This window comes from Agrobacterium sp. CCNWLW32, assembly GCF_037083425.1.
GTDB lineage: Bacteria > Pseudomonadota > Alphaproteobacteria > Rhizobiales > Rhizobiaceae > Agrobacterium > Agrobacterium radiobacter.
This window is the reverse complement of the sequence record NZ_JBAOJM010000017.1, coordinates 1-57,671: the sequence shown is the minus strand read 5'-3', so window position 1 is coordinate 57,671 and position 57,671 is coordinate 1. Positions and strand designations below refer to the sequence as shown.

The 57,671-nt window shown below is 57.1% G+C and carries 49 protein-coding genes and 2 pseudogenes; 28 read left to right on the top strand and 23 right to left on the bottom strand.

Annotation, left to right across the window (positions count from 1 at the left end):
- Nucleotides 1-20: 20 nt before the first annotated feature.
- Nucleotides 21-2,753 carry an ATP-binding protein gene (locus V6R85_RS23790; protein WP_129565178.1) on the top strand — a complete coding sequence of 911 codons (2,733 nt, stop codon included), beginning with the start codon at nt 21-23 and terminating at the stop codon, nt 2,751-2,753.
- A 24-nt stretch (nt 2,754-2,777) separates the two neighbouring features.
- Here the strand turns inward: V6R85_RS23790 and V6R85_RS23785 are convergent, their stop codons facing one another.
- On the bottom strand, nt 2,778-3,695 hold the full coding sequence (locus V6R85_RS23785) for an MBL fold metallo-hydrolase (RefSeq protein WP_052686829.1): 918 nt from the start codon (nt 3,693-3,695) through the stop codon (nt 2,778-2,780).
- A 263-nt stretch (nt 3,696-3,958) separates the two neighbouring features.
- Here V6R85_RS23785 and V6R85_RS23780 point away from each other — a divergent pair, with 263 nt between their 5' ends.
- The 6 genes from V6R85_RS23780 to V6R85_RS23755 all read left to right on the top strand — a co-directional run bounded on the left by V6R85_RS23780 (nt 3,959) and on the right by V6R85_RS23755 (nt 10,075).
- A complete protein-coding gene (locus V6R85_RS23780; protein ID WP_234904960.1) occupies nt 3,959-4,621 on the top strand; it encodes a TetR/AcrR family transcriptional regulator in 663 nt (220 codons plus the stop codon).
- 323 nt (nt 4,622-4,944) lie between these two features.
- Complete coding sequence (locus tag V6R85_RS23775) at nt 4,945-5,787, top strand: alpha/beta fold hydrolase (protein WP_082074497.1); 843 nt, start codon at nt 4,945-4,947, stop codon at nt 5,785-5,787.
- Nucleotides 5,788-5,940: 153 nt separating this feature from the next.
- Complete coding sequence (locus V6R85_RS23770; RefSeq protein ID WP_111791598.1) at nt 5,941-6,123, top strand: hypothetical protein; 183 nt, start codon at nt 5,941-5,943, stop codon at nt 6,121-6,123.
- Between the two features lie 231 nt (nt 6,124-6,354).
- Complete coding sequence (locus V6R85_RS23765; RefSeq protein ID WP_045534800.1) at nt 6,355-7,215, top strand: aldo/keto reductase; 861 nt, start codon at nt 6,355-6,357, stop codon at nt 7,213-7,215.
- 161 nt (nt 7,216-7,376) lie between these two features.
- Nucleotides 7,377-8,489 (top strand): HlyD family secretion protein, encoded by a 1,113-nt coding sequence (locus tag V6R85_RS23760; RefSeq protein ID WP_111791597.1) that lies wholly within the window; start codon nt 7,377-7,379, stop codon nt 8,487-8,489.
- Nucleotides 8,490-8,506: 17 nt separating this feature from the next.
- Nucleotides 8,507-10,075 carry an MFS transporter gene (locus tag V6R85_RS23755; protein WP_045534799.1) on the top strand — a complete coding sequence of 523 codons (1,569 nt, stop codon included), beginning with the start codon at nt 8,507-8,509 and terminating at the stop codon, nt 10,073-10,075.
- 428 nt (nt 10,076-10,503) lie between these two features.
- On the opposite strand, the gene V6R85_RS23750 is transcribed toward V6R85_RS23755, so the two are convergent.
- The 3 genes from V6R85_RS23750 to V6R85_RS23740 are packed head-to-tail and all read right to left on the bottom strand — an operon-like array spanning nt 10,504 to nt 14,311.
- The gene (locus V6R85_RS23750; RefSeq protein WP_045534760.1) at nt 10,504-11,781 is read right to left on the bottom strand and encodes a c-type cytochrome; all 1,278 of its coding nucleotides are present in this window, start codon (nt 11,779-11,781) and stop codon (nt 10,504-10,506) included.
- On the bottom strand, nt 11,778-13,694 hold the full coding sequence (locus V6R85_RS23745; protein ID WP_112978548.1) for a cation:proton antiporter domain-containing protein: 1,917 nt from the start codon (nt 13,692-13,694) through the stop codon (nt 11,778-11,780). Before V6R85_RS23745 ends, V6R85_RS23750 begins: the two co-directional genes overlap by 4 nt.
- On the bottom strand, nt 13,694-14,311 hold the full coding sequence (locus tag V6R85_RS23740; RefSeq protein ID WP_045534756.1) for an NAD(P)H-dependent oxidoreductase: 618 nt from the start codon (nt 14,309-14,311) through the stop codon (nt 13,694-13,696). Before V6R85_RS23740 ends, V6R85_RS23745 begins: the two co-directional genes overlap by 1 nt.
- A gap of 263 nt (nt 14,312-14,574) precedes the next feature.
- On the opposite strand from V6R85_RS23740, the pseudogene V6R85_RS23735 reads away from it, so the two are divergent.
- Together V6R85_RS23735 and V6R85_RS23730 are read left to right on the top strand one after the other, a co-directional pair.
- Nucleotides 14,575-14,967 (top strand): annotated as a pseudogene (locus V6R85_RS23735) (DUF983 domain-containing protein).
- Between the two features lie 71 nt (nt 14,968-15,038).
- Nucleotides 15,039-17,762: a winged helix-turn-helix domain-containing protein gene (locus V6R85_RS23730; protein WP_111791595.1), complete on the top strand. Its 2,724-nt coding sequence runs from the start codon at nt 15,039-15,041 to the stop codon at nt 17,760-17,762.
- 294 nt (nt 17,763-18,056) lie between these two features.
- Here the strand turns inward: V6R85_RS23730 and V6R85_RS23725 are convergent, their stop codons facing one another.
- From V6R85_RS23725 to V6R85_RS23715, 3 genes are read right to left on the bottom strand one after another with little or no spacing between them, the layout of a single operon-like run.
- A complete protein-coding gene (locus V6R85_RS23725) occupies nt 18,057-19,022 on the bottom strand; it encodes an MBL fold metallo-hydrolase (RefSeq protein ID WP_111791594.1) in 966 nt (321 codons plus the stop codon).
- A 47-nt stretch (nt 19,023-19,069) separates the two neighbouring features.
- Nucleotides 19,070-19,942: an alpha/beta fold hydrolase gene (locus V6R85_RS23720; RefSeq protein WP_045534750.1), complete on the bottom strand. Its 873-nt coding sequence runs from the start codon at nt 19,940-19,942 to the stop codon at nt 19,070-19,072.
- 20 nt (nt 19,943-19,962) lie between these two features.
- Nucleotides 19,963-21,354, bottom strand: a complete 1,392-nt coding sequence (locus V6R85_RS23715; protein WP_045534749.1) for a dihydrolipoyl dehydrogenase family protein — start codon at nt 21,352-21,354, stop codon at nt 19,963-19,965.
- A 178-nt stretch (nt 21,355-21,532) separates the two neighbouring features.
- On the opposite strand from V6R85_RS23715, the gene V6R85_RS23710 reads away from it, so the two are divergent.
- Nucleotides 21,533-22,369 (top strand): alpha/beta fold hydrolase, encoded by an 837-nt coding sequence (locus V6R85_RS23710; RefSeq protein ID WP_111791607.1) that lies wholly within the window; start codon nt 21,533-21,535, stop codon nt 22,367-22,369.
- Nucleotides 22,370-22,424: 55 nt separating this feature from the next.
- Here the strand turns inward: V6R85_RS23710 and V6R85_RS23705 are convergent, their stop codons facing one another.
- The 6 genes from V6R85_RS23705 to V6R85_RS23680 all read right to left on the bottom strand — a co-directional run bounded on the left by V6R85_RS23705 (nt 22,425) and on the right by V6R85_RS23680 (nt 26,143).
- Nucleotides 22,425-23,486 (bottom strand): molybdopterin-binding protein, encoded by a 1,062-nt coding sequence (locus tag V6R85_RS23705; protein WP_045534747.1) that lies wholly within the window; start codon nt 23,484-23,486, stop codon nt 22,425-22,427.
- Nucleotides 23,459-24,181 carry an XdhC family protein gene (locus tag V6R85_RS23700; RefSeq protein WP_045534795.1) on the bottom strand — a complete coding sequence of 241 codons (723 nt, stop codon included), beginning with the start codon at nt 24,179-24,181 and terminating at the stop codon, nt 23,459-23,461. The genes V6R85_RS23705 and V6R85_RS23700 overlap by 28 nt, the downstream gene beginning before the upstream one ends.
- Nucleotides 24,181-24,489 (bottom strand): XdhC family protein, encoded by a 309-nt coding sequence (locus tag V6R85_RS23695; protein WP_111791593.1) that lies wholly within the window; start codon nt 24,487-24,489, stop codon nt 24,181-24,183. Before V6R85_RS23695 ends, V6R85_RS23700 begins: the two co-directional genes overlap by 1 nt.
- A gap of 41 nt (nt 24,490-24,530) precedes the next feature.
- Nucleotides 24,531-24,980 carry a (2Fe-2S)-binding protein gene (locus V6R85_RS23690; protein ID WP_045534743.1) on the bottom strand — a complete coding sequence of 150 codons (450 nt, stop codon included), beginning with the start codon at nt 24,978-24,980 and terminating at the stop codon, nt 24,531-24,533.
- A gap of 23 nt (nt 24,981-25,003) precedes the next feature.
- Nucleotides 25,004-25,381: a c-type cytochrome gene (locus tag V6R85_RS23685; protein ID WP_045534741.1), complete on the bottom strand. Its 378-nt coding sequence runs from the start codon at nt 25,379-25,381 to the stop codon at nt 25,004-25,006.
- 207 nt (nt 25,382-25,588) lie between these two features.
- Nucleotides 25,589-26,143: a helix-turn-helix domain-containing protein gene (locus tag V6R85_RS23680; RefSeq protein ID WP_234904957.1), complete on the bottom strand. Its 555-nt coding sequence runs from the start codon at nt 26,141-26,143 to the stop codon at nt 25,589-25,591.
- Between the two features lie 210 nt (nt 26,144-26,353).
- Here V6R85_RS23680 and V6R85_RS23675 point away from each other — a divergent pair, with 210 nt between their 5' ends.
- From V6R85_RS23675 to V6R85_RS23650, 6 genes are all read left to right on the top strand, one after another.
- Nucleotides 26,354-27,130 carry an SDR family NAD(P)-dependent oxidoreductase gene (locus tag V6R85_RS23675; RefSeq protein ID WP_234904956.1) on the top strand — a complete coding sequence of 259 codons (777 nt, stop codon included), beginning with the start codon at nt 26,354-26,356 and terminating at the stop codon, nt 27,128-27,130.
- Between the two features lie 236 nt (nt 27,131-27,366).
- Nucleotides 27,367-30,147, top strand: a complete 2,781-nt coding sequence (locus V6R85_RS23670; protein WP_336377229.1) for an ATP-binding protein — start codon at nt 27,367-27,369, stop codon at nt 30,145-30,147.
- Nucleotides 30,148-30,275: 128 nt separating this feature from the next.
- Entirely contained in the window at nt 30,276-31,106 is an 831-nt protein-coding gene (locus tag V6R85_RS23665; RefSeq protein WP_111791590.1) for an alpha/beta fold hydrolase, read from the top strand.
- A gap of 23 nt (nt 31,107-31,129) precedes the next feature.
- Nucleotides 31,130-31,849 (top strand): hypothetical protein, encoded by a 720-nt coding sequence (locus tag V6R85_RS23660; protein ID WP_045534734.1) that lies wholly within the window; start codon nt 31,130-31,132, stop codon nt 31,847-31,849.
- Between the two features lie 124 nt (nt 31,850-31,973).
- Complete coding sequence (locus V6R85_RS23655) at nt 31,974-32,450, top strand: hypothetical protein (RefSeq protein ID WP_045534731.1); 477 nt, start codon at nt 31,974-31,976, stop codon at nt 32,448-32,450.
- A 1-nt stretch (nt 32,451) separates the two neighbouring features.
- Nucleotides 32,452-32,799 (top strand): anti-sigma factor family protein, encoded by a 348-nt coding sequence (locus tag V6R85_RS23650; RefSeq protein ID WP_045534729.1) that lies wholly within the window; start codon nt 32,452-32,454, stop codon nt 32,797-32,799.
- A 131-nt stretch (nt 32,800-32,930) separates the two neighbouring features.
- Here V6R85_RS23650 and V6R85_RS23645 read toward each other — a convergent pair whose 3' ends face one another.
- Together V6R85_RS23645 and V6R85_RS23640 are read right to left on the bottom strand one after the other, a co-directional pair.
- Nucleotides 32,931-34,616 (bottom strand): FAD-dependent oxidoreductase, encoded by a 1,686-nt coding sequence (locus V6R85_RS23645; protein WP_045534727.1) that lies wholly within the window; start codon nt 34,614-34,616, stop codon nt 32,931-32,933.
- Between the two features lie 104 nt (nt 34,617-34,720).
- Nucleotides 34,721-34,906 (bottom strand): hypothetical protein, encoded by a 186-nt coding sequence (locus V6R85_RS23640; protein ID WP_111791589.1) that lies wholly within the window; start codon nt 34,904-34,906, stop codon nt 34,721-34,723.
- A 188-nt stretch (nt 34,907-35,094) separates the two neighbouring features.
- On the opposite strand from V6R85_RS23640, the gene V6R85_RS23635 reads away from it, so the two are divergent.
- From V6R85_RS23635 to V6R85_RS23615, 5 genes are all read left to right on the top strand, one after another.
- Nucleotides 35,095-36,285, top strand: a complete 1,191-nt coding sequence (locus tag V6R85_RS23635) for an efflux RND transporter periplasmic adaptor subunit (protein WP_045534723.1) — start codon at nt 35,095-35,097, stop codon at nt 36,283-36,285.
- Nucleotides 36,282-39,467 carry an efflux RND transporter permease subunit gene (locus tag V6R85_RS23630; RefSeq protein ID WP_111791587.1) on the top strand — a complete coding sequence of 1,062 codons (3,186 nt, stop codon included), beginning with the start codon at nt 36,282-36,284 and terminating at the stop codon, nt 39,465-39,467. The genes V6R85_RS23635 and V6R85_RS23630 overlap by 4 nt, the downstream gene beginning before the upstream one ends.
- Before the next feature lie 144 nt (nt 39,468-39,611).
- Nucleotides 39,612-40,574 (top strand): GlxA family transcriptional regulator, encoded by a 963-nt coding sequence (locus V6R85_RS23625; protein WP_045534719.1) that lies wholly within the window; start codon nt 39,612-39,614, stop codon nt 40,572-40,574.
- 195 nt (nt 40,575-40,769) lie between these two features.
- Nucleotides 40,770-41,528, top strand: coding sequence for an SDR family oxidoreductase (locus V6R85_RS23620; protein ID WP_045534717.1), 759 nt, complete (start codon nt 40,770-40,772; stop codon nt 41,526-41,528).
- 66 nt (nt 41,529-41,594) lie between these two features.
- A complete protein-coding gene (locus V6R85_RS23615) occupies nt 41,595-42,836 on the top strand; it encodes an MFS transporter (protein ID WP_236760344.1) in 1,242 nt (413 codons plus the stop codon).
- A gap of 67 nt (nt 42,837-42,903) precedes the next feature.
- Here the strand turns inward: V6R85_RS23615 and V6R85_RS23610 are convergent, their stop codons facing one another.
- The 3 genes from V6R85_RS23610 to attM all read right to left on the bottom strand — a co-directional run bounded on the left by V6R85_RS23610 (nt 42,904) and on the right by attM (nt 47,132).
- The gene (locus V6R85_RS23610) at nt 42,904-43,536 is read right to left on the bottom strand and encodes a glutathione S-transferase N-terminal domain-containing protein (RefSeq protein ID WP_045534713.1); all 633 of its coding nucleotides are present in this window, start codon (nt 43,534-43,536) and stop codon (nt 42,904-42,906) included.
- Nucleotides 43,537-43,859: 323 nt separating this feature from the next.
- Complete coding sequence (locus V6R85_RS23605; RefSeq protein ID WP_045534711.1) at nt 43,860-46,010, bottom strand: xanthine dehydrogenase family protein molybdopterin-binding subunit; 2,151 nt, start codon at nt 46,008-46,010, stop codon at nt 43,860-43,862.
- A 330-nt stretch (nt 46,011-46,340) separates the two neighbouring features.
- Nucleotides 46,341-47,132 carry an AttM family quorum-quenching N-acyl homoserine lactonase gene (gene attM, locus V6R85_RS23600; RefSeq protein ID WP_111791586.1) on the bottom strand — a complete coding sequence of 264 codons (792 nt, stop codon included), beginning with the start codon at nt 47,130-47,132 and terminating at the stop codon, nt 46,341-46,343.
- Between the two features lie 136 nt (nt 47,133-47,268).
- Here attM and V6R85_RS23595 point away from each other — a divergent pair, with 136 nt between their 5' ends.
- Entirely contained in the window at nt 47,269-48,180 is a 912-nt protein-coding gene (locus V6R85_RS23595) for a LysR family transcriptional regulator (RefSeq protein WP_111791585.1), read from the top strand.
- Nucleotides 48,181-48,673: 493 nt separating this feature from the next.
- On the opposite strand, the gene V6R85_RS23590 is transcribed toward V6R85_RS23595, so the two are convergent.
- Nucleotides 48,674-49,291 carry a TetR/AcrR family transcriptional regulator gene (locus V6R85_RS23590; protein WP_111791584.1) on the bottom strand — a complete coding sequence of 206 codons (618 nt, stop codon included), beginning with the start codon at nt 49,289-49,291 and terminating at the stop codon, nt 48,674-48,676.
- A gap of 54 nt (nt 49,292-49,345) precedes the next feature.
- Between V6R85_RS23590 and V6R85_RS23585 the strand changes: the two genes are divergently transcribed.
- Genes V6R85_RS23585 through V6R85_RS23575 form a run of 3 tightly spaced genes read left to right on the top strand, consistent with a single transcriptional unit; the run spans nt 49,346 to nt 52,472 of the window.
- On the top strand, nt 49,346-50,398 hold the full coding sequence (locus V6R85_RS23585) for an NAD(P)-dependent oxidoreductase (protein WP_111791583.1): 1,053 nt from the start codon (nt 49,346-49,348) through the stop codon (nt 50,396-50,398).
- Between the two features lie 13 nt (nt 50,399-50,411).
- Complete coding sequence (locus V6R85_RS23580; RefSeq protein ID WP_080865236.1) at nt 50,412-51,419, top strand: alpha/beta fold hydrolase; 1,008 nt, start codon at nt 50,412-50,414, stop codon at nt 51,417-51,419.
- 21 nt (nt 51,420-51,440) lie between these two features.
- Nucleotides 51,441-52,472, top strand: a complete 1,032-nt coding sequence (locus V6R85_RS23575) for an ankyrin repeat domain-containing protein (protein ID WP_087744446.1) — start codon at nt 51,441-51,443, stop codon at nt 52,470-52,472.
- A gap of 273 nt (nt 52,473-52,745) precedes the next feature.
- On the opposite strand, the gene V6R85_RS23570 is transcribed toward V6R85_RS23575, so the two are convergent.
- Entirely contained in the window at nt 52,746-53,927 is a 1,182-nt protein-coding gene (locus tag V6R85_RS23570; RefSeq protein WP_087744448.1) for a Fic family protein, read from the bottom strand.
- Nucleotides 53,928-54,439: 512 nt separating this feature from the next.
- Between V6R85_RS23570 and V6R85_RS23565 the strand changes: the two genes are divergently transcribed.
- Nucleotides 54,440-54,901 (top strand): mobile mystery protein A, encoded by a 462-nt coding sequence (locus V6R85_RS23565; RefSeq protein WP_336377228.1) that lies wholly within the window; start codon nt 54,440-54,442, stop codon nt 54,899-54,901.
- On the top strand, nt 54,898-55,494 hold the full coding sequence (locus V6R85_RS23560) for a mobile mystery protein B (RefSeq protein WP_087744454.1): 597 nt from the start codon (nt 54,898-54,900) through the stop codon (nt 55,492-55,494). The genes V6R85_RS23565 and V6R85_RS23560 overlap by 4 nt, the downstream gene beginning before the upstream one ends.
- Before the next feature lie 72 nt (nt 55,495-55,566).
- On the opposite strand, the pseudogene V6R85_RS23555 reads toward V6R85_RS23560, so the two are convergent.
- Nucleotides 55,567-55,644: pseudogene (locus V6R85_RS23555) on the bottom strand (IS5/IS1182 family transposase); the annotation flags it as partial.
- 215 nt (nt 55,645-55,859) lie between these two features.
- Between V6R85_RS23555 and V6R85_RS23550 the strand changes: the two are divergent.
- On the top strand, nt 55,860-56,138 hold the full coding sequence (locus V6R85_RS23550) for a hypothetical protein (RefSeq protein WP_020811808.1): 279 nt from the start codon (nt 55,860-55,862) through the stop codon (nt 56,136-56,138).
- Nucleotides 56,139-56,365: 227 nt separating this feature from the next.
- Here V6R85_RS23550 and V6R85_RS23545 read toward each other — a convergent pair whose 3' ends face one another.
- Both V6R85_RS23545 and V6R85_RS23540 read right to left on the bottom strand, forming a co-directional pair.
- On the bottom strand, nt 56,366-56,836 hold the full coding sequence (locus tag V6R85_RS23545) for a hypothetical protein (RefSeq protein ID WP_236760371.1): 471 nt from the start codon (nt 56,834-56,836) through the stop codon (nt 56,366-56,368).
- Between the two features lie 76 nt (nt 56,837-56,912).
- Nucleotides 56,913-57,272 (bottom strand): hypothetical protein, encoded by a 360-nt coding sequence (locus V6R85_RS23540; protein WP_198958582.1) that lies wholly within the window; start codon nt 57,270-57,272, stop codon nt 56,913-56,915.
- Between the last annotated feature and the right edge of the window lie 399 nt (nt 57,273-57,671).

Sequence of the window (57,671 nt, the reverse complement as noted above, 5' to 3'; positions counted from 1 at the left end):
CGTTCCATCCCGAGGTGAATGTGACTATCTATCGGTTTGGCGAATTCGAACTGGATCCAGGCCAGCGCCGGTTGAGCAAGGGCGAGGCAGCCATACGCATCGGCGCGAGAGCTTTCGATGTACTGACGTGCCTGCTCGAGAAGGCCGGAACAGTCGTCACGAAAGAAGAGATCATCAGGACCGTATGGCCGAGCACGTATGTCGACGAGGCTTCGTTGCGCGTCCATATGGTGGCACTTCGCAAGGCCATCTACGATGGTGAGCAAACGCTTTGTATCGAAAGCATACCGGGACTTGGATACAAGTTTGCCAAGCCAGTTTCCACGATCACCGATGATTCCTCTGCCAGCACAGCGCCTACGACACGCTACGGCCTGCCGGCAACGGTCGTGCGTTTGATCGGACGGGATGAGTTCCTCGCACACAGTGTGGAATTGATGCGCTCGATGCGGCTGATGACGATCACGGGGCCGGGAGGCATCGGAAAGACTTCGGCAGCAATCGAAATTGCCCGCTCCCTCGCCACTGAGAACAACAGTGTCGTCTTTCTCGACCTCGCAGCCCTCTCCAACGGGGAATTGATAGTCTCGCACCTGGCGTCGTCGCTTGGCCTAAGCGTCTTTTCGTCGGACCCCATGCCTGGCATCGTTCAAGCGTTGGGGAATTCGCGTACCGTCCTGGTGTTTGACAATTGCGAACACCTGATCGACAGCTGCGCCGGCGTCATCGACAGGCTTCTTCAACTAACACCCTCCACCTCTGTAATCGCTACAAGCCGCGAACCCTTGAGGATCGCTTCGGAGAAGGTCCGGCTCCTGCCTAGCCTGGAGGTTCCGAAGAAAGACGATCTGCCCTCCGCCTGTCACGACTTTTCCGCACTGGAACTCTTCAACGAACGTTTGATTTTCGCCACGGGCCAGAATGGGCTTACCGAAATGAAAGACATTTCGATTGCCGCCGATATTGTCCGCAGACTAGACGGAATCCCGCTGGCGATTGAACTAGCGGCATCACGTGTGGCAGGGCTTGGCCTTCAAAACACAGCCTCTTCCCTCAGTGATCCGATCAACACCCTCTGGCGCGGTCGCAGGACGGCCCCTCCCCGACAGCAGACTCTGAGGGCGACAATCGAGTGGAGCTACAACCTACTCACAACTGAGGAGCGACTTCTACTCAACTGCCTTTCGGTGTTCGCAGGACCGTTTACAGGCGATGCGGCTTGGTCGATAGCCAGGGATTTTCTCGATAGAGAAACGTTCTCGGACGCGCTTTCCGCCCTGCGGTCGAAGTCGCTGGTATCGACATCCCGCGGCGACGGGCGCCTTCGTCTATTGGAAATGACCCGTGCCTTCGCTCGTAGGCAGCTTAACGCCGGCGAATTCGCGGAAGCGTGCGGCCTGTCACATGCTCGTTGGGTCGGCGCGGAACTGGAACACGCGAAAGCTGGGTGGCGAAATCTCGATAAGTTCGAGTGGCTTCAAGCGCACGGCGACCTCATCAACGATATCCGCGCCGCGCTTGACTGGTGTTTCGACACAGGTCAGCGGAAATTGTGCTTCGAGATCACGGCCGCATCTCATATCCTCTGGACACAACTGGGCTTGATGAACGAGCAACTGAAGGTCGTCGAGCGGGCTATGGCACTGATGGAAACGACCGCCAACGTTGACCCTCTGATCGAGACTCAGCTTCGTTCGACGCTGGGCCTCGTGCTCTTCCATGTGAGAGGGTTGCGTGCGGACCAACAAGCGCTGCGAGAATTCGAAAAGGCGGCTGAGATCGCGGAGACGATCGGCGACCACGTCGAGATCGTCAGGGCTCACAGTGGGAGATGCGCAATCATAACAACCCAGGGAAGATATGCGGAGGCTGCTGAGATCGCGCTTCAGCTGGAGTCCAAGTTCGGCAAGCTTGCGCATGGCGCCAGCAGCAGAATTCTTGCCATGAACACCCACTTCCTCGGGCAGCATGAGAAGACCCACCAGCTTTGCACTCTTGCCGTCGAAGCCACCCGCGGGCCGATCGGCCGCACGCTAACGAGCGGTGCCGGATTCGATCAAAAAACGGTCGCACTGATGTTGATGGCCAAAACTTCCTGGATCCAGGGATTCTCGCAGCGCGCGATTTCTCTCGCGGACGAAGCCATCGCCGAGGCTCTGAACCTGGACGATGCGATATCAATATGCCTTGCGATATATGTTTCTGCGTTTCCTGTGTATTTCGGTCTGGGTGAATTTCAGGTTGCGCGACACCATCTCGCACTTCTTCGAGAACTGTCGACGAAACACTCGATGTTCAGGTCGCAGCTTTGGGCAGATGCCTTCGAGCTGCTGTTCCCGGAATCAAACGCCACGACAAGGCAGTTCGAAACCGCATTCGTTGGAGACACCAACGGGTCCCGGCTCGAGACGGTGATAACGCTTGCAGGAGAGCGCTGCGGAGCGGATCTGGTGGATTGGGCGCTCGCCGGGGATGCCGGCTGGTGCCGTCCGGAACTCCTCAGGATAAAGGGCGATATCGTTCGTCACAGCGATCCCGCAATGGCACGCGACCTATATTCCCAAGCGATCGCTGGCGCGATCACTCAGAAGTCACCGCTCTGGCAACTGAGAGCCGCCAATAGCAACGCTGAATGGTTGCAGGATGACGAACGGTCGACTTCGAAGCGGATGATAGAGGCAGCGCTGAAAGCGTTCCCGGAAGCACCGCCCAGAATAGAGCTTCAAACCGCAGAGCGCTTGCTCGCCTTATAACAGCTGGCATTTCCGAGTGAGGATCTAAGCGAGCGAGTTATGCATGGGTTCGGTAATCGTTGACGAACCCTCGTCAAGACCGATGCATGCAAAACCCTTAGCGCTGTGGGAAACGCAACACGCGCCGCGTCCTGCAAAGTGCGCGGGCAACAAAACACTCCCCCTGTCAGAGGCACGCTCAAGGACACGTTTACGTGTTTTCGTGGCCTGGTCGGCATCAAAGCAGAACGCGCTGCTCCATTCAGGGTAATAGACCTGAATCGGATGATGAATAATGTCACCGCTGAACAGCCCTTCCTGATCATCGTCGCGGAGGGCGAAAAGAAGATGGCCAGGGGAATGACCGGGCGAATCTTCGGCAAAGAGGTTGTCCCCGATCTGAAAACCGCCGTCGACAAGCAGTTCCTGGCGACTTTCTACGATCGGAAGGATGCTGTCTTTATACAGTAGAGAGCCCCAGGCTGCGAACGAACCGCCGCCCTCCACCAAGAGGGCATCGTAGTCGGTCTTCGACATCACGTATTTTGCGTTCGGGAACGTCGGGACCCAACGCCCGCTTGAAAGGCGGGTGTTCCATCCGACGTGGTCGGCATGTAGGTGAGTACAGAGGACGTAGTCGATTTCTTCCGGGCGGACCCCGGTCGACGCAAACCGGTCCATGTAAGGGGTGTCCAGCATGTCGAACAAGGGAGCTCCGCCTGGCCGCTGCTTATGGTTGCCCGTGCAGGTGTCGATGAGAATTTTGTGATGCTCCGTCTCTACGAGCCAGCTGTGGCACGACATCACCAACCTTCCGGTTCCCCGGTCAAGATAACGCGGCTCGAGCCAATTGAGATGCGGAGCCACCGCTTCTGCCGACCAATCCGGAAGCAAGTCCCGCGGCATGAAAGCCGGCCCGCGATATTCCTCCACCCGTGTGATTTTAACAGAACCAATTTTCATTTCGAGGCCTCGCCGTGAACCAGACATCAAGCGAACAGGCCACCGCCAAGTGATATTGTACAATCGAGCACTTTTAAACGATCAGCGCGTATTTTCTGTGTTTGCGTATCCGATGCCGCCTGTGTAGCGTCTGGTCCTGCTGGCGCGAGGGCTTCGTCAAATTGGCAGGCGACCGCCAATGTGCTGGCGACTTTGACGAGAGGCCGGCAGCTTGAATGCAGTCATTGAGGTCGTAAGATTTGTGAATCTTAAGAAGGCCGCGGATGCGTACCAGCCATCAGCGCCGACATTTCACCCCCCAAACGCTGCAGTTTATGCCAATGATCCCTATTGATCAGGGAAAGGAGACACAAATGCGTCCAACGACGAAGGAGAGGCTCGTCAACGCTGGGGCAGATCGTTTCCGTGAACTGGGCTACTCAGCTTGCAGCGTACAGGAAATCGTTGATCAGGCGGGCGTCCCCAAAGGCAGTTTCTACAATCACTTTAAGACAAAGGAAGCTTTTGCAGTCGAGGTTGTCGCGAACTACGTCGCCTCGACACGACGTGACATTCTGAAGGATTCTGGCACCACTCCCTTGAACCGGATCGCGCACCACTTCCGTCACCTGTTGGAAAGCCACGAAAAAGCACCGTACAATCGGGGTTGCCTGATCGTCAATCTTACCGCGGAAACGTCCGATAGCATTCCATTGCTTCGCGAAACCCTGAACGCATCGCTGACGGACTGGATTGATTTGCTCTCCGAAACCATTCGGGAAGGCCAAGCCGGCGGAGAAATCAAGAGCGACCTTGAACCGGCTAAATTCGCCCGCTTCTTGATAGATGCCTACGAGGGAGCGGTATTGAGGATGAAGGTTAGCAACGCCAATAACGCGCTTGAAAACTTTTACTCGATTGCGATGTCGTTGCTGGCGGCGAGCTAAGGGGGCGTAGCGTTCGCGTTGCTCTTTAGAAATCGTTTCTTCGTTGCGAGTTCGAACTTCTCGCTCGCAACGGTTTCTCTGAAATCAGCCATGCGCAATGAAAGCGCTATGCGGCGGGATGTGACAATATCGCCGCGTCCGGTGCCCCTATTTTCACTCCATCAACTCTGACCGAGATGGAGTCTCCGGTGACAAACGATTTTAACCTGGCCCTTTCCCGTAGACAGACCCTCATGGCGGGCGTGGCCGCGTCGCTTGTGATGGCGGCACCCGGCCTTGCAGCACAGAAGCAATCCCAAACCACCCACAACGGAGAAGTTTCGATGACCGATGGTTTCGTAAAAACCAAAGACGGCGTGAATATCTACTATAAGGACTGGGGTCCGAAGGACGCCCAACCGATCGCGTTCCACCACGGCTGGCCGCTCTCGTCCGACGACTGGGATGCCCAGATGCTGTTCTTCCTGGCGCATGGCTATCGTGTGATTGCCCACGACCGTCGTGGTCACGGTCGCTCGAGCCAGGTCGCCGATGGTCATGACATCGACCACTACGCGGCTGACGCCGACGCGGTGTACCAGCACCTCGATCTCAAGAACGCCGTCCATATCGGTCACTCGACGGGCGGTGGCGAGGTGGCACGATATGTCGCGAAATACGGCGAGCCTCAGGGCCGTGTCGCCAAAGCCGTTCTGGTGAGCGCCATCCCGCCATTGATGCTCAAGACCGCTTCTAATCCCGGTGGTCTGCCGATCGAAGTCTTCGATGGATTGCGCAACGCGCTGGCAGCAAACCGCGCCCAGTTCTTCCTCGATCTGCCGACCGGCCCGTTCTACGGCTTCAACCGCGACGGCGCGACCGTATTGCAGGGAGCGATCCAGAACTGGTGGCGTCAGGGAATGATGGGCGGAGCAAAGGCTCACTATGACGGCATCAAGGCCTTCTCCGAGACGGATCAGACCGAGGACCTGAAAAAGATCACCGTGCCGACGCTTGTCATGCATGGCGACGACGACCAGATCGTTCCGATCGACGACTCGGCCAAGCTCTCGGTCAAGCTCCTCAAGAATGGCACCCTCAAGGTCTACCACGGTTATCCGCACGGAATGCTGACGACGCATGCCAACGTTATCAACCCCGACCTCTTGGCCTTTATCAAGGGTTGATGTTTCAGCCTTCTGTCAATCCGCGGCGGACGAGATCCGTCCGCCGCCCAAACACCGAAATCGAGCGCAAAGTGTGCCCATGTATGGGCGTTGTCACTTGACCGCTCCCGTGCCCGGCGTCTCGCATCGCGCCCAGTCGCCCGAAGGTGCTCCATGCGATTTCAAAAATCCCGAGAGAACTTCGAATTCTTTATCGTCGCCGGTCTGTACGGCTTGAGCATCGTGTCGGTCGTCACGTACGCCGCCATCGATATCGCCGGTCATCAGGTTAAGGCGGACACATATGCCGCTCGCGCAGCAACACCCAGCGATGCCCTGATCGGCCACCGCCACTAGGGCCATTTGCTCGAGAGTGAATTAGAAACGCCTCTGCCCCGTTGAGGCAATCTCGGGCAGGGGCATTTCCACAGCAGACAGGATGCGGCCTTAAAAACGCGTCCACCGCCGCCAGTCACGAGTGAGCGCGATCGTACAATTCACAAGTCTGCACGCGCAATAATCTGATCATAAAGTTCGTTGTCGCCGTGTCATGGCGGCCACAGATTGCCGAACATCAAGGAGGCCAGCATGTCCACGACTCCAACTGCCGATCACGGGAAATTTAAGATCGGGAACTACGAAATTAACCGGCTCGGCTACGGTGCTATGCGGATCACAGGCTCAGGCGTGTGGGGACCTCCCACTGATCGCGTCGGCGTCCTGGGCACACTGCGGCGGCTTCCGGAGCTCGGTGTCAATTTCGTGGATACGGCCGACTCCTACGGTCCCAACGTTTCCGAAGAACTTGTGAGGGAAGCATTGCATCCGTATCCAGGAATGTTGATCGCCACGAAGGCGGGCCTTACTCGCAGCGGCCCCGGCCAGTGGGGTCAAAACGGACGCCCGGAGTATCTGGTAGCGCAAGCGCACGGAAGCTTGAAGAGGCTCGGAGTGGAGCGCATCGGTCTCTGGCAATTACATCGCATCGATGCGCGCGTTCCCGCGTCGGAACAGTTCGATACGATCAAAAAGCTGATTGACGCCGGCACCATCGAGAACGCGGGCCTGAGCGAAGTCTCGGTTGATCAGATCAAGCAAGCTTCGAAGTATTTCAAGGTTGCGACGGTGCAGAACCGCTACAACCTTATCGATCGCGAAAGCGAGGATGTGCTCGAATACTGCGAGCAGAATGGCATCGGCTTCATCCCTTGGTATCCGCTCGGATCGGGTGAGTTGACGCGCAGGGGTTCCGTCCTGGATGAAATCGCGCATGCGTATAAGGCGTCTCCCACGCAAATTGCGCTTGCCTGGATGCTCAGGCGGAGTCCTGTCATTCTTCCCATCCCCGGAACATCCAACGTGCATCACCTTGAGGAAAACGTCGCCTCGCGTGACATCACGCTCTCGGATCCGGACTACGAAACGCTGAACGGCATCGCTGCTGCGTAAAATATGGGACTGTCGCGCGCGGCCCGGGCGCGCGTAGTCCCAGCAGAGCGTTTCACGAAGTGCAGCAAGCCGTCCAGCGATGGCTGTAATTGCCATCAATGCGGCGGGTAGGTTGCCGTCAATAAAACGAAGCTCCGATCACTCCGATGAACGCAACCTCCATGACCGATCAAATCGCAACGATAACGTCTGATGTTCGCAGCGCATCGCCCGTCGAAAGCGGAAGGCCAGAATGGCCGAGCGTGATAGGGAGAATGCTGCTGCCCGTCATCGCCGTCGGGATTGCATTGGCCGGAGTGTTTTACGCTGGCGGAAGTTGGAACGAGTGGACTTCCAGCGCCGCATACCAGACCACGAACGACGCCGCGATCGGTGCAGACGTCAGTTTTCTCAGTGCGAGGGTATCCGGCAACCTCGTATCGGCTCATGTAGCCGACTATCAGCACGTCCGAAAAGGCGATCTCATCGCCGAGATCGATCCAAGGGAGTATGAGGCGACTGCTTCGCTCGCCTCGGCGAATGTTTCCGCCGCCAAATCATCGCGCGCGAACCTCACGAACCAGGAGGCGTTGCAGCGAGCGGCAATCGTCGCTGCAACGGCCCAACATGATTCCGCACTTGCGTCCCTCGAACAGACGAGGCTCGAATACGAGCGGCAACAGGACCTTGGTCAGGCGAGTACGGAACAACGGCTTCAACAGTCCCACGCAGCCTACCTTCAGGCACATGCATCCGCGGAGTCGACGACTGCTGCTATCGAGCAGCAGAGAGCTCAGCTGGAAGTTCTGCGGGGTCAGGAAAGCCTTCTGGACGCACAGATCGCAGCACAATCGGCATCCCTTGCGACGGCCGAGCTTCATCGCGAATTCACGCGCATCTATGCACCCTTTGACGGAACCGTAGGCAAGAAGTCCGCGCATGTCGGCGACTATTTGAGCATTGGCGGCAACGTCGTCCCGATCATTCCGAACGAAGTGTACGTAACCGCAAACTTCAAGGAAACACAGCTGGCGAATATGCGCATCGGCCAGGCTGCCGAGGTGAAACTCGACACATATCCAGGCACTGTCTTGCAGGGCAGGGTCGAGAGAATGTCACCGGCCAGCGGATCGACCTTTGCATTGCTCCCGCCGGACAACGCGACCGGAAACTACACCAAGGTGGTGCAGCGTATCCCGGTCAGGATCGCGATCGACGACGGGCAGCCCTTACGCGACAGACTGAGCCCAGGCCTGTCGGCGACTGTGACCGTCGACACGCGGGGACAACACTAGTGACGGAGTTCGCGGACATGTCCGTCCCGCAGCCGGCCGCGACGAAACGTCCTGTCTTCATAGTCGCTGCCCTACTACTCGCTTCTTTCGTTGTGGGTTTTGATACCCGCGTTTTTACGGTGGGGCTTCCCGACCTACGCGGAGCCTTCGGCATGGGCTTCGATGAAGGCTCGTGGTTTTACACGGCGGCAAACGCACCCCAGATATTGATCGCGCCAGCTGTGGCCTGGCTGATCACGGTATACGGCGTGCGCAGGATCATGGTCCCGTCCAGCGTCGTGTATTCCCTTCTTTCGTTGGGCATTCCTGCGATTCACGATCATACGCTGCTCATAATCGCGCACATAGTGAGGGCGCTTCTTCTCGGTGTTTTTATTCCGGCGACACTGATGATCGTCTTTCGAAACCTGCAACCCAAGCATTGGCTGATCGGCCTCGCGATCTATACCCTGCGAATTCCGCTCTCTCAGGGCCTCGGATTCGTTCTCGTCGGTTACTACGGCGAGGATTTCGGATGGCAGTGGCTCTACTGGCAAGATGTCCTGCTCGCGCCGCTTATCGGCGTTTTCCTTGTATTGGGCGCGCCGAAGGAACCAATCGATCGGAAACAACTCGGGAAAGCCGATTGGGGTGGAATGCTCTTGCTTGGTGCTTCCATGGCGTTTCTCTACGTCGGGCTGGACCAGGGAAACAGGCTGGACTGGCTGGAATCCGGAACAATTGCCAGCGCTCTGATCGCAGGTGGTTTTCTGTTCTTCGTCTTCCTGGTCAACGAGGCTGTTGTCGCCCAACCTTGGGCTCACGTCAGCGTCCTGCGCATACGTAACGTGTCACTGGGGCTTGCCGCGGTCACCATTTTTACATTTGCAAGCGCTATGGGCAGCAGTCTGATCCCTGGCATGATGCAGACAGTCACTGCCCTCCGACCATACCAGATCGGAGATCTGTTCATCTGGTACGCTGTGATCCCGTCGTTTTTCCTTGTTGCAATCGCTGGAGTTGCTCTCTACTTCATTGATGCTCGCATCGTACTCATCATCGGCATGTCCGTCACGGGAGTCGCTGCAATGATGGGCACGGAGGTAACGTCGCAATGGTTTCCGGAGAGCTTTAGACCGATCTTGTTGCTCAGCACGGCAGGACAGGCGATGACGTATTTTGCCTCATTTGTCTTCCTCGTCGGCAACTCGGACCCGAAGACTTCAACGGCTACGTCCGCGTACATTCAGGTCTGCCGATTGGGTAGCGCGGAACTCGCCTCGAGCTTCATCGCTACACTTCTGCGATTCCGAGAGCAATTTCATTCCAACGCCCTCGGAATACACCTGACAAATGACTCTCCTCTTCTGCGCTACCAGTTGTCGGGATTGAGCCATCTGCTCGATCGCACGGGCAACGGAACCGCCAAAGCGCTTGCCACGGTTTCGGCTTCGGCTCGAACTCAAGCCACCGTCCTTGCGTATAGCGACAGCTTCTTCGCAGCATTCTGGTTTGCAGTCGCCGGATTGGTCGTGGTCGCCCTGATGACGGCTGCACCGAAAAGCCCCTTGAGTCCAAGACTCTTCCGGACAATGCCTACCAACTGAATTCCGCCAAACGAGCTCAGGCGGTGGGCTGTCCTTGATTGTCAGATTTAGCAACTGAGTTGCTGTCGCCTATCGAACAACGGCTCTATTGAACCGCGATCTTTTGCTACCCGAGTTCAAGCCGCCACGGAAAAGATGCGGAAAAAGCTCCCTTCCGCAAATGCAGCCGCTACGCTACCAAAGCGTAAGGATTGGCTGATGCAGGAAAACTGCTCTGTACTGTGGCACCAAGGGCAAGCCGGTGGGTGGGGTTTTCCCAACTTACAATAATATTGTAAAAGGCACGGCCTGATCGCGTGCAAGCCGTCTTCGATAAACGAGACCGTCACCTGCCGACTGTACGGCCGCTCTTGCTCCCGGTTTTGAGCGTCCGAACCCCGGGCGTAACATTACGCGCGATGTCGCCGGGACTGGCGTGGCGAAAGGTTTCACTCCCTCGCCGCTGCCACATCCTTCGCCGTTACCTTGCCGCTCTTTCCGCTTAACCGCTCGATCACGTAGTTGGCGAGCGCAGCAACTTCTTCGTCGGAATAGATCGCGTGGAAGGCAGGCATCATCTGGCCTGGTAGACGTGCCTCATTCGAAGAGCCCTTAAGGATCACTCTCACCAGATTGCTGCCTTCGGGATCGTTCACAGCGTGCGAACCCTGAATTGATGCCCGGTCGTTCGCAAGCCCACCGCCGTCCTTTCCGTGGCAGCTGGCGCAGGCGCCTGCGAAGATGCGAGCGCCGAGTTCCCCGGACGGCACTGCAGACGCATCCGGCCCAGATGGAACCACCTTCGTTTCGAGACCGGTTTTCACGGCCGGAACCGTTCGCAGATAGGAGACAATAGCTTCGATGTCGGAAGACGGGAGTTTGCTGAATGAAAGGTCTACCGCCTCCCGCATCGCGCCGCCGGCAGGGCCGTGGCCTTTCGCATGCCCAGTTGCGAGGAACGCCTTCAGATCTTCATCGCTCCAGTTACCGACCCCAGTCTCGGGATCGCTTGTAATGTTCCAGGCCTTCCATCCGTCTACCTCGCCACCCGACAAGGCTTGCCCTTGCTTTCTCTGGAACATGAGACCTCGAGGAGTATGACACTCGCCGCAGTGCGCTAGGCCCTCGACAAGGTAGGCACCGCGGTTCCACCGTTCATCCTTCGAAGGATTGTTTTCGAAGGGATGCGAGGGCAGGAACAGGAGGTTCCAACCGCGCATCAGCCAGCGCTGGTTGAACGGAAATTCGAGCGTGTTCTCAGGCGCAGAGTCCGAGACCGCCGTGACAGTGTTTAGATAGGCACGAATGGCGAGGATATCGTCGGTCGAAAGCAAGGCGTAGGATGCATAGGGAAACGCGGGATATAGGTTCTCGCCATGCTTATCGACACCCGATCTCACCGCGCGGACGAATTCCGCATCGTTCCAAGCGCCGATACCGTGTTCCTTGTCCGGAGTGATATTGGACGAATAGATAGTTCCGAATGGAAGTTTGAACGGCAGCCCTCCAGCGAATGGCTTGCCACCTTTCGTGCTGTGACAGGCGGCACAGTCGCCAGCGATCGTCAGATATTCGCCGCGTGCGATAAGTTCTTGCCCAGATGGCTGTTTTGCGCTCGCAGCCACCTCGGGAAGCGAATGGGGATAGAAAAAGAACAGTCCGGCTCCAACTGCACCCACCACAGCCAGGGAGACCAGACCCAACAGAATTTTCATGGAATATTTCATTGTCCGGCTCCTAAGGCTCGTTCGTCTATTTCAGTCTCTTGCGCGGCGAAGCTGCTTTCCAATTCCGGAGGGCTCCAACCACGCTGGACCAGTTCATCGTATTTTTCGCGCCGTCCGAGCATCGCCTCCTGGATGACGCGCCCGATATCATTGAAGCCCGCGACAAAGAGCTCGTTGTCGGACACGCGCGTCGTTTCGTCGAGCAGCGTCCCCATTCGGGCGAGGCCCGCGAGATCCTGATGGACGAACACGCTCTTTCGCTTCTCAACCTCGTAGGGATGCATGCCCATTGTCCTGAGCGCGAGGCCCCCTGCCTCCACCGAGCTTCCGAAAAGCTCGCGGACAATGTGATCCGCGCCCGCGTCAACAAGCTGGTAATGATGCAACCGATCATAAGCGCGAGCGATAATTGTGATCCCAGGGTTCGCTCGGCGAGCCGCCTCGATGATCTGTATCGTGCGGTCTGGGTCGTCGATCGCGACCACAAGCAGGTCCGCCTTGGCGACGCCAGCCGAATGAAGCAGATCAGGACGCCCCGCATCGCCGAAATATGATTTCACTCCGAATTTACGAAGGTCATCGACCACGTCCGCACGGTAATCCAGGACAACGGGCACGAAACCGTTGGCCAGCAACATGCGATTCACGATCTGGCCAAAACGGCCAAGGCCCGCGACGATGACCTTTCCGCTGCCTGGCCTCTCGGGCTCTGTTGACGGTGTTTTTCGTCTCTCAATCCTTTCGGCCATATGGTCGAAGAGCATGAAAAGCCCAGGCGTGATTATCATTCCCAAGGCTATGACGAGCACCCCGATGGATGCAGAGGTTCCGGTTATCAGCCCCATGCTTTGACCGAGCGAGAGCAGGACAAATCCGAATTCGCTCGCCTGTGCCAACCCCAGTGCGAAGAGCCATCCGGCAGCATCCCGCAATCTGAAGAGACGACCGAGCGGAAAAAGGACCGCGAATTTAATGATTACGAGCACCGCAGTTGCGCCAAGCACGACATCCCAGTTGGCCACCATTACGGAAGGGTCGATCTTCGCGCCTATCGTCATAAAAAACAGGCCGAGAAGCAGACCTTTGAAAGGCTCGATATCGTTTTGAAGTTCGTGCTTGAATTCGCTATTCGCAAGAACGAGCCCGCCGAGAAAAGCGCCAAGCGCCGGAGACAATCCAACCAATGACATCAGCAGGGCAATCGCCACGACCACCAAAAGCGCAAACGCCGTGAAGATATCGCGAAGTCGGTCTCTAGCGATCGCGCGCATGATTGGACGTGAGAGATAGTGACCGCCGACAACAACCGCCGCCACTGCACCCAGCGTAAGAAGTGCGGCCGCCCAGCCTGGAAGAGTGGAGAGCCAGCCAGCCCCGCGGTCGGCTCCAGGCGTCTGGCCGCCGGGTGCCATCAGCGGAAGGCACGCGAGCATCGGAATGACGGCCAGGTCCTGGAACAGGAGAACCGCGAAACTCGCCTGGCCACCGTCCGAGTCCAGCATCCCTCTCTCCTCAAGGGTCTGCAATACGATCGCCGTCGATGAAAGGGCCGCTACAAAGCCAAACAGAACCGCCTGCTGCCATTCGATATGAAGGAAGACGCTGAGGACGGTGACCACCGCAACCGTCAAGACGACCTGCAAACCACCCAACCCAACGAGCTTTGCACGCAAGCGCCAGACCATCTTGGGATCGATTTCGAGGCCAATCAAGAAGAGCATCATCACGATGCCCAATTCCGAGATCTCTTCAAGATAGCCGGCGTTGGCTTCCGAAAGCTGCAAAACCGGGCTCATCAAAGCGCCGGCAACAATGTATCCGACAACGGAACCGAGACCGAGCCTACGGGAGACGATGACGGCGAGGACCGAGGAGGCCAGACAGGCAAAAGCAGGCAACAGCAAGCCGGACATCAGCTTATCTCCCGACGGCCAACGAACTCCGCAAGATCGCCGGCCGTAACCTCGTCCCGTCGCCCAAGCGCGCCGATGTCCAACGACGAGTCACGCAGGCCCTCCAGGAGCATTGGATAGGACTCGACATGAATTTTCGCGGAGGGGGAATCGACATGGTTGGCCGCATGCAGCACGAATGGCGGAAGAAAGGTCATTCCGCACAGTTCAATCGTCTGTCGTAGCGGCAGGATAAACATGGAAAACGGATGCTTGTTTCCGCCCTCATACGAATAGTCTCGAACACTGCCTCCCGTGGTTATGCAAGCGATCGCCAGCTTTCCGGCAAGTTTTTTCCCGTGTGGCCCGTGAGCGAAGCCGTACTCGAGAACCAGATCCTGCCATTGCTTCAGAAGAGCGGGCGTCGAGTACCAAAAGAGCGGGAACTGGAACACGATCACGTCGTGATCGATTAACCGCTTCTGCTCACGTTCGACGTCTATGTCGAACCGAGGGTATTCGGCGTAGATATCGACAAAGGTAACCCCCGCGACCTGCTGGGCGCGCCTCGCCATAGATAGATTGATACCGGTCGACCGTTGCGCCGGATGCGCAAACAGGACGAGAACTCGCGCCAAAGGTTTTTCCTCTTTTTTCGAAGCTGCTCGCGCGCGGTTCACGATCTGGAGGCGCGAATTATCCGGGCACAAGGATAGTGGCTCGCAACATCAAATATTGGATGATCCGGTTTCGATAAGCCGAGTGGTGTGATCGGAGGATCGATTTTGACAATCTTCGCGGAGATGTGCGTGCTACGCGGGGACGCAGCGAAGGAGTGAAGACTGTCTCTTAGACTCTGGCAACCTTGACCTTAAGTGACATCTTGCGACGGGAAATCGTGATGACGAACGACTATCCACCTTTGCCGCCATTGAGCACGGGTCTACGCCAACGGTGCCCGCGATGTGGGCAAGGCGCCACCTCTTCAATGCTTCCTGACGGGGGATTCGTACGAAGTGTGTGACCTTGATTACTCGTTTGCAGAGCCGGCGGGCGGCCCGGCCTTCTTTGTCATTTGCCTTGCGTGTGTCCCAAGTCCACTTCTCGCGGTGTGGCCTCTGGTTTCGTGCGAAGTTTCGGTGTGGACCAAGTGTCTATTACGGGGCCATTCATGCTATTGATATGCATGCCGCCATTGAGGCCGTTGAAGAGATGGCTGATCTGCAGCCCCTATTTCTATAAGGCTCAAGAAGGAAAGCTTGCCGGGCTCGATGAGCTGGAGGCGTGGGACTAATCCAAGTCTCGGTGTCTTTAAGATAAGACTGCATCGGAATTCTGGAAGGGCACTTAACAATTGGGGATCCCATGACCGTTCTGCACTTCGAAGGTTTCGAACTGGACGTTCAAAATCGTAAGCTGACGGCGGGCGGCCAACCACTTAGACTTGGTGGCCGAGCATTCGATCTTCTTGCCGTGCTCGCTCAACGTGCGGGTCAGGTGGTCAGCAAGGATGAGCTCCTGAGTGCGGTTTGGCCGACCACCGGGGTCGAAGAAGGTACGCTACGTGTTTCGCTGGTTTCGCTCCGCAAATCTTTGGGAGAGCGCGCTCGTGGCTTCATAGATAACGTGCCCGGCAAGGGGTACGTTTTCGTGCCACCGGTTCGGATCGACGGCGCTGCGTCCGTCACGACGAAGTCCAGCATGTCCTCAGCAGACCTTCCGCGCCTCGCGAACAAGGTCATCGGCCGTGATGAGTTCATCGAAACAACAACTGACCTTTTACAGCAGTCGCGCATCATTACCATCACGGGCACGGGAGGCATCGGAAAGACGTCCGCTGCCATCGCCATCGCAGAACGCTTCTTGGGCCGAAGAAGAGTGTTGTTCATCGATCTCGCCTCCTTGTCCGAAAACGCCAGCCTGATGCCGTCGCTCGCCAGTCAGCTCGGCCTGAGCGTCTACGGTTCGGAATTGCTCCAGGCTGTGGCGACAGAACTGCGAAAAACTCCGACACTTCTTGTTTTCGATAACTGTGAGCACGTCATCGATGCTGCAGCGGAAGCAGCAGAATCGATCCTTCTCGAAGTTCCGACGTCCTCGATTCTCGCGACAAGCAGAGAGCCACTCAGGATACAGCTCGAGCGCATCCGTCGCTTGCCGCCCCTCGCCGTCCCGCCAGAGGGCACAATCGCGGAGGACGCGCTAGGCTATGCGGCTTTGGACTTGTTTTACAGAATGGCTGGTCTCTTCAAAGACGAGCAGGACCTGAGACAACCCGAGATAATCGAATTGTCTGCCGACATTGTGCGAAAATTGGAGGGTATCCCGCTTGCCATTGAACTTGCGGCTTCGAGAACCCTCGACCTAGACATCAGGGAGCTGCATCGCTCCGTGGCAAGACCGCTTGCAGTTCTTCGTCGCGGAAGGCGAAATGCCCCCGCAAGACAACAAACCTTGCAGTCGGCGCTCGACTGGAGCTTCCAAACGTTATCTCCAGTTGAAAAGGAACTCCTGCTCCGGTTATCAACCTTTGCCGGACTTTTCAGCGCCGAGGACGCCCGCGCTGTCGCGGGCGACCATCTTTCCGATGACGAATTCTACGAAGCATTCGACGACCTCTTTCTCAAATCCCTCCTAAACGTCACTTCTGAGGGCGGAAGCTACAGGCTTCTCGTAACAACACGCCACTACGCCTCCGCGAAACTCGCATCATCGCCCCTCAAACGGGAGGCCCAACATGCACATGCCCGCCATTGCTCCGCGAGATTGAAAAAGTCAGAGGCGGATTGGACTAAACTTGAAACGGACGAGTGGCTGCGGCTGCATGGTGCCCTCATCCACGATTTGCGCATCGCCCTCGCCTGGGCATTTTCCGCCGATGGCGACGATGCCCTCGGAATTGAACTCACCGCCACCTCGAACATTATCTGGACGCAACTGGGATTTATGATCGAACAGCTGGTCGTGATCGAGACTGCGCTTGCCCGAGCGTCTGCCACGGAGGTACTTGATCCACGTCACGAGATGTACCTGCGGCTATCGCACGCAGGCACCATCTATCACATCAAAAGCTCCGAGCGAGATCCGCAAGCCCTTGCGGAATACCACAGAGCAATCCAGATCGCTAAAGACCTCGACGATCATATGGGCATACTTCGCGCGAGCGGCGGCATAACCGCGATCCACACAATGAATGGGGACTACATTGATGCGATCAACGTTGCGCGAAAGTTCGATGACCTTTGCGATGAAAAACTGCCGAACGCCGTTAGTCGCATGCTCGCTCACAACCTTCATTACATAGGTGATTTCGAAGGTGCTATGCGACATGCCAACATAGCCCTCGAAATGGCGAAAGTCGGCGTTCGGGGAACACTGAATAATGGAGCAAGTTACGACCAAAGGCTCAGCGCTCTTTCAACTGTAGTCAAGACCTTATGGGTCCAGGGTGAACTAAGAGCGGCGATGCGGCAACTCGACACCGTCTTGGCCGAAGCAATTAACCTTGACCACGCGATCTCGACCTGCCTCTATCTTGCGGTCTCGGCCTGCCCCACCGCTTTTGGCATGAGGGAGGTCGGACCTGGTCGGAGCCTGCTCGGCCTCCTCATTGAAAAATCCGGCGATAATTCCCTGCTCCGTTGGCAGGAATGGGCTTTCACGTTCGAGCAGGTTTCCATGGCCCTCGCATCGGATGACAAGGAGCGCTTCAACAAGGCGCTAGCAAACGCCGGCGGTGCGCGGTTTGAGAACTGCCTGATCGTAGGCGGCCACCTCGCAGACCGTACGGCCATAGACCGGGCCCTATCGAAAAATGCCGGATGGTGTCGAGCAGAACTCTACCGCCTCAAGGGCCTGCTGCTCCTCGACGAAGACGTCGATGCCGCCCGGAAGCTTCTCATGGAAGGATATCTGATTTCCTCTCAGCAAGGCGCAAGGTTCTGGGAGCTTCGCTGCGCAGCCAGTATAGTGAAGTGTACCCCAATGGAGGGTCTCGGCGCTGCAAAAAGCCGCCTTGATCGAACGCTGGCAGGATTCGATGGAGAGCTTGCCACTGTGGACGTAGTGGAGGCAAGAGCGCTCCTCTAAGCTTCGCCACCCGAACCTGCCATATTTCTGCAGGGTACCTTTATCATGGAAAACAGCCGTCGACGCGCGTCGCGCCTGGTTGACCATCATGGAACAAATGCGGAAATCAGCTCGCCGATCGGCCGCAAAGTCCCGTCGAGGCGAACTACGGAACGCCGCTTCCCATTGTGCTCGGTCACGCGGTTGCGGGCATCGTTCGCGAAGTCAGGTCAAATGCGACTGATATCAACAGAAAGACTTGGCCCGTGTTCGAACCGAAGCTCTGCATGACAGCCCCGATCAGTTTAGCCGCAATTACAAGCTTTCGTAGACAAGCTTCGTGAAAAAGTCCGGCGTGATCACGAACTGGCCCCACACGGCGTCAAACGCCGAGGTCGGCCGTTGAGCCTGCACCTCACCCAAACTCATGCCCTTGCTTTTACTCGCCGAGATCGACGCCCTGATGGCAACGAGCATTTCCAGGTAAACCTTGAGTTCATCGCGGTTGCCGACGGGCTTGGCATGTCCCGATACGACGAGCGTGTCAGCATCGCAGATATCGACGTTCCACCGTGCAGCCTCGATCATGCCGTCAATGCTGCCTCCGGTAGACCTGTCGATGAACGGATAGATCCCGTTCCAGAAAGTGTCGCCCGTGTGAAGCACATTCGAATTCTGGAAAAATACCGAGAGATCACCATCCGTGTGCGCATTTCCGTAAAACCTCAGACTTACCCGATCTCCGTTGATATCCAACTCATGTGTGTCTGCCACGACGACCGAAGGCAGAGCCGGGATCGAGGAAGAGGGAAAGTCGAAATTCCAGTCCTCGACACGCTGTGCCGTACTCAAATGCTTGAGCGTCATTTCGTGCGCGATGATCTTCGCACCCTCCCGGCCTAGCCAATCGTTGCCGTCAGCGTGGTCGAAGTGCCAATGTGTATTTACCACGGCAGCAACCTCGGGGCTTCCCAAGGTAGTCAAGCTTTCCCTGATCTTGGCTTCCGATACGGCGATGCCCGCATCAACGAGGAACATTCCGTCGTCGCCGAAGCTGGCAAGCATATTGCCGCCTGAGCCCTCCAGAACCGTAAGCCTGCCGCGGACGGTGTGAAGCGAAACAGGAGACGAGGCCGCATAATCCCTCATTGCATTCACAATCCCGCGCGCTTTCGCGTAGGCCTGTGCGGGTGTCAGCATCGGACCGCCGCCGGCGCCGGAAGTCTCGGGGGCCACGCAGCAAAAGCAGAAGCCGCGATGGGAAAAGCGAGAAGCGTGCATTATTCCTGGTCCTCAAAAGTCTGGAAATCGAGTGCGTGAGGTGTTGACTACGGATGTTCGCCAGACCGATGGTTCCGGACAAACGACGCAATCACGTCGGCGCAGAAGTGCGGTTCCTGGTGGTGCGGTCCGTGCCCGGCCTGCGGCAGCGTCACCAGGTGAAGCGACTTCCAGTCGCGCACCAGTTCCAACCAGTTTTCGACCGGGCAAGCGATGTCGTGGTCTCCGGAAATCACCAATAGCGGCACCACGCCGGCCGCCAGCTTTCTCATGTGAGAGCCTTCGGGATCCGGGTAGATGGTCGACCTGTCCTTCGCCTCGCTGAGGAGTTTCATGAAGGTCGCCTCCGGGATCGCAGGAGAGCGGCCTGCCTTGCGTTCGGCGATGCGATCATGAGAACGCTTTGCGGCCGCCTTGCTGCTTTCGGATGCTGGTTCGAAGAACAGGATAAACTCGTCATCCAGGGTATTCACCGGATTCATGGCGGTCTTGATGAAAAGCGGCTCGCCGCTGACTTTCGGATGTCCCGGAGGAGCCGTTCCGATTAGGACCGCCTGCGAAACCTTGTCCGGATAGGTTGTCGCGAAAACCTGTGCAACAACCCCACCCAACGACCATCCCCCCATGACAACTTTGTCAAAGCCGAGGAAATCGATCAGGTCCCTTGCGTCCTTCGCAAGCGACGCGCGATCGTATGTCGGTGTCCCGGTCGATCCACCGAGTCCGGTATAATCGAAAATCACTACCGTGAAATTCTTCGTAAGCTCGTCAAGGAAGAGCGGATCCCAGGAGTCCATCGTTCCCCTGAACCGGACGGCGAGGACGATCGGCGGCCCCTCTCCGAATTGCCGATAGGCAAGCGTGCGACCTTCAAGGTTTGCGTATCTGGTTTCGACTGTCGAAGCATTGGCTGGGGTCATTATTAATCTCCGAATTATTTCTAGTTGCGCTTGGTCGGAGCGCCGACATTTGCAAAGAGCATGTTGAGACCTTCGGTAATCGTAGGATGGGCGAAAATCCCATCGCGCAATGCGGTGAAAGGCAATCCGCCTTGCATGGCCACCTGGACGACGCTCATCACGTCACCTGCGTTCACACCGAGCATGCTGAAACCAAGGATGATGTCGCTGTCGCGGGCGACGATGGCCTTCATGAATCCTTTGCGCAGCGACAGGGTTCTCGCACGCGGAATGACATCCATGGGGAGCTTGGCAACGCGGTAATCAACACCGTCCTTCGCCATATCGGTTTCGTTCTTGCCGATCCTTGCGAACTCGGGATCGATGAACACGCAGTATGGGATAGTACGATCTTTGGTGGTACGGTTTCCGCCGCTCATCGCGCTTTTGACGATCCGGTAGTCATCGAGCGAGGCATGGGTAAACATCGGCGTGCCGGCGACTTCGCCCATCGCCCAGACATCGGGAGCACTCGTGCGTAGTCGATCGTCGACCTTGACGAAACCGCGCTCGTCGACCTCAACCCCGGCAAGCTCCAACCCAATGTTGGCCGTGCTTGGCTTTCGACCCGACGCAACCAGGATATGCGAACCTTCGAACGATCGGCCATCGGCGCAATGCACCGTGACGCGATCGCCGGAGCGGCCCGAAACGGTCAGGTCGTAAGCGCTGAGAGCCACTTCCACGCCTTCCGAATCGAGGATTTTCAAGATTGCTTCGCTGACGTCGACATCTTCGCGCGGAGCAAGCCGCGGCCCGCGTTCAACGATAGTAACCTCGGCGCCGAGACGCCGAAATGCCTGCCCCAATTCCATTCCGATATAGCCACCGCCAATCACGATGAGGCGCGTGGGTAACTCTCCCAGTTTCAAAGCATCCACGTGCGTAATCGGGTCCGCGTCGGCAAGCCCTGGGACATCCGGAATGTCTGCAACGGTTCCGAGATTGATGAACACCTGATCGCCTGTTAGCGTCCGCACGCCGTTCTCGGTTTCAACCTGGATGGTCTTGGGCGCGACAAAGCGACCCCAGCCCAGAATCAGATTGAATCCGCTTGCATTGAAGCCCGCCTTGTTCGTCGCGACCATCTCCGCGACCACCCTCGCCGTGCGATCTCTCACCAAATCGATGCTGTGGCGAACGCTGTCGACAGTAATTCCGAACTCGGCCGTATTCTTGATCGTGTGTGCGACCTCGGCGCTGCGAATGAGGGTCTTGCTGGGGATGCAAGCGACGTTGATGCAAGAGCCGCCGATCATGCCAGCTTCTACAACCGCAACTTTCTTCCCTGCCTTGGCCTGCTCCATCGCCAGCGTCTTGCCCGCCTTACCGCCACCAAAGATAAGGAAGTCGAATTTTTCAATATCGTTCATTGCTGCCTCGCGGTTTCGATTTCGCAGCATGGAACCACGCCTGGGCATCCCGATATTGTAAGATGCGGCCGCTCGAAAACCTGCGGGGGAGCCGGATTGTCAAAGATCTGTGGGCTCTTCCAAGCCTACCCTGACTATAGATTTTGCCGAGGCGGCAACCGAACAGGAGGCTATTTCGATGACCAACGGCTTAAACATGCCTGAGACAACCGCATTCATATCTATCGACGGCATCAAGGTGCGAACTGTGAGCACTAAAGATGCTCAAGGCATTCCCGTATTGCTTACGGCCCCTTGGCCCGAAAGCATCTTCGCATTCAATCTCGTGTGGCCGCGTATCAGCGAGCTCGGACCATTGACTGCAGTTGATCTCCCGGGCTTTGGCATGTCTGAGGGCCGGTCGGACCTGATGTCGCCCCACGCCATGGGGGATTTCCTCATCCGCATCATGGACGCCCTCGATATCGAACGGGCGCACGTGGTGGCGCCTGACGTCGGCACGCTCGCCGTGCTTTACGCCGCCAGTCGCCATGTGGAGCGCTTCGAGAGCATTGTGGGCGGTAGCGGTGGAACAAGCGAACAGCTTTTTGGAGAGTCCCTGCGTCAAATCATGACGTCGTCAAAGAGTGACTTCGCTGATTTCGATGGTGGTAAACGTGTCTATGAGTTGGTGAAGAGCACCGCGCGCGTTTCAATTCCAGAAACCATCCTGGAGGACTACAGGAACTCTTCCGACGGCCAACGGTGGAACGAAGCGGCCGACTTCGTCCGAGCCTATAAGCAAGACCTTCCGATCCTCGCCGGCCTGCTGCCGTCGCTCCAAACACCGACGCTCGTCATCTCAGGCAAAGATGACCCCATCGTCCCGCCCGCCAACGGGCAGTTTCTTGCAGACCGACTTCCACACTGCCGCGCCGAAGTCATCGACGCCGGCCACTTCGTCTGGGAAGACGCAGCAGAGACATACGCCGAGTTGATTTCAGAGTGGATTTCCGGCGGCTACAAAAGAGTTTGATGCTGTTATGCGAACATGCGCAGGCCTTCGCGAACGTGTACTCGCCGGCCTGCGCTCATAGCCCCGATAATGCGGTGTCACGGAGCTGCGGGACAGCTTCGTGACTGACGGAGGCTTCCCTTAACTGCGGCCTCGACGAAATCTCCTTGAGCAGCCCCCCGACCCCCATCCTGGCAATCGTCCCGCTGTCAATGCGGTCGCCCGCAAGCGTCCTGTCCAGCACCCAATCAAGACCGTTCAAGGACGGACTGCGTGCGCAGCCCGGTGCTCCGATCACGGGAATATCCGCAATCGCACCGATGACTATCAGGTTACCCGGATCTACAGGCATCCCCACTCGCTCCACCTTTCCACCTGCTTCACGGATAGCAGCAGGAATGACATCGTTTGCGTCTGCAACGGCCGACGCCCCGAAAACGATGACCAGATGATTGGATCCCGCCCTTCGATCGGCTTCTTCCCTCAGGACGTCGGCCAGTGCGTTTATATCGTGTTCCGAATATAGCTCCGACACGAGCGTCGAGCCTCGCTCCATCAGCCTGGCTGCGGTTATTCGCGCGGTCTTCTCGACTGTCTTCGCGCCAAGTGACGGTAGAGTGGTTGAGATGAGCGTAACGGCTCGGGATTCAAACGGCCATACGGATATTGGTGGCCGCGTGGAAGCCACCAACCTCGCTGTCTCGACCGTCCGATATCCGACTGCAAGCGGAATGATCTTCAGGGTGCCGACGAGCTCTCCCTCGACTACCCGGCTGCGGTCAGCCAGACAGGCAAACGTGACCGCTTGATTGATGCTATTGAACGAATTGATCAAGTCTCGCTCGGCGATAAACAGGCCATCGGCTTTGGCGTAGAAATTTACCCTTCCACCCACGGCTGACTTCGAAAAAACTCCCTCTTTGGCAAAAGGAGCGCCGAGGATATCGGCGGCTGTGACCTCGTCGATCTCGTGTTCTTCGAACCGATGGGCAAGTACGCTGGAAATTCCGTGCGAAAGGAAGAATGCCACATCTTCGAGGGACAAGGTGTGCCCTTTGGAGAAGGTCCTGCCTCCGACCGCAAGACGGTGTCCGAGCATCATCCCGGTAGCTATTTCTGTCTCAAACTTGCCGAACATATCGTCTTTCCCGCCTCATACCTGGACCGTCGATGGGCGATAATCTCAGCCAGGATGGCGACGGCGATTTCACCCGGCTCCCTTGCGCCGATATCAAGACCGATCGGGCCCCGAATGCGCTCCAGGACAGACTGTTCGAAACCAGCCGCTCGCAGGCGCTCCAACCTTGCAAGATGAGTTCTCGAGCTACCGAGAGCCCCGATATAGAAGGTTCCGGCCCTTAGAGCTTGCTTGACCGCTGGATCGTCGATTTTCGGGTCGTGGGTAAGAGCGACCATCGCGGTGTTCGCGTCGACAGATATCTCCTCGAAAGCCTCATCGGGCCACACCGGAAGCAAGATGATGCCGGGAAAGCGATCTTCGGTTGCGAAAGCTTCTCTCGGATCGACAACGATGGTCTCCATCCCGGCCTGGCTGGCCATAGGGGCCAGCGCCTGCGCGATATGGACTGCACCGATGATCATGAGCCGGATCGCGGGAAGATGCACATTCAGGAAATATGGAATACCGTCAATCTCCGTACGATAGGAAAGACCGCCAGCCAGGGCTTGGCGTGCTGCATCGGCGACCGCGCTGTCGATGCCATCGATAGCCGTTAAGAGTTCCTGGCTTCCAGTGGCGAGATTGATGATCTCGACCACCGGGATTCGACGGGCTTTCGCCGAGTTGAGGGCGGTAACGAGACTGAGGTCCATTAGCTCAGCCTCGATACAAAGACGGAGATGATGCCGCCGCACGAGAGGCCAACACGCCAAGCTGTTTCGTTCGCAACGCCGAATTCGATGAGCCTGGCTTCGCCGCTGCTGATCACGTCCAGTGCTTCAGTGACGACAGCGCCCTCGACGCACCCGCCTGAAACCGATCCTTCGAAGTTACCCTGGTCATCGACGACTAATCTGCTGCCGACCGGTCGGGGTGATGAGCCCCATGTGCTTACGACGGTTGCAATAGCCACTTCTTTCCCGGAACGGTGCCATATTTCGGCGGTTTCCAATGGATCCAATTGCCTGTTCCTTATTCAAGAATTTTGACCATGGAACACCCTCAGGCCGACGCTGAGTGGATTGCTTCGCGGATCCGGACGTATGTGGCGCATCTGCAGATGTTGCCTGCCATGGCCTCATCTATCTCAGCGTCGGTCGGCTTCGGATTGACAGTGAGCAGGGACGTCGCCGACATTATCTGTCCAGACTGACAGTAGCCGCACTGAACGACTTCCTTGTCGAGCCAGGCGGCCTGGACTTTCGCCCCGATTTCCGTTTCGCCGACGCCTTCGATCGTCGTAATTTTCTGGCCGTCAATCATGTCCATCGTCGTCTGACACGCTCGGACAGCCATACCGTCAACGTGGACAGTACAGGCGCCGCACTGGGCAATGCCGCATCCGTATTTGGTGCCTGTCATTCCGAGGATGTCACGAAGCACCCAAAGAAGTGGCATGTCGTCCGGGGCATCGACCTGGTGGGTTACGCCATTGATAACGAGGCTTTTCATGTTTCTGCTCCTCTAGTGCCGGATTATTGGACAGTGAGTGTTTTCAGGTAGGCGATAACATCGGCGCGATCCTGGTCCTTGGGGATCGAGATGGTCATTCGGGTGCCCTTAACGACGCCCGAAGGCGACTTGAGGAATGCGTCCAGCGCTCGCTCGTCCCATGTCACGCCCGAAGACTTCATTGCGGCCGAATAGCTATAACCTTCAGCTGTTCCGGCGGTCCGCCCAACCACACCAAGGAGCCCCGGCCCCACCCTGTTCTGTTCGCTCGCGGTGTGGCAGGCACTGCAACGTGCGAAAAGTTTCAGGCCCTTTTCCGGGTCGCCATCGGCCCGAGCAGTCGAATCCGGGAGCGCGATCGCTACCCAGCCGAGGGTCAAAAGACAGAGATATTTCCTCACAGTATCCTCCGTTGAAAATGCAGTGACCCAGCGAAGCTGGATTGCTCCACCGGGCGTTTACGAACACGCGCCATCATGCTGCATGCATGAACCTGGAGATCTGATGCTGCGTGAGATCGCACCGATGAACGCCACCTCTTCCCGATCAACCTCGTCACCGCGAGGAAAAGGCCGCCCGAAATCATGTTTCGACCAGGTGCCATGGCCTTACATCGCCATCACGCGTTCAGACGACTGTGCGAGCCTTGACCATGGCTGCGACGCAACCGGGACAGCCGATCCACTGGCATGGCGTCGCCGCCAATTGAGGGGGGTCACCCCGACCAGTCGTTTGAATACCTTCGAAAGATGAGCCTGGTCGCTAAGCCCGCAGGCCTGCGCAATCTGACTGAGCGGCTCGTCGGTAGAGGTGATAAGGTATTTGGCCGCTTCGATCCGCCGCGCGAGGACGTAGTCGTAGGGCGACTTGCCGAACGAAACTTTGAAGCCCTTGGAAAAACGGCTCGCGCTAAGCCGAACCTGAGCCCCGAGCTCCTGCACCCTTATGCAGCTTTCGACATTGTCGTCGATGTAGCGCATAATCTTGTTTTTCTGCCATTCGGCCAGACCTGCAACCGTCCTGCCGCGAGGAAACGTTGGCGTCCTCGTCGGAGCTAGTGCTGGTGTCGGGAAATGCGCCGTAAGGCCATGCGGGTTCAAACTCCACACCACGACCTGATTATTTGCGGGACGCAGTTGAGCGGATGAAACTTGGTTTGGCATTGGCGTAACTCGTTGCTTCGGATGCCCTTGAACCTAGTCTGGGCATTCGGCGCTAAGCGAGTTAAGCGATGTTAAGTCTGATTAGCAGTGTTACGGATTGTGTGTTTGTGGGGTGCTGCCCAATCTTACAATACGGGTATTGGCTCTTCGCGTATCCGGGCTCGATGGGCGAAGTTCGCAGTACGCTTCGTTGCCGTTGTTCTGAAGGAAATGTCAGTGCCAGAATTGCCCGACGACATCCTACGTCCGCTCGCAGGCCGAGTGGCGCTGCTAACAAACGCCGATAAGGGCGTAGGACGGGCTACGGCGAGGCTGCTCGCTATAGCCGGAGCCGACTTGGCCCTAACGGTCGATGCTAGCGAATTCTCCTCGGATTTCATCACCGAACTTCAGCGGTTCGGCAACCGCGTCATCACCTTCGATTGGCCCAACGATGGATCGGGAGTCGAGTGCGCGCGACTCGCGCGGGGTGTGATCTCTGCGATGGGTCGGATAGACGTCCTGATTGCTAACGCACATCATCGCGCCCACTGGCAGATCGATGACGTGGACATGGATGAGGACGCGCTTGAAGCACAGTATTCGGGAACCGTGATGGCTATCGCAGCTCTGGTTCGGGCCTCCGTCCGGTTTATGGGAAACGGGGGACGAATAATCGCACTCAGTGCCAGCCTCGCGGACAGGGTAGGCGCTCCCGGTTTGGCAGACTACGCGGCAACCCGAGCAGCCATCACGGCTTTCTGTCGCGGCGCGGCCCACGACCTTGGGCCGCGGGGGATCAATGTCAACGTGGTCCAGATCGGGTCGATCCAGACCGAGCTCTCCGAGGCATCGAGCGAAATGCTCGAGGCGGAGAAACAGTCTAACGTCCTCAAGCGCCTGGGAAAGCCTGAAGAGGTCGCCCAAGCAATCCTTTTCCTCGCCGGTCCAAATTCCTCTTTCATCACCGGAAGCGTTCTGAACGTTGATGGTGGATACAACGCATAAAGAGAATCCGACAGTTCATTCGCTCAATGGTTCGTTGCATAAACTGACCGGTTGGTCTATCTCCGCAATAAGACCAAAGGCGAGCCTGACGTGGGACAAGACCGCTTACAAATTTTTCCTCTCGGAGCTTTGTGCGCCGTGCCTACACAGGCGACTGTGCCCCTGTTCGGCTGTCCTGGCAATCGAGCCTCATCATCTGCGCGTCAGCCCAGCTCTAACCCGGCCGGATATCGTCAATGACCGTACTGAGGTTTGGACGATTTGAGTTGGATACCGCCCAGCGGAAGCTGACCGAATCCGGCAACGTGCTTCAGCTTGGCGGTAAGGCATTCGACATATTAGCCGTACTTGCAACATCGGCGGGGGAAGTGGTCAGCAAGGAAACCTTGCTCGCAGCGGTATGGCCGGATACGACCGTAGAAGAGGGCGCGCTGCGCGTGCACCTGGTCACACTTCGAAAGCTTCTGGGTGATCGGACTAGCGGAAGATACATCGAGAACGTACCGGGTAGAGGTTACGTTTTCGTCATGCCCGTGGAGGGTTCCGGGGTCGGGTCCGTCAATCAGGCTCCTGCCAAACCGCAGGTTCTGCAGCAGAGCTTTCCGCGACTGACCGAACGCCTCATTGGTCGAGACGACTTCGTGGCAGAGACCGCGCAAATGCTCTCGACCAATCGTCTGGTAACGATTTCGGGCGCAGGCGGTGTTGGCAAGACGTCCGTCGCGCTGGCCGCTACCGAAATCATAAGTGCTGCTCGCGAGGTCTTGTTTGTCGATCTCGCCTCGTTAAGTGACGAAAAGCAGATCGCTCCGACTGTGGCGAGCCTGCTCGGACTAAGTGTTGTCATCGACAACGCGGAGCATGCCGTCCTTGAAGCATTGGCCGAACGAAACCTCCTTCTTTTGCTCGACAATTGCGAGCACGTCATTTCCAAAGCGGCTTTCATCGTCGAGGACATTTTGGCGGCCGCGAAGCAGGTGACCGTGCTTGCCACAAGCCGCGAGCCCTTGCGCATTGCCGGGGAAAGGATACGACAGCTACCTTCCCTTCCTGTACCCCCGGAAGACAGCCCCCAATCCTCGCTACTGAAATATCCTGCGGTCGAGCTTTTCGTTGACCGGGTTATGTTGTCGTCCGAACTGGAGGACTTCAACAATCCCGAAACGCTTGCAGCGGCTGCATCTATCGTCCGGCGTCTCGACGGCATCCCTCTGGCTATCGAACTTGCCGCGTCCGGCGTCGCCAACCTCGGACTTGCCCATCTCGTCAGCTCGTTGAGCGACCCGCTCGCGGTTCTGCGACGGGGACGGCGAACAGCGCCTCCAAGGCAGCAAACGCTGAGAGCGACGCTCGATTGGAGCTTTGATGGCCTGACGGACAAGGAACGCCTTCTGTTCGAATATTGCGCGATGTTCGCCAGCGCTTTTTCGACCGAAGCCGCCCAGACGCTCTGTGCGGGCGTAATGCCGGAGGAGGATTTCTACGAGGCTTTTGATGGCCTGTTCCTGAAGTCGCTGTTTTCGGTGAGCGGTGGCGACGGGAAATATCGACTTCTCCAAACAACAAGAAGCTACGCTCTGGACAAGGTCAGGAGAGGATATCAAGCAAGGCTGCTTCATGCGGCCCACGCGGACTATTGCGAAAAGGCGCTTGCTAACGCCGCTCGTGACTGGCCGACGCTGGCGACCGCTGACTGGATGCGGCTGTATTCAGATCTGATCCACGATATCCGAAGTGCGATCCATTGGTCATTCGAGTCAATTGAAACGGCCGAGTCGGGAATGCGCCTTGCTGCCAATTCCAAGATTCTCTGGGTTCAACTTGGATTGATGAACGAGCAGATACAGGTCCTCGACGAAGCCTTGAAACGCGTCCCCGGATCTGCGCACGAGGGAACGGAAACGGAGCTCGACCTCCGGATTTCCAAAGGAAGCGCGCTGTACCACGTTCAGGGATACTCGAAAGACGGCGATGCCCTATACGAAATTGACCGCGGAATCGAAATAGCGGAAGCAATCGGCAATCTAGGCAAGTGTATCCAGGCAAATGCGGCAAGAACGGCCATCCTGTGCTCGCATGGCAGATACCAGGACGCAATCGATGCCGCGCTTGCGCTACGGGACAAGAACCCACAGGTGTCATCGCATGTGTTTAGCGCGATGCTTGGGCACAATTACTTCTTCAACGGGGAGCTCTCTCGCGCGCGCAAGGAAATCGAGGGTTCGCTAGACGATGGCAGCGGGTCGATCAGGAGGACCTCGAATGCCGGACTTGGTTTCGACCAGCGAATCTCGGGCCTGGCGGTCCTGGTGTTCGTAGAATTCCTCGAAGGCAACATGGTCACCGCCATGGATCTCCTCAAGGAGTCGGTACGGGAAGCGGAGGATCTGGGTTACTCGATCGCTTCGTGCCTTCTTCTGATGCTGAGCGCGTTTCCGATGGCTTCGCTTGTGGGACGACATAGCGAGGCAAGTGAATACCTCGACAAAGCAGAAGGCCTGGCGAAACAACAACGACTGATCCGTTGGCAACAGTGGATTTCGTCCTATCGGAATGGGCTGTTTGGCGATGACAATCACGGCGGCCTCGAAAAGGAGCTCTCAGGCGCGGCGGCACTGAGGCTGGAATACTTCGTGGTCATTGCCGGCGAGCGCGCTCGTAAAACCCACATCGAGCGCGCCCTCCAGGGTGATGCGGGTTGGTGCCGTCCGGAGTTGCTTCGCTTGTTGGCAATCGCGGAGTTTCCGACAAATCCAGAGCTCGCGAGGAAGATTGCCGCGGACGCGGTAGCGCTCTCGCGCAAGATGGTGGCGACGTTCTGGGAATTACGTTGTCTGATGGCCGCGTACGAGCTCTCGTCGCGCTCCGATCAACCCGGTATCATCGATGACATCGAGGCGGTAATCGGCAAATTCGAACCAGGAAGCAAGACTATCGATCTCGAAGCGGCGACGGACCTGATACGTTTGGCTCCTTGCCGCAATGGTCTGACGTTGGAGAGCGATTCCGCCTCCTAGTTCGATCCCGACTGCGACCGGGGCGCTATCCATAACCCAACTTAACACTGATTAACTCGCGTAACGGGACATTAATCGGCACTTTCCTCCACACCAACATGGTCGTGATGACAAGGAAAGGATGCCTGATGTCCGTCAAACTCGAGGAAGCCGAAACAAGATATGTCGAGGCCCACGGAGTTCGCTATGCGTACCGTCGGCTAGGCCGTGAGACTGGAACCCCGCTGGTTCTCTTGCAGCATTTCACCGGAACGATGGACTCATGGGATCCGGCTGTAGTGAACGCTCTTGCGGTGGATCGACCCGTAATTGTTTTCAACAACGCAGGGGTCGGAACATCCGGGGGCAAAACGCCCGATACCGTTGACCAGATGACGACGGATGCTGAGAGCTTCATAGCCGCCCTCGGTTATGACAAGGTTGATCTTCTCGGCTTCTCCCTCGGTGGGTTCATCGCACAGCTTATGGCTGCTCGCCCAGCCGTCAAGGTCCGCAAGATCGTACTCGCGGGCACCGCGCCCAAGGGTGGCGAAGAGCACCTGATGCAGGTCGTCGAGGAGGCATTCGCGCGAAATGCCGAGGACGTCCGCCTTCCCCTCTTCTTCACTCCATCGGAACCAAGCCAGGCTGCTGGACAGGCATTCGTCAATCGCGCCGCTGTTCGCACACATCAGCGCGATCCGGAGAGCCCGGATTCCGTCAGCAATCCGCAGGCAGCCTCCATCATCGGATGGTGCGCGGACAAAGACCCTGCCCATAAGTCGTTGAAGGCGATCACACAGCCGACGCTCATCGTACACGGCAGCGACGACACGATGTTCCCCTCCATCAACGCGTACGAGATGTTCAAGAACATGCCGAACGCCACACTCGTTTTATATCCGGACTCTGGTCACGGCGCGCTTTTCCAATATCCCGATACGTTCGTCGCCCACGTCCAGCACTTCCTGAACAGCTAAACAACGCAACCACGGAGACGAAAATGCCTTCCCTCGTCGAGAAAATCATTGCCGCCCATGGCGGCCTGGAAAACTGGAAAAAATACACACGCCTCACGGCGCACCTCAAACAAGGCGGCGTCTTGTGGCCGCTGAAGGGGCATTCCGGCCAGCTTGACGTAACCAACGTCTCGGTCGGCCTCGGCGAGGAGTGGGCTTCCCATGACCCCTTCAGCGCCGAAGGAAAAGTGACGCGGTTTGAGCCGGGTCTGGTCCAGATCAAGGATGCACATGGTAAGGTCCTCGAAGAGCTCAAGGATCCTCGCTCGTCGTTCGCCGGCCACACGCTGGAAACTCCCTGGTCCGACCCGCAGCTCGCCTATTTCGCGGGCATCGCCATGTGGACGTACCTTAACATGCCCTTCCTTCTAACCGCGCCGGGCGTTCAAGCGGAGGAGATCGGCGAGTGGACTGAAAATGGGGAGACTTGGCAGCGTTTGAAGGTCACTTTCCCCGCCAACATTGCTACACACAGCACCGTTCAGACCCTCTACGTCGACGACGCCGGCCTCCTCAAGCGGCATGACTACGACGTCGAGATTGCCGGAAACACGCCTGGTGCTCACTACATCGGCGGCTACAAGGAAGTTCAGGGACTGATGTTCCCGACCGAACGACGCATTTTCCCCAGACAGCCGGACGGCAATTCAATGCCGGAACCGCTCGTCGTATCGATCGATCTTTCGGACATCCATCTTTCGTGAGGTAGCGGGCGCGCGGGCAACCACCCGCGCGCTATGCCGCTTGCAGGGCTCGTTGCCCCGCTTTCCAGGCCAAAATTGCCTGGAATCCTACCGAATAGACCCGAAATGTAGACTGGTTGCGCTCATGAAAGAGTTTACAAAAAACGTGTTGCCGCACGTTCCAGCCTTTCGAAGGTTCGCAAGAGGGCACGCAGCAGACATTGGGTCGGCCGATGCACTTGTGATGATCGCATTGAAAACGCTGAAAGCACGTTGGATGTTCCTCGGTTTCGGTGGCCTCAAGATCGAAGGCTACGGCCTGATCCATAGTCTAGCAGACGACAATGCCGCGATCTCCGACGACGCTGACAGCGAACCGATCCCGGAGAATGACACCGGGATCGCGTGCGCCCTGAGAAGATTGACGACACTCGACCGGAGCATGATCCTGCTCACGTCAGTCGAACAGCTGACTTTCCAGGAAGTCGGGAGCGCCTTGGGCATACCTGACAGCTTCGTAATCAACGAACTCCCTCTCGCGAGAGAGCGATTGAGGGAGTTCGTCGAGATTCCGCTGCGGGCGAGCGCGCGCAGAGGCGCGCATCTCAGGAGCATCAAATAATATGCCGGCCATCACCGAAATCGAGATCCAGCTCTACATCGACCACTGCCTTCCCGAGGAGCGCAAGCACGCCGTCAAAGAATACCTGTATGATGACCTGACGGCCGCACAACGGGTCGGGGCATACGAGCGCCACGCCGATGCGCTCAGGAGAGCACTCTTTCCTGTCGCCGAAATGCCACTTCCTTCGATCTTCGAGCCAGGCGCGCTCGAGACGGAATTGTCGCTGTCGCCTTTGAGGCATCTCAACTCGATCGCCGGCGCAATCCTCGCCGCCCTCATCGCCTACGTTGAATGGGGATGGTGGCGAGTGCTCGAAGAGCAGATAGCCCATTTTCTGATACGCTAGCACAGGGAGTGTACGAAGTCCGTTTCGCGTGCTCCATCGGGCCCGGATTTCGTTTCTCAACAAGAGACGCCTGCTGTCGAGGATAAATGCGTTTCCGCTGGTGGCCTTTACTGTGCCTGCGCTTGCTTCCGTCAAACCGTGACGTCGAGAAACTTCAGCGCCTGATGTATTTGGCTGACGACCGCGGCACCCTCGCCCACTGCTGCCGCTACTCTTTTGGTCGAGCCGGCGCGCACATCTCCGATTGCGAAGATGTTGGGTATGCTCGTCTCCAGAGCGAACGATTGCCGCCCGAGGAAAGACGAGACGTCTTCATCAAACCCTCTGCCTGTAAGCACAAAGCCGTTGTTGTCCGTGTCTATTTTCCCGCCGGTCCAACTCGTATTCGGATCGGCTCCGGCGAACAGGAAGAGGTGGCCGAAATCACAGGCTCTCGTCTGCATCGATTTCTTATGCTGCAGGATGCCTGAGACATTTGGTCCATCGTCCCCGCTGACCGAGACCAGTTCGCAACCCAGATGTATTTCGACGTTGGGCAACGCCGCAATCCGTTCGATGAGATATGATGACATCGTCTCGGAGAGGTCGCGGCGAACGATCATGTGCAGCCGCTTGACGCGTGGGGCGAGGAAAACTACGGCCTGGCCCGCTGAATTTCCGCCCCCGATAAGGGCAACGTCCGAGTTCTCGCAAAGCTTGGCCTCAAGCGCGGAGGCCCAGTACGAAACAGCGGTGTCCTGTATCCTTTGCAAACCACCGATCTCGGGCGTGCGATACCGCGCACCGGAGGCAATCACGAGCGACTTCGCACGAATTGACTGCCCGTCCTCGAGTTTCAAGGATATGGGTGCCGACCGTGCACGAGATATTTCCGGGGCCGTCAGTTCCCTGACCTTTAGCGGCAACGCAACCTCTACCCCGAATTTGAGCGCCTGACTGAAGGCCCGCCCCGCAAGTGCTGCTCCAGAAATTCCGGTCGGGAAACCGAGATAGTTCTCGATACGGGATGAACTGCCCGCCTGCCCGCCGATCGCGCGCTGGTCGATAACAATCGACCGCAGACCTTCGGAGGCCGCATAGACCGAGGTGGCCAGACCTGCAGGCCCCGCTCCCACGATCGCAACGTCGTAAAGGATCTCCGGATCGAGTTCAGGCGTGATACCGAGACATGTCGCTGCCTCTCCCACGGTCGGGTTTCTGAGCACCGTGCCGCTTGGGCAGATCATCAATGGCAGTTCAACCGCCGTTATTCCGAGTCGCTCAACGAGAACGAGCCCATCCTCATCCGACCCGGCATCGAGCACCGTGTGGGGATATCCGTTGCTGGTGAGAAAGCCCTGAAGGCGCATAAGCGAAGGATCAGCTGACGTCCCGACCAGGATCGAGCCGCCTACGCCGGCATCAAGGTAGGCGACGCGCCTTAGGATGTAAGCGCGCATGACAGTCTCGCCGACTTCCGCGGACCCGATGATGAGTGCGCGAAGGTGCGGCGCATCGAAAGCGATAGCCACGCATCCGTCAGGTCCACCCTTAAGTCCTGATAGTGACGGGCGGCCGGATAGCTGGTTTATCTCGCCTGAGATCTGACCTGTCTTGTGTGCGGCGACATCCTGATCGCCGCGAAAACTGTCATGCCGAAACGCATCGATCTGCCCCTCGAGAACCAGAAAGGCTGGCGCGTTCCGCTCGCCGACAGGAAATATCTCCTGGCCGGGCTCGAATGAAAGCGGCCCAGCGCTGGCGAATCTGCGGGCCGTCTCGACCTGCAAAGGCGTCAGTGTTGGAAATCTCTGATAGTCGCGGGAACCGCTATCCATGGTCCGTTCCTTTTGTCTGCACGCAGTGAGGCCGCGCACGAGGTACCAGGCCCTTGAAAGCGCTCGACCAACATTTCAAGCCCGGGACGCGCCCAGGCTTTTCTTCACTCCATCTTGCCGGACGCCGGAGGATCGCTCGCCGGGAAGCTTTCCTGGAGTGCTTCATCGAGAAGCACATCTGCAGGGGATGCAGGCGCGTGTCCCACTACGAGGGTGATATCCGATAACTCCGGCAGAGTTTCGATACCGTCCCGAACAGGCTCTTCGCTGATCTCAAACTTCATGTTCATCGTTTCCGAGCTCCTTTGACCTCAGACGTTTTCTAACAATCACCCGAGAATCGATATTGGACGATCGGGTTCCGCTGGGGAGGACCGATCTTACAATCGTTTCTTGCTCGCCTCCGGCAGTCTTTTCGAGTGTGCCGCACCGACGTTGACCTGCGATGCGCATTTCCGCAACACCACAGGGGGCTTTGATGAAGTACCGCTCGATTCCATTTTCACTTTGGCTCCTCGCTTGCAGCGTCGCTTTGACCTCGGTCGGAGTTGCACAGGAAACAAGTCCCGCGCCCCAGGTCGTCGTGGCCAAGCCAGTGCTGCGCGATGTCGTAGACCGCGATGAATTCATCGGCCGCTTCCAGGCTGCTGAGGAAGTTCAAATCCGGGCGCGCGTTGGCGGCTACTTGCAGGCGATCAACTTCAGGGATGGTCAGCTCGTCAAGGAGGGTGATCAGCTCTTCGAGATAGACCAGCGCCCATTCTTGACGGCACTGAACCAGGCGCGAGCCAACCTCGCTGTTGCCACTGCAGGCCTCACTTATGCGCAGGCGCAATTCGATCGCGTCAATTCTCTGGTGAAATCCGGAAGCCAGACGATATCTACCCTCGACGACCGTCGCCGTGAACTGGATTCAGCACAAGCGAATGTCCAGGGCGCACAGGCGACACTCGATCGTGCGAACCTCGACCTCACATATAGCCGGATCACCGCACCGCTCGGTGGCCGTATCGACCGTCATCAGATTTCGGTGGGCAATCTCGTCCAGGCCGACCAGACGGTACTGACCTCGATCGTCATGTTGGATCCGATCGATTTCTATTTCGACATCGACGAGCGCAGGCTCCTGAACTATGCCGAGACGGCCCGCAAGAACGGTGAAGTCCTGCAGAGTGGCGGCGGCGGATTGAAAGTCTCCGTCACCCTTGGCGACCGGGCCCGCACCAAATTCGAAGGGACCCTGGACTTCGCCGAAAACCGGGTCGATCCCCAGACAGGCACTCTTCGCGCCCGCGCCCGGTTCGCAAATCCGGACTTCGCGTTGCAGCCAGGGCTATTCGGCCGCGTCGAGCTCGAGGGGTCGAACTCCTATCAGGCAGTCCTTATCCCGGACGAGGCTATCAGCTCGGACCAGGACGAGCGCGTCGTCTTCGTTGTCGGGAAGGACAATACGGTCAGCACGAAGGCCATCCGGCCCGGCCCGCGGATATTCGGGTACCGGGTCGTTCGTAGCGGCCTTGACGGAAGCGAATCCATTATCGTGAGAGGCGTCGTGCGTGTGCGCCCCGGCATGAAGGTCGATCCCAAGGAAACAACGCTGCCTTCGGAAAACAAGGACCCCGTTGCCTCTGCACCGGAAAACGCATCTGCATCGGAGGCAGGCCAATGAGGTTCGCCCACTTCTTCATTTCCCGTCCGATCTTCGCTTGCGTCATCTCGCTTGTTCTGATGATTGTCGGAACGATCGCCTATTTCGAGCTTCCGGTCTCACAATATCCCGAGATCGCGCCTCCGACGATCGTCGTAAGGACCTCGTATCCTGGAGCCGACTCTCAGACGATTGCTGACACCGTATCGACGCCGATCGAGCAAGAGGTGAATGGCGTCGAGGGCATGCTTTATATGTCTTCCTATTCGAGCGCAGACGGTGCAATGACGCTTACGATCACGTTCGCCCTGGGAACCGACCTCGATAAAGCTCAGGTTCTCGTGCAGAACCGTGTGGCAGTCGCTCTTCCCCGATTGCCCCAGGAAGTGCAGCGCCTCGGAGTCACCACGACCAAAAGCTCGCCCGACCTCCTCATGGTCGTGCATCTGCTCTCGCCGAATGGCCGATACGACCAGCTATATACGTCCAACTACGCGCGAAACCGCGTCAGGGATGTGCTCGTCCGCCTGCAGGGCGTTGGCGACATCCAGATTTTTGGGGAGCGGCAATATTCCATGCGCATCTGGCTCGATCCGGAGAAGCTGTCTTCATATGGAATGACCGCAACCGACGTCGTGAACGCTCTGCGCGATCAGAACGTCCAGGTTTCCGGCGGCTCGATCGGGGCGCCGCCCACAGCAAGGGAGAACCCGTTCCAATACACCGTGCGCACAGACGGTCGCTTCCAGGATGCTCGACAGTTCCGCTACGTCATCGTGAAGTCAACGCCTGACGGCAGACTCGTAAAACTTGAAGACGTCGCCAGGATCGAGCTCGGTGCGCGTGACTACGTGACGAACTCCTATGTCAACAATCAACCGGCGGTCGGGATGGGTATTTTCGCGCGACCTGGTACGAACGCGCTGCAGACCGCTGCGCAGATCAAATCGATCATGAAAGATCTCTCTGGCCAGTTTCCGCCCGGTCTGGAGTATCGGATCATCTACGACACCACGGCTTTCGTGTCGGATTCGATCAACGAGGTCTATAGGACGATCGGCGAAGCGATCGTGCTTGTCGCCATCGTCGTTCTCATATTCCTGCAGTCCTGGAGAACGGCGATCGTCCCAATCGTCGCGATCCCGGTTTCACTTGTCGGTACTTTCGCCTTCCTGGCGGCATTCGGCATGTCCCTGAACATGCTCACTCTCTTCGGTCTCGTGCTTGCAATCGGTATCGTGGTGGACGACGCGATCGTCGTGGTAGAGAACGTAGAGCGCAATCTCGCGAACGGTATGTCGCCTCGTCGGGCAGCGCACGTTACGATGGATGAAGTGGGTACGGCGGTCATCGCCATATCGCTCGTTCTTATCGCCGTGTTTGTGCCGACGGCCTTCATTCCGGGAATTTCGGGCCAGTTCTACAGGCAATTCGCCGTGACTATCTCGATCGCGACAGCAATTTCTGCACTCAACTCGCTGACCTTGTCTCCGGCCGTTGCAGCGATCGTCCTGCGCCCTCACGATCACTCGGAGACGAAGACGAACCCCGTGACGAAGCTCACGAAATGGTGTGCCGATATCTTCAACCATTGTTTCGACAAACTCAGCTCCGGCTACTCCGCAATCGTCCGGAGTATCGTCAGCTCGAAAACCGGTCTAAGCTGTGCAGTTGTCGTTTTCGTCGCTCTCCTCGGAGCAACCTGGTTCCTCAACACCAAGGTGCCGAGCGGCTTTATTCCGATCATGGACCAGGGTTATGCGATCGTGGTCGTCCAGCTTCCGGAAGGCGCATCCCTCGACCGCACCGATGCGGTGATCAAGAAGGCCGGAAATATCGCCAAGGACACACCTGGTGTCGCCAATGCGGTGCAATTTGCAGGTTTCAGCGGCGCAACCTTCACTAACGCTTCGAACGCTGGCGTGATTTTCACACCATTCAAGCCGTTCGAGGAACGGCTGGCGACCGGGGACACGTCCGAAAAGATCATCCGGGCGCTCTATAAGAACCTGCAGAGCGTCGATGAGGCCTTCATCATTGCCATCCCCCCTCCACCGGTTCAGGGCATCGGCAATTCGGGCGGCTTCAAGATGCAAATTATGGATCAGGACAACTCGAACATGACCCGCATCCTCGGCCTGGCTCAGCAGATGATGGTCGAAGCGAACCGGACGCCAGGTCTCACCGGGGTCTTCACCACCTTCTCGGAATCTAGCCCGGAGTATTTCCTGGATATCGACAGAGACAAGGCGCAGTATCTGAACGTTCCGATCCCCAATATCTTCGACACTCTATCCAGCAATCTGGGCGTCGCCTACGTCAACGACTTCAACGCGTTCGGAAGAGTCTATCAGGTCCGTGCCCAGGCGGACAAACAGTTCCGCCTTGAGCGCGACGATATGCTCGATCTCAAGGTCAAATCCGCAACTGGAGCCCTTGTTCCGTTAGGAACGCTTGCGAACATCAGGGAGACAAGCGGCCCGACGCTTGTCCAGCGCTATAACATGTATGTCTCTGTCCCTCTCCAGGGCAACGCCGCTCCTGGCGTTTCTACGGGCGAGGCGATCGCAAAAATGCAGCAGCTTGCCGCAAAGACGCTACCATCAGGTACGACATACGAGTGGACCGAACTGTCCTATCAGGAAACCCACGCTGGAGGCAGCGCTGTCTACATCTTCGCGCTGTCGGTAGTCTTCGTATTTCTCGCACTGTCCGCACAATATGAGAGCTGGATCCTGCCGGCGGCAATCATCCTCATCGTTCCGCTGGCGGTGCTGGGTGCACTTTTCGGGGTCTATTTGAGGGGAATGGACAACAACATTCTCACGCAGATCGGCTTCGTGGTTCTGATCGGCCTGGCGGCGAAGAACGCCATCCTGATCGTGGAATTCGCGCGCCAGGCGCAAGACGCGGGAAAGACCGCGGTGGAAGCAGCTATCGAAGCCTGCCATCTGCGTCTGCGCCCGATCCTCATGACGGCACTCGCATTTATCTTCGGCGTCTTGCCACTCGCGATCGCCGAGGGTCCAGGAGCCGAGATGCGGCGGTCACTCGGTACCGCCGTGTTCAGCGGCATGATCGGCGTCACGCTATTCGGCCTGTTCCTGACCCCGGTGTTTTACGTGCTGCTACGGTCGCGATATGTGCCGAGGAAGCTCGGCGAGGACGAGTGTGTGCCGGAGACGAGACAGGCGGCTGAGTAACCTTCTCCGATCGAAGCCATCGCGAGCCGAAAGCCGCGGTGGCAATCGCAATATCGCCAATCCATATAGACAAGGTCTGCCGGCGTCACCGATAGGAAGTAACGTCGGCAGTATCGCATTGAAAGCAGCAGGAGTAATCAGGCTATGCGCAGCGTGGGTTTCATTCTCGAGGATGGTTTCCAGGTCATGGGACTGGCGGCGCTCTCCGCGTTCGAATTCGCAAACCAGGAGCTGGGCGAAGAGGCCTATCGGCTGACCGTGATGTCTGAAAAAGGTGGGACGGTCAGATCTTCGCTGAACATCGGCATCCAGACCAGGAAGCTCGAAGAGTATCCCGATACACTAATGGTCGTCGGCGAACTGGTTCCGCGTGCGTCCTCACCGGTACTGCGTCAATACATCGTCAATGCAGCCACGGAATGCAGGCGTATTGCGGGTGTCTGCACAGGAGCCTTCCTCTTGGCAGAGGCGGGCCTGCTGGATGGTCGGCTCGCCACAACCCATTGGGCGCACGCACGCGATCTACAGCGGAAGTTCCCGCAAGTCCATGTCGACGAAGACCGCATCTTCGTTCACGACGAGAATATCTGGACATCAGCCGGAATGAGTGCCGCTATCGACCTGACCTTGGCGCTCATCGAGGATGACTACGGGGCGGCGCTTTCGAAGACGATCGCTCGCAAGCTTGTCGTCTATCACAGGAGGCCCGGCGGGCAGTCCCAGTTCTCCGCTCTTCTCGAGCTGGAACCGCGCTCCGACCGTATCCGAAAAGCACTTGTCTACGCAAAGGAACATCTTCGAAATCCTTTGAGCGTCGAAGAACTCGCGGATACCGCGAATCTGAGCCCTCGTCAGTTCAGCAGGCTGTTCCGTGAAGAAACTGGGCATTCACCAGCAAAAGCCGTCGAGCGACTCCGACTCGAGGCAGCAAAAGCCATGCTCGAAGACGGAACCCATCCCGTCGAAATCGTGGCACGCGACACGGGTTTCGCTGACCGGGACCGCATGCGCCGCGCATTTCTTCGCTCATTCGGACAGCCGCCTCAGGCCGTTCGTCGTACGCTTAAAATGATCGAAGGCGCTGGACTGGAGAAAGTGGAGAGCTGACGTCCTCAGACATGCAGCGCCCCTAAGAGCCTCTTAACGAATGAATGAAGCCATCGCCAATTTCACGATCGACCAATGTCCTAAAATGCTGCTTCCTTGACATTTGAGACGATCGCATTTTGGGACATGATCCTCCAATCGAAACCGAGCCGATACGCCTAGAAATACGCGCGTCTCAACGAACAGGAGCGATCCATGAAAACGACAGGTAACACCATCTTCATTACGGGCGGGACTTCCGGTATCGGCCGCGGGCTGGCGGAAGCCTTCCACAAACTCGGAAACAAGGTCATCGTCGCAGGCCGCCGCAAGGCGTTGCTCGACGAAGTCTCCGCGGCAAATCCGGGAATCGATGGCGTTGAGCTCGACATCAACGACATTGACGACATCCATCGCGTCGCCAGGAAGCTGATCGCCGAGTATCCCAAGCTGAACGTCCTGGTCAATAACGCGGGCATCATGCCGTTCGACGACGCTTCCGGCCTGGTTGACGACGAAGTATCGCGTCGCATTATCGACACGAACCTGCTTGGCCCGATCCGCATGACCTCCGCGCTCGTTGAACACCTGAAGGCGCAGCCCGAAGCGACGATTATCAATAATACGTCGGTACTCGCCTTCGTGCCGCTCGCTTCGAATGCGGTCTATTCAGCGACAAAGGCAGCCCTTCACTCATACTCGCTTTCGCAACGGTTCATGCTTCGCGACACCAATGTGAAGGTCCAGGAAATCGCTCCGCCATGGGTCGATACGGATCTCGTCAAAAAGAGCGGTGATCCGCGCGCGATGCCGCTGGATACTTTCATCGAAAAGACGATGAAGGGTCTCGAGACAGACGCCCCGGAAGTTTACGTCGAGGAAATTGCGGCCCTTCGCGATAACCCGGGGAACAATGAGCACGCCTTCGTCCACGGATTCAATGAATCCTTGGCGGCAAACCCGATCCCAGTCTAAGCCCTCAAAATCGCGGCATTGCTTCCCGGTCAATGGCCGGGAAGCAAATTCCGCGGGGAATCCGTCATGTCAAATCGACTGAAAATCACAGACAACAGGATGTCGGGTGACGGCGTTGTGCAGAATACAGAAACGTCGGCACCGTCCCTGGTCCCAGCCTATTTCCTCGCCCTCGGTACCTTTGCCATCGGCACCGAAGGCTTCATGATCGCGCCTCTCCTACCAACCATCGCCGACGATCTGGGCATGAGTATTTCGACGGCCGCCATTTTGGTCGTTGTATTCACGCTCGTCCTGGCCATCAGCTCGCCGATCACGACCGTCGCGACCGGACGCATGAATCGCCGGGACACGCTGATCGTGGCAATGACGTTGTTCACTGTTGGTAACCTTGCCGCCGCTTTCTCTTCCACCTTCGCCACCCTGCTCGTAGCGCGCGTCCTGATGGCGGTCGCATCGGGTCTTTACGTCCCGAGTGCCAATGCGCTGGCGGGTGCCATAGCCGGTCCGCATAGACGTGGTCGCGCCCTTGCGATTGTCAGCGGCGGGATGACCATCGCGATTGCACTTGGCCTGCCCCTCGGCGCATTGGTCGGCCATGCGTTTGGTTGGCGTGCCACGTTTCTGGCTGTCGCGGTTATGGGCCTCATCGCGATTATCGGCATCTTGACGGGCATACGGCGTCAGGTGGGAGACGGTATGACCGTCGCTAGCCTGTCCGAAAGGGTCAGTGTGATTCGCCAGAAGGCGATCCTGGAGCTACTCGCCGTGACCCTGTTCTGGTCCCTGGGTGCCTATACTGCCTACCCTTACATTGCGCCCTACCTGAAATCCGAACTAGACTTCGGAGTGACCGGCATCGCTGCAACCGTTTCAATGTGGGGTATCGCCGCCGCCATCGGAGTAACCACTGGCGGAGCGCTCAACGACCGGTTCGGCTCACGCAAGGTAGCTACGACTTCGCTGGTCCTTTTGGCACTGTCTTTCCTTGCTCTTGCCGCAGTGACGGGCCTGACGCCATCAACTGCACTGGTTCCGACCCTTGTTGCGATCGCCGTATGGGGTTTCAGTGTCTGGTCCTTTTTCCCGGCACAAATGGCGCGCCTCATCCAGGCCTCGTCGCCGTCCCAGGCGTCGGTATCTCTTTCGTTGAATACGTCAACGATGTATCTCGGCTTCTCAATCGGAAGCGCTATCGGAGCGGCCATCGTTGGTGCCGGCGACATCTGGCTCATCGGAGTGGCAGCAGGTGCGGCTGAAATTGTCGCCCTACTCCTTGACCAGCGCTTCAAGCGCCAAGGGGTTTGAGCACGAACGCCTCTTGAACGCTCGGCGGCGATGTCCGACATCGCCGCCGAATTTCTTCATTTGCGCGTCACGGCATCGGATCAGGATCGTCGATAACAACGAGCCCGCGCCCCTCCGCATTCAGAGCATCCCGTACCGACTGCCGCTCAGATACAAGCTTGAGCAAATTCCTCACGCGAGGAAACTCATCGGTCGGGATCCCGAAATGCCTCGCCCAGCTCCCGATCACGAAAAGATAGGCATCGGCGGCCGTGAAGGTTTCCCCGGTCAGGAACGGTCCTTTGAGGCTCTCGTCGAGGAATCCGAGGCGGCTACGGATACGTTGTAAGACGAGCGTCCGCATTTCCTCGTCGATTGGCCAAAACATCGGTACGAAACTCTTGTGCAGTTCCGCAGCGACGTAGCTCTGCCACTCCATGACGCGGTAGCGCTGCATGGTCCCCGGTTCCGGCATCAGGTCACGACGTCCCGCGAGATCACAGAGGTATTGGGCGATCACGAGGTTCTCGGTCAGCGTCTCGCCGTTGTCCAGTTCCAGTAGTGGTACCATTCCCCGCTGGGCGACCTTCCAGTAGTCGGAGCCATCCGCGCGAACTTTGGCAGTGACATTGATCACCTCCAGGTCGAAAGGTAGACGCGTCTCGCGCAAAAGGATGTGGACGGAGAGCGAGCTTGCTCCAGGATGCGTGTAAAGTTTCATTGGATGATCTCGATTGAGTGGGAGATTAGACAACGGTATAGGGCGTGGAATCTACGCCGCATGATCTTGCCGATGGAATCACGCGGCTTCCGCAGTGGTCCTCGACGAATTCCAGCCGAACTTCGGGCCAGAAAGCGACTGCACTTTGCGACCCGCCAACGACGCGCGGCATCGACCATGTAGTCTCGTGCTGAAGACGGCACCGCCCGCTTTTAGGCAGCTGTAGGTGCCAATTCGCGTGACACATTGCGGTCGGTTTTCGTTTGAGCCAAGAGACGGCGCGCGATCACAGTTGAGCCAACGCCGTCTCTCAGCTCCTGTTGCTAGCTCAGAGCTGCCTCCGCGAGTGGCAATGAACGGATGCGTTTTCCGGATGCCGCAAAGATCGCGTTCGCGAGCGCACCTGCGGCAGCAGCCGTTGCTGCCTCGCCCACGCCGCCCGGGTTCTCCTGGCTCTTGATGTGATAGATTTCGATCTTGGGGATCTCGTTGATCCGGAGCGCTCGGTACATATCGAAATTGGTCTGGTCGACTGCTCCGTCGGTGAAGGTGACCTGATTGTACATGGCGCTGCTCAGCCCGAAAATCACACCTCCCTGCATCTGGGCTTCCACGGTATCGGGGTTGATCGTGATACCACAATCGACCGCGATGACCGATCGAAGAAGCTTCACTTCCTCTTTTGTAATCTCGATATCGAGGACATGTGCGAGATAGCTTCCGAACGCCACCTGAAGTGAGACCCCCCGGCCTCTTCCGGCTGGAAGCTTTTCGCCCCAGCCCGCCTTCTCCGCCGCCTCGTTCAGGACCGCCAGCGCGCGTGGGTTTTTGGTCAGCATCCTGCGTCTGAACTCGACGGGATCCTGCTCGATCGCCGCAGCCATTTCATCCACGAAACTTTCAACTACGAAGAGATTGTGCGACGGACCAACTCCACGCCACCAGCTCGTATTGACGCCGTCGGGCTCGTTGCGGACATAATCCACGAAAACCGCGTCCTCGTCGTAGGGCGTCTCCGAGGCGCACTCGATCGCATCAGGATCGACACCCTTGATGAAGGCCGCGGGCGCGTAGCGTGCAAAGATCGAGGATCCCGTCACACGGTGCGTTCGCCCAATGAGCCGACCATCCTTGTCCAACCCCGCCGCGACCCTGTCGTAATAGTAGGGACGGTAGTAATCGTGCGTCATGTCCTGTTCTCGGGTCCAGACGAGCTTTACCGGATACCGGATATCCTTGAGGAGCCGGGCGGCGAGTTCGATCGAATCCACATCAAGGCGACGTCCGAACGCCCCGCCGATCAGTTGATTATTCACAACCACACTCTCCTGCGGCAGTCCGGTTGCTTCCGCGACGGCCTTTTGTGCCCGCACCGGAACTTGTGTTCCGACCCACATCTCTGCCTTGTTGTCCTGAATGTGAAGCGTGCAATTCAGCGGCTCCAGCGGCGAATGGGAGAGAAAGGGCGACTCATAGACAGCGGAGAGCTTCACCGCCGCATTCGAGATCACCGAGGCGGCATCCTTGTCGTTGCGGATGATCACACCCTGTTGCTGCGATGCCTGTTCCAGTTTCTTGATGATCGAATTGAGGTTCATCGATCCATTGGGTCCGGCCTCCCATTCGATCTCAAGCGCATCGACGCCTGCCTTAGCGGCCCACATATGATCGCCGATTACGGCCACGGCGTCGGGCAGCTTGACGATATCGTGAACGCCTTTGACCGCTCGCGCTGCATCTTCGTTCATCTTCGAGATCAGCCCCCCGACCACCGGGCTTATGGCCAGGGTCGCAAATTTCATGTTGGGAATGATGATGTCTATCCCGTAGATAGCGCTGCCGTTCACCTTATGCGGGGTATCGAGGCGCTTGGCGCGGGTGCCGATGACCCTAAATTCCGGAGGCTCCTTCAGCACAACGTTTTCAGGAACTGACAATAGCGCAGCTTTGGGCGCGACCTCGAGGTACGTCATAGATCGTCCGGTGGCATCGTGATGGACGACGCCTAGCTCGACACGGCACTCCAAGGCCGGCACCGACCATTCGGAAGCGGCGGCCTGAACCAGCATCATCCGCGCGGCCGCCCCAGCCTGCCTCAGGCGCATCCAGTCGGCCCTCGTCGACGTCGAACCACCTGTCGACTGGTCGAAGAGAAGCGGATCGAGATATTTCGAGAGGTCTGGAGGCGCGGGTTGGAGCTTGACCTGATCAAGTCCAACCACGAGTTCTTCGGCCATCAGCATGGCGCTGGACGTGAAGATGCCCTGGCCAACCTCGTGATGAGCCATGATCAGAGTGATGCCGTCGCTATCGATTTTGATGAATGCATTCGGGAAGAACGATTTCTGGTTCTCCTGACCGGCGGCGACTGCGGCTCTCCCGAGGCGCGGCAGCTGGACCGAAAGCACCAATCCTCCCGTCGCCAAAACCGTGCCCTTCAAGAAATTTCGTCGCGAGTGCAAGTTATTGATCATCGCTCTCTTCTCCGGTCCGGCACCATGGATCTGACAAGGAAGCCCACATTCCGGACAGATAACATCTGTGAACTTCGATCCGGGAACTTGCGTCGGTATCGAATGGGTTTCTTGAACGATCCGGCAGCAACAGCGAGAACTTTAAAAAAGACATTCTGATCGGATCCAGTCGCGACCGGCGCAGAGCAATACGCATAAACATCCCCGACACCGGCTCCCTCATGATGACGGAAAACCCTGTGCATTTTTGAAGGCCAGTTATCGCCTGCATTTCCTATGGCGAGATGAGTACGAAGGGTTATGCTCAGGCCTCATCATGAGGAATGCACCTCAATCAAGATAGGCCGGAGCAAGCCGGAACCGGGACCATTCGTTCGGATCATGGCCTGGGACCACCAGGGCACCGGTACGATCTGCCAATGCACGAAGCTTCCTTACAGAATGCGCGGTATCGACCGCCGACGACATCAGTGCGGGCAAAGCTCTCTCGTTCCAATGATCCAGTGTGTAAGCGGCATCGGCAGCAATCAGGATGGCCTTCTGATTGGGAAGTGTCACCAGGAATGACTGATGGCCGACGGAGTGCCCAGGAGTGAAGATCGCCTGCAGCACCCCATCACCGTAGACATCATAGAAATCTGTGCAGTCACCCTTCAGAAAATGCCAATTCAAGTGCGGCCGATCGAAGTCCTTGCGAACATAGGCTCCGGCGACAAACCAGTCGGGATTATTGGCGTATTCGTATTCACTGCGCTGTACGATGTGTGTCGCATTCGGGAAACGACCGATCCCGCCTGTGTGATCGGAATGGAGATGCGACAGCGCAACGAAACGTATGTCTCCGGGATCGATACCAAGCGCGCCAAGCTGTGTAATACAGCCTTCCTCTTCACTCATGACCGGCTCGAAGGCGTCGATGGACGATCCCCAATAGGCCCGTGGATCAGCAAGCCCCTCGACTGCAAGGCCGCCATCGATGATCGTATTGCCTTTGGGATGAACGAGCAGAAACCAAGGGACCGGAATTTCGACAAGAGCCCCTGTGCCTTGGTTCATCCATATATGATGGTCCATGCACCTCTGTCGGCCAGCCTGAAACAAATAGAGTCTGATATCAGTCATTGAGAAGCTCCGTGGGTCATTGATGATGGGCACCACCCATCTAATCGAATTGCTCTCGACTTTAGATCAATTCATGCCCGATGATTATGCTCCTCATGCCACTTCCATTTATCGGACAATCCGATAGATTAACATCATGGATTATTTGGCTGCAATGCGTGTCTTTGTCAGGGTCGTCGAGCGCGAGAACATGTCGGCCGCAGCCCGCGACCTGGGCATCGGCCAGCCGGCTGTCAGCGAGCGCATCGATCGACTGGAAACGCATCTGGGTACCCGGCTTTTACAACGTAACACGCGGCGGGTGTCAGTGACGCAGGCCGGCCATATCTTCTATGAGCGCTGTAAGTTGGCCATCGAGGCGACTGAAAATGCGTTGGCGAGTTTGGACGATCCAGCCTCTGTCCACGGGACCTTGAAGATCGCCGCACCACATGGGTTAGGCGAGGTTGTGGTCGCACCCCTGCTGCAGCGTCTGCGTGAACGTCATCCTCGACTGATGGCCGAACTTATTCTGAATGACCGCATGGTTGATCCAGTCACTGAGGGTGTCGATATCTCGCTTCGGCTCGGCACCCTTGGAGAAGGCAGTTTTACAGCGCGCAAGCTCGGGCAAATAGGTCGTCGACTCGTGGCTTCGCCCGCTTACCTCGAGCGACATGGTGAACCAGATATTCCGGCTGATCTCGGTCGGCATCCTTTTCTGCGCGTGGCGGGTCTATTCAACGATGGCCGGATGGTGCTCACAGCCGGAAATAAACGCCAGGTCACCGTGCGTGTTGAGACAGCCATCGTCGTCAGTAACTGGCGCCCGCTTCGCAGATTGCTGCTGGACGGCGCTGGCATTGGCGTCCTTCAGGATATCGTATGTGCTGATGCCATTTCTGAAGGGACGCTGAAGCAGATCCTGCTGGATTTTACCCTCGCGAGCTTTGATCTATATGTGCTGTATTCCCCCAAAAAATCTATCGCGCCCAGCGTTCGCGCAGCGCTAACGCTGCTCGACGAAATTTTGCCCTCGGCGTTGACGCAAGGACATCCCAGTGCTTGAAGCTCGTAAGATCGTCGATTGGTTTCTGATTTAAGATCCAAGCAAACGGTAGGCAGGAATTATTGTCGAGCAGACAATGCCTACCAGCAGACGCAAGACTCGCATGCCGTTTACCCGAACCTTTTGAAGACACGAGCCATTAGCGCTCGGCAGCTAGTATAGAACATCTCACATATGCTCTTGATGGGAATCGAACCGGAAATGCGCTACTGAGGACGGAGTTCATGAACGATGCAAATGTTATGACGGCAAGGAAAAAACCTTTCATGGCTTGATGCGAAGGGAATAAGTGTCGCACCATCGACTTAGTATACGGGCCAGAATAGTCCATCGGCGCATGGCCGGCATCCGCGTCACAAGCAGCCTTCAATCGACAATCGAATACAAACACCTAGGGATACTAATGTCACCGCATATGGCTTGCGAGGGTCGCGCCAAGTTGCGGAAGCTGCCCCTCACGATATCCCCCAGCTGTTTCGAGCGACACCCCCTCTTACACTTTACCCGGGGCCACAGCTCCAATGAGATTCGAAAACACCTCCTCTGCCTCAGAAGCGGAGCAGCTCCCGCGTGTGACAGCGCTTGTCAACGCGTCTCCTGCCGCAACCAATGCCGCGCAGGCCAATGCCAGCGATTCCGGCTGAAAGCTTGAGTGAGGCCGTAAAACATCCATGAACATTTCGATCACAGCATCGACCAACTCCTGGTACACGCTAGCTTTCTCCTCGCTTCCTGCGAGCGCCGCGCCGACAGCATGGAATTCGTCACCTTGGTCGGTTCCGCAGGCCAGATAAGTTTTAGCCAAAGCCAATATAGTCTCTGTCGCCGGTCGATTTCCCTGAGCCATAAGTGTGCGAAACGCGGCAATGCGTTCGGTGTCTATCCAACGATAGAGTTCAATTAACAAACCCGTTCTGGTCTCGAAGTGCTCATAGGTCACAGGTTTGGAAACGCCCGCCCGCGCTGCCAGGTGACCTAGTGTCAGCCGATCAGCACCCTCCTCCCGAACGATCAGGCGCGCCGTCTCTAGTAGCTGCTGACGCCGCTCCGGCTTCGAAAGTCGGCCTGTAGTCCTGTTGTCGATGGCGGCTTTTTGCTTTTCCACTTGCATACCTACTTTTAGTAACCTACCATGTGTAGGAATTAGTAAACCACAGGTATCGTGATGTTACAAGCTTCTGGAAGTCTCCACGACCCAATACTGATTATCGGCGGCGCCGGCGAGGTTGGGCGATGGGCCACACGCTTCTTGCGTGAGCAATATCCTGATGTACCAATCCTCATTGGTGGTCGCGACGAACAACGCGCGATACGAGCAGCAGCAGCTGTCGACGGCGCGTCTGCGGTGGTAGTGGACCTCACTGCCTCTGACCTGGGGCTAGGCGAGCAACGTGTGTCGGCGGTCGCAACGCTCTTTACGGATAAAACCGGGGCAGCTCTCCGCTGGGCCCAACAATTGGGCGTTGGGCACGTCAACATCTCACCAGGCATAAGCGAGCTGGGCTTGGAAACTGCTACATTCATGCAGAGACCTACCGCCGCGCCAGTCGTCCTTGGTACAGAATGGCTCGTTGGTGCGACAAGCGTGCCGTCACTCTTGTTCGCCCGAGAATTTGGTCGTCTGGAAAACATTCATATCGAGGCAGTGCTCGATGAACAGGATGCGTTCGGACCTGCAGCAAATGCAGACCTTGAGCGCCAGATGTATGCGGGTGCTGCCGCTCTTATGAGAACGGCTGGCGCGTGGCGATGGTGCCATGGCGCCGAGACCAGATCGAAGGTTCGCGCAATCGACGGTACCGAGTTGGACGCGAACTTGTTTTCGCCAAACGACGTCTTGTTGTTGGCAAACGCAACCGGCGCTCCTGATATTCGGTTCGACCTGGCCATTGGAATGAGCTCCACCCGCCGGAATGGCGGACCGGTATCGACTGAAATCATGATCAATCTTTCAGGCCTGGATCACGCCGGGCAGCCGCTTCGGAAACGTCACGCGATCGTTCACCCCGGTGGGCAGATGCCGCTAACGGGTCTGGGTGTCGCGCTCGTTCTTGAACGCATGGCTGGTCTCGCGGGCGATACGCCCCGACCGGGCCTCTACTTCCCAGCCCAGCTCATCGACCACTCCACATACTTTGAGCGCCTTCGCGCCTCAGGTGGTGAAGTCATGGAATTGGCGCCGGTCCAACGCGCGCCGCAAGGCTCGGATCAAGCATAGACTGGAGCATAAAATGAGTGACCCCAAAGCATCAGCCACCACGGATCATCCCGTACACCATTCGCAAATTGAGGCCAACGGTGCCTCATTCCATGTCGTTGAACAAGGCCGTGGTCCCGTCGTGCTTTTCTTGCACGGTTTTCCCGACACTGTGGAAACATGGCGTAGCCAGATGCAAGTTGTCGCAGATAACGGGTACCGCGCGATTGCGCTCGACATGAGGGGTTTTGGCGACAGCTATTCCCCGGAAGATCCAGCACTTTACAGCGGAGCCCTAATTGTTGGCGACCTGATTGGCATCCTTGATGCATTGCAGGTGCCTACCGCAACGATCGTATCGCATGATTGGGGCGCGGACCACGGACAACGGGCAATGGTCATGCGACCAGATCGGTTCAACGGGATTATTTCACTCAGTATCCCGTTCCTGCCACGTGGTGAGTTGAGTACTTGGGACATGCTACGCAGTCGGGGTCTCGGCGATCTCTATTATGCTTTCGACATGATGAAGCCGGAGACGGATAACCGGATCCGTGATGCGAGCAAAACTATCCCCAGTGCACTCTACTGGCTGTCGGGCGAGCCCGCCGAAGGAACCGGCTGGGACCCCATCGACGCAAAGCGGAATATGTTTCGACCTGCCCCTGAAATACTGCCGAACTGGGTCGATCCAGCCTATATGAAGCACAACATCGAAACGTTCCAGCGAACGGGATTTAGAGGCGGTCTGAACCAGTACCGTGGGGTGCAGGCGACGTTTGAGCATCTCGCTGCCTACAAAGATGTGCTTATCAAGCAGCCATCGCTTTATATTTGGGGCGATGCAGACGGGTTGTGCCGACTGTTCCACCCGGTCCCACCGACCGTGGAAGAGATGCGCGAGACAGCGCCCGGGCTCGTCGATGTCGTGCGCCTGGAAGGTGTAGGTCACTGGCCTCATCATGAGGCCCGCGAACGCGTGAATGCCGAAATCATCAAATTCCTGAACGGCCTGAACGCCGCCGTTTCAGCAACTGTCTAATCGATCAAGGAACATAGGTCCATGATACTTTCTCACGCTATTCGTACAGGCGGTCTTGCTTCGGTCAAAGAAGCTATCGACGCCGGGGCGGACGTTAATGCTAGAGGCCCCGATGGTCTCACGCCGTTGATGATCGCGTCTGCGCTTGGACAGGCACAAGCTGTTGCTTTGCTCCTTACTGCCGGGGCGGACGTGCTGGCGGCGGAACCTCGAATGGGAGCAACGGCAATCCACAAGGCAGCGCAGTCCGGCAGCGCCGACGTGATCGGGATTCTGCTTGACCACGGAGCCTTCATCGATCAGCAATCGCCAGTTCTTGGCAATACCGCATTGATGGATGCCGTGCTTCACAAGCACGAAGCTGTTGTGCGGGTTTTGCTGTCGCGCCGCGCGCGCACCACGATACGGAATTACTGGCAACAGACAGCGCTCGAAATCGCCAGGCATGACGCCCTCAAGGTAATCGCTGCGCTTATTGAGGATCGAGATGAGGCGGATGAAAAGCACATCGCCAGCTTGTCGATCGTCTCATCAGTAAAGGCCGGAAATATTGAGGAGGTGAAGCGGCTGATCGCAGATGGCGCGGATTTTGAGGTTCGGGTGCCAATAACCGGGACGTTCGATGACGACTACACACCTCTTGGTCTCGCAGTTCGCGAAGGTCATGCCGAAATAGTGCGCTTATTGCTGGATTCTGGTGCAGATCCTCGCCGTACGATCGGTCTCATGCGTGGTTCGCCACTTCACGATGCTGCCTACTTCGGAAAGGCGGATCACATCGATATTTTGACCTCATCAACAAAGCAGGGGGATACTCAGGTTGAGCTTGATGCGCAGGGTCCTTACAATGGTCTGACCGCTTTGCACGATGCTGTGTGGCATGGATACGTGGATGCCGTAGCGTCTCTGGTGCGCGCCGGTGCTCGCCGTGATTTGAAAACTCATTCAGGCATGACACCACTGAGCCTCGCTACTCTCTACGGCTATAATCGGATCGTTGAAATCCTGAACAACGACAGCGATCAACCACGTAACTTCGGCCCAATCAGCTAGTGCTCAATCTGGGTGACCGCATCTGTAGCGATATCGACGGTCTTCTCTCGGCACCGCACCCTCCGATGTCGAGACGTAGCGGCTGAGATGAGCAGATGAAAAACGTAAAGCTAAGCAAAAATAAACTTGCTTGGTTGGGTGCATCTTTAACACGGCTCGGCTGTGAGATCGAGTGATGATGAACCCCTCGAATGAAGCCGCCGACGTGAACATGCCGACGGTCGGCTCATCTTACGCCTTGATGAAAGTCGAACCTTTGGCCCCATCTATTTGTCATGAATTGAGGGGCAAGGGATCGGTGCCTTCGCCTAGAATTGCAAGGTATCGTCGATAGCTAAACACGCGGCCACGCTTGCGGCCGGTAACCTCATCAACGATGCCCAATCGCTCTAGGTCGGCGAGTGCGGCGTTGACCGTTGGCGCGGACAAACCCGTCACCTGAACAATCTGGTTCGCTGTGTGAAAAGGATTCTGCTGGAAAAGCTCGTGAATGCGAAGGGCCGACCCTGCTCTATCACTCTCCATCGTTATCCGCTCCCGATCTTCCTTGAAAAGATCGACGATCTGAGTAGCAGCCTCAAACGCTTGATTGGCAGTGTCGGCGACGCCCGTCAGGAAAAACTCCAGCCAAGCTTCCCAGTTGCCATGTTCGCGAACCTCTTGCAGTAGCCGATAGTATTCTCTCCGATGGGACTTCAGATAGAGGCTGAGGTAGAGCAGCGGCTTTCGCAAAACGCCTTTCATGCAAAGATACAGGGTTACAAGCAGACGGCCGATACGACCGTTACCATCGAGAAACGGATGGATCGTTTCGAACTGCACGTGCAGCAGGCCAGCTTTGATTAACGCGGGTAACCGTGATTGGTCGTCATGCATGAAGCGCTCGAACGCATCCAGGCAACCGGCCATTTCAGTAACGGGTGGCGGTACAAAGTGTGCGTTACCGGGGCGCGTGCCACCGATCCAATTTTGCGAGCGGCGGAACTCTCCTGGATCCTTGGTGCCCCCCCGCCCACTGTCCAGGAGCCTAGCGTGCATCTCGCGGATCAGACGCAACGACATGGGCAACGTTTCCAGCCGCTCTAAACCATACATCATGGCGTCAACATAGTTGGATACTTCACGGATATCATCAACCGGCTGCCCGGCTTGAGCTTCGGTCTCAAACCGCAAGAGATCAGAAAGGGTCGACTGCGTGCCTTCAATCTGCGAGGAAAGAACGGCTTCCTTTCTTACATACATATAAAGAAACAGCTCCTGTCTCGGCAGCAGCATTGTGATACCATCCAGGCGTCCTAGCGCGCGCTCAGCCAAGCTGAGGCGCTCTAGCAATGAAAGCACATCAATCGCCGGCTCGGGCGGCAATGGTGGGGGCACGAACGCCCGCACTGTTTCACTGGCAGCGACCGTCTCGACGAAACGACCCAGGCGGTTTTTGGATTCGGAATCAGACATAACCCAATATCAATCGCGCCCCTTATTTAAGCAAGACGCATTTCATTTAATTAAGTGACAGACGTAGGTAAGTGCGCTTAATTAACGAGCCGACATTGACCTTCTGGCCCCGGCTAGGTTCTGATCGAAGGGTAGGTCTTGCCATGCCAGTGCCGCAGCTTCTCGGCGAACTCTCTCTGAAAGGCCAAGGGGCCGAGTTTTTGCCGGTAGGGTTCGTCGTAGATCCCGATGAAGAGGGTGAGGTTAAGAAAGAAGTGGGCACCATCTCAAACAGGGTGACGAAGTCATGCTCAACCAGCGCCTGGCGTTCTTCTTCCGTGAGGACGTGCGCCGTCGACCCCTCGGCGTTTCTCCAGATCACGCACCAGACTAAGGGCTGATACCATTAGACAGAAATCAGACTACAGACTGCTGTCACGAAAATCTTATGCAGCCTACAGGCTGATGAAATGTACTTGAGGGTCAGCCTTTAAGCTGATAAAACAAATCCAATATCAGTTTATGGGCTGAAAATGAAAAGTGATACCCGCAAAAGAGCACGGGGACGGCTTGACGAAAGACTTCAGCCGCTCCAACCAGTTGATCGGTTTAGGGCGCCACCGAAGGGATGGATCCGAGCGCTGCGCGATGCCCTCGGCATGACGGGTGCGCAGCTGGGCACGCGCATCGGAGTCCGGCCACAAACAGTTGAATCAATCGAAAAGTCGGAGGCAGCCGGGACAATCCAACTCAATACCCTGCGCCGCGCCGCCGAGGCCCTGGATTGCACGCTCGTCTATGCCCTCGTTCCAAACAGCTCTCTTGAAACCGTTATCGAGGCACGGGCACGCAAGATCGCCAAGCGCGAACTCCAGCGCGTCGCGCACACGATGCGTTTGGAAGCACAAGGCACGGACAATGCGGATTCCGAATCTCGCATCCAGGCATACATCCACGACAGGCTCTCTGAGCGCGATCTCTGGCACGAGGTATGACAGATCTTTTCCAGGAACCCGAAGACGCGACGCCGCTTGAGCCGCAGGAACGGGAGGGTTTGCTTCAGACTTGGATCACTCACCGCCGCGACCTCAACGAAGCGGAAGAGGAAAACATTGTCGAGGGTGCGGCTTGGGCGCGTGGCCGGCGGCGCTTGCCACTCGAACGGATGCTCAGCGAAGACTTCATGCGGACACTACATAAACGGATGTTCGGTGACGTCTGGCAATGGGCCGGCACGTTCCGGGCGACGGAGCGCAACATCGGCGTTCAGGCTTATCGTATTGGAATGGAGCTCGCGAGCTTATTGAGCGACATCCGTTACTGGATTGAACACAAGACCTTTCCACCGGATGAGATAGCAATCAGATTCCATCATCGTCTCGTCGCCATCCACCCGTTCCCGAATGGAAATGGACGGCAGGCACGTCTCGCAGCCGACCGACTGATCGAGCGGCTTGGCGGTGATCCTTTTACCTGGGGCGGCGGCAGTCTGGCCAATGTTGGCGAAATGCGTGGACGCTACGTCGCAGCACTACGCGCGGCGGACAATCATGACATCGCTCCGCTTCTGGAATTCGCACGCAGCTGACAGGGCCCATCGCATTTTTGACAAAGACGGTCGGTAGCCATATGGCACCCAATCGGCGGCACTCCAGGTTTCACGGCGGTCATCAACCCGAGGCTTGCCGTGGCTCTTGGGAAAATACGGCGCAAGCCGCGCCATTTGCTCATCTGTCAGCTAATAAAGGTCGCTCATGATCAGTCTCCTTGCGGGGCCTGAATCACATCCGACGCATCAAATCAATGGGTCCTGACCCTAGTCAGATACTGGACGAAAAAATCGACATTGCGTAGTTTTGAACGACAATTGCATCCATTTGGCACTTCGTCTCCCACGATTTGATTCAAACCCGGATACGTCGCCGTTTCAACCGATCGCACAGGAGAAACACTTTGCTGATACTTGAGATCGTTATTTTTTCAGCGGCCCTGATCGCGGTTAGCCTTCTGGCTGTACAACAGATTGTTACGCAGGTTCGGGAGTATCGATTCTACAAGAAGAACGGTGGCGATTTTTCTGTCGACAGCGACATGGATCACGTCAGACTTGACAGATCAATGCACTACAACGACCTCCGCCTCACGAACTGGCAGCGATTTTATCTCTTCCGTCCGGCCTGTATCGCCATGCTCGTCTTTTTTTGGGCGATGATGATAGTCTCTCTGCTTTAACTAAAGCACCGGGCTTCTATGTCAGCAGAATGGCGAAAAAGTTTTCTTCTCCGGAGGCGTTGCTTCATGCAGAACAGATCACGCTGGTCGAACATCTCCTAATATGCTGTATAGTTAGGTGTCGTCGTGAAAATCTTGTGCTTAGGTTACCCTTGAGCCGGCCAGCGAACACATTCCCGGACTCTTCCAGCACATCCATGATCCGCCCTCAGTGGGCTCGCCCGCTATTACCCGATCGTATAGTTCGATGCTACGCCGCGAAGATGCGTGACTGTCGCTTGCGACATAACACCACTGCCCAGATATTCAGCAAAGCTGTATGAGAATATGTCACTTCGTTCTATCGCCCGGACCAGATTGGTATCACCAAAGACAACGAGGTATTCGTGATCCTCCGGCGCCCAGATCCAGAGATCATGACCTGAAAAATGGATCAGAAGGCCATAAGGCGAATTTTCAAACAATGCGTCAAGCACCAACCCTACCGGTTGCGGTGAAAATTGGCGCGGAGGCTGACCGAACTCGTAAGCAGCGAAATCAATCTCGTCACAACCGATACGCGCGGCGACAAGAGCGATTTCCTCCCCGCTTGGAAATTCGGGATAAATCCTCGCCGCGAAATTCCTGTTTCGGATGGCCTGATGATCCAGCGCGCAATCTTTTCCAATGAAGTCTAAAATTACGATAATCCTCTCCAATCGCCGTGGAAGACAATACCACCCAGACCGATATTTTTATTGAGACGAAATGACCTCACCACTACAAGTAACTGGCTCATTTGGAATCCCTCACAAAGGTTTCACTCGCGCTCCGGGACAACGACAAAACACGGCCCGCAGAGAAACGCTCGATACAAACGGCAGCTTTATCCTCGCTATTGAAAGCCAGATCGAAAGTGGAAGCGAATATCCGCGCCCATCCCTCATTATAGGTGGCACCTTCAACATAAATGACGCTCATCGAGAGCCAACTCACCTGCTTTTTGGTTTCCGGATCGGCTACCTCAGCACTGCCAGTTAAAACCTCCCGAGTTTTAAGGGGCGGGGCGTTGCTGCCAGAAGGAGATTGAAACTTAAAACTGTAGGTTCCGCTCTCAGGGTAAACAAAATCCACGATAGAGGCAGGCGACGACACGCTTATATGGAACGCCTTTTCGCGAGCGTCCCCAGGTCCCGAATCTGCAGCTAGGGCGCGCCATTCATCATCAGAAACCTGACGACCAGATATGATTACCGCCCCACCTTCTTTATTCAGCGGCTCATCAACGGATATAATTAAACGAGTCGAGAATTACGGCTCATTCGCCTGGCTTGATGACCATGATACAGTCAAAGCAAAAAAGACGGCTAAGCTGACAGCTTTCTTCACGATTCTCATCCCTACCGATATTCCTCAGTTCAAATCCATTCGCTTTGCAGCGGTTTTAACGAGCTTACTTCGTCGACAAAGTTTTTTGCATTAGTCCTGATAATCCGATCAGGAAGCATTCGAATGCGACCTGCCAGGTCGATGGCTCAAGGATGCACGGCTCCA

Coding starts and splice junctions, on each gene's coding strand:
- V6R85_RS23565 (WP_336377228.1), top strand. CDS start 54,440: ATGAAAAGTGATACCCGCAAAAGAGCACGGGGACGGCTTGACGAAAGA.
- V6R85_RS23715 (WP_045534749.1), bottom strand. CDS start 21,354: ATGAACGATATTGAAAAATTCGACTTCCTTATCTTTGGTGGCGGTAAG.
- V6R85_RS23755 (WP_045534799.1), top strand. CDS start 8,507: ATGTCCGTCCCGCAGCCGGCCGCGACGAAACGTCCTGTCTTCATAGTC.
- V6R85_RS23570 (WP_087744448.1), bottom strand. CDS start 53,927: ATGTCTGATTCCGAATCCAAAAACCGCCTGGGTCGTTTCGTCGAGACG.
- V6R85_RS23625 (WP_045534719.1), top strand. CDS start 39,612: ATGCGCAGCGTGGGTTTCATTCTCGAGGATGGTTTCCAGGTCATGGGA.
- V6R85_RS23590 (WP_111791584.1), bottom strand. CDS start 49,291: ATGCAAGTGGAAAAGCAAAAAGCCGCCATCGACAACAGGACTACAGGC.
- V6R85_RS23655 (WP_045534731.1), top strand. CDS start 31,974: ATGAAAGAGTTTACAAAAAACGTGTTGCCGCACGTTCCAGCCTTTCGA.
- V6R85_RS23720 (WP_045534750.1), bottom strand. CDS start 19,942: ATGACCCCAGCCAATGCTTCGACAGTCGAAACCAGATACGCAAACCTT.
- V6R85_RS23560 (WP_087744454.1), top strand. CDS start 54,898: ATGACAGATCTTTTCCAGGAACCCGAAGACGCGACGCCGCTTGAGCCG.
- V6R85_RS23660 (WP_045534734.1), top strand. CDS start 31,130: ATGCCTTCCCTCGTCGAGAAAATCATTGCCGCCCATGGCGGCCTGGAA.
- V6R85_RS23635 (WP_045534723.1), top strand. CDS start 35,095: ATGAAGTACCGCTCGATTCCATTTTCACTTTGGCTCCTCGCTTGCAGC.
- V6R85_RS23575 (WP_087744446.1), top strand. CDS start 51,441: ATGATACTTTCTCACGCTATTCGTACAGGCGGTCTTGCTTCGGTCAAA.
- V6R85_RS23765 (WP_045534800.1), top strand. CDS start 6,355: ATGTCCACGACTCCAACTGCCGATCACGGGAAATTTAAGATCGGGAAC.
- V6R85_RS23595 (WP_111791585.1), top strand. CDS start 47,269: ATGGATTATTTGGCTGCAATGCGTGTCTTTGTCAGGGTCGTCGAGCGC.
- V6R85_RS23705 (WP_045534747.1), bottom strand. CDS start 23,486: ATGTTCGGCAAGTTTGAGACAGAAATAGCTACCGGGATGATGCTCGGA.
- V6R85_RS23730 (WP_111791595.1), top strand. CDS start 15,039: ATGACCGTTCTGCACTTCGAAGGTTTCGAACTGGACGTTCAAAATCGT.
- V6R85_RS23580 (WP_080865236.1), top strand. CDS start 50,412: ATGAGTGACCCCAAAGCATCAGCCACCACGGATCATCCCGTACACCAT.
- attM (WP_111791586.1), bottom strand. CDS start 47,132: ATGACTGATATCAGACTCTATTTGTTTCAGGCTGGCCGACAGAGGTGC.
- V6R85_RS23620 (WP_045534717.1), top strand. CDS start 40,770: ATGAAAACGACAGGTAACACCATCTTCATTACGGGCGGGACTTCCGGT.
- V6R85_RS23675 (WP_234904956.1), top strand. CDS start 26,354: ATGTCAGTGCCAGAATTGCCCGACGACATCCTACGTCCGCTCGCAGGC.
- V6R85_RS23785 (WP_052686829.1), bottom strand. CDS start 3,695: ATGAAAATTGGTTCTGTTAAAATCACACGGGTGGAGGAATATCGCGGG.
- V6R85_RS23750 (WP_045534760.1), bottom strand. CDS start 11,781: ATGAAATATTCCATGAAAATTCTGTTGGGTCTGGTCTCCCTGGCTGTG.
- V6R85_RS23605 (WP_045534711.1), bottom strand. CDS start 46,010: ATGATCAATAACTTGCACTCGCGACGAAATTTCTTGAAGGGCACGGTT.
- V6R85_RS23725 (WP_111791594.1), bottom strand. CDS start 19,022: ATGCACGCTTCTCGCTTTTCCCATCGCGGCTTCTGCTTTTGCTGCGTG.
- V6R85_RS23745 (WP_112978548.1), bottom strand. CDS start 13,694: ATGTCCGGCTTGCTGTTGCCTGCTTTTGCCTGTCTGGCCTCCTCGGTC.
- V6R85_RS23670 (WP_336377229.1), top strand. CDS start 27,367: ATGACCGTACTGAGGTTTGGACGATTTGAGTTGGATACCGCCCAGCGG.
- V6R85_RS23680 (WP_234904957.1), bottom strand. CDS start 26,143: ATGCCAAACCAAGTTTCATCCGCTCAACTGCGTCCCGCAAATAATCAG.
- V6R85_RS23640 (WP_111791589.1), bottom strand. CDS start 34,906: ATGAACATGAAGTTTGAGATCAGCGAAGAGCCTGTTCGGGACGGTATC.
- V6R85_RS23650 (WP_045534729.1), top strand. CDS start 32,452: ATGCCGGCCATCACCGAAATCGAGATCCAGCTCTACATCGACCACTGC.
- V6R85_RS23645 (WP_045534727.1), bottom strand. CDS start 34,616: ATGGATAGCGGTTCCCGCGACTATCAGAGATTTCCAACACTGACGCCT.
- V6R85_RS23780 (WP_234904960.1), top strand. CDS start 3,959: ATGCGTACCAGCCATCAGCGCCGACATTTCACCCCCCAAACGCTGCAG.
- V6R85_RS23760 (WP_111791597.1), top strand. CDS start 7,377: ATGACCGATCAAATCGCAACGATAACGTCTGATGTTCGCAGCGCATCG.
- V6R85_RS23665 (WP_111791590.1), top strand. CDS start 30,276: ATGTCCGTCAAACTCGAGGAAGCCGAAACAAGATATGTCGAGGCCCAC.
- V6R85_RS23770 (WP_111791598.1), top strand. CDS start 5,941: ATGCGATTTCAAAAATCCCGAGAGAACTTCGAATTCTTTATCGTCGCC.
- V6R85_RS23775 (WP_082074497.1), top strand. CDS start 4,945: ATGACCGATGGTTTCGTAAAAACCAAAGACGGCGTGAATATCTACTAT.
- V6R85_RS23630 (WP_111791587.1), top strand. CDS start 36,282: ATGAGGTTCGCCCACTTCTTCATTTCCCGTCCGATCTTCGCTTGCGTC.
- V6R85_RS23690 (WP_045534743.1), bottom strand. CDS start 24,980: ATGAAAAGCCTCGTTATCAATGGCGTAACCCACCAGGTCGATGCCCCG.
- V6R85_RS23700 (WP_045534795.1), bottom strand. CDS start 24,181: ATGGACCTCAGTCTCGTTACCGCCCTCAACTCGGCGAAAGCCCGTCGA.
- V6R85_RS23615 (WP_236760344.1), top strand. CDS start 41,595: ATGTCAAATCGACTGAAAATCACAGACAACAGGATGTCGGGTGACGGC.
- V6R85_RS23710 (WP_111791607.1), top strand. CDS start 21,533: ATGACCAACGGCTTAAACATGCCTGAGACAACCGCATTCATATCTATC.
- V6R85_RS23610 (WP_045534713.1), bottom strand. CDS start 43,536: ATGAAACTTTACACGCATCCTGGAGCAAGCTCGCTCTCCGTCCACATC.
- V6R85_RS23585 (WP_111791583.1), top strand. CDS start 49,346: ATGTTACAAGCTTCTGGAAGTCTCCACGACCCAATACTGATTATCGGC.